Consider the following 57671-nt stretch of genomic DNA (forward strand, 5'->3'; position numbering starts at 1 on the left):
GGATGTCGAGAGCCCGGGTCACGGCTGGTACGAGGCGTCCCACGACCGGCCTCCTCCCTGTCTGTCTCGGCCTGTTCGAGATTTCAACAGGCGACCGGAATGACGAACACAGGCTAGCCATCCGGGCCACCCCGGGCAATGGCCCGCGGTGGTCCGGCGCCCTGCCGGGGTCCCACCCGGGACATCGCCGCGCCCCTGTCCCGGGGAGCGTCGCGATGTTCCCGGTCCCGGAACGCCCGCGCAGAGCGTCGGCTCCGGCTCGGGCCGGCGGCCGGTCCCGGCGGTGACGCCCCCTCACCTCGGATCACCGGTCGGCACCGGGTCCGCGGGCACCGCCCGGTCCGGGGTCAGCGCCGGCGGGGCTCGCCCAGTTCGCCGCGGAGCCGCTGGGCGCGGAGGACCAGTTCCAGTTCGAAGCGGCGGTCCGGGTCGTCGATCTCGTCGCCCCACAGTTCGCGGATCTGCCGCAACCGGTAGCGGACGGTCTGCGGGTGCACGCCGAGCCGCGCCGCCACCTCGGGCGCGCCGCCCCGGGTCTCCAGCCACGCCAGCAGCGTCTCCGCGAGCCGCCGCCCGTTCGCGGGGGTGCAGTGGGCCAGCGGGGCGAGGCACTTGAGCGCGAGGTCGTCGATGAGTTCCTCGGGCTGGAGCAGCACCAGCGCCTGGGTGTGCCGGGTGCAGTGCAGCACCTCGTCGGCCGGCAGCAGCCCGCGCCCCATCAGGAGCAGGGCGGCCTCGGCCCAGCACAGCGACTTCGCCGCGTCGGCCGGCGGCACCGGCGGTCCGATCGCGCCGGACCAGCCGGTGAGCGCGCGGTGCAGCAGTTCGGGGCGGCCGGCGGCGTCCGGTTCGGGGACGACCATGCGGGGCTGCTCGTACTCCATGTCGAGCAGCACCTCCGGTCCCACGGCGGGCGCCACCGCCTCCCGGGCGGGGCGCCTGAGGACGCCCACCGCGACCTTCCCGGGCAGCGGCCAGCCGACGCGGGCGGCCCGCTCGGCGAGCGCTTCGGCCGGATCGCCCCGGTGGTGCTCGGTGAGCAGGAGTTCCATCAGCCGGCGCTGCAGCCGCAGCCGTTCACCCGCCTGCCGGGCGGCGGCCTCGGCGTAGCCGCGGACGGACTGGTCGACCAGTCCGTCCAGATACGCGTAGCCCGCGTCGGCGAGTTCGTACATCGCGGGCGGCGGGATGTCGATGCTCTGGCCGATCTCGGCGAGCCGCCGCCAGGCCATGCGGACACCGAGCCGGTAGATCGCCTGGAGCGAGTCCAGCGACCGTCCGTGCAGGCCCTCGCCTCGCCCGAAGTCGTGGAACAGGCCGGGCGGTGCCGTGGGGCGGCCCGCCGAGTAGTCGGCGCGCTCCAGGTGCTGCACGAACACCTCGATGGCGCGGCGGATGCCGATGAGAGCCATCGGCTCGCCGGAGTCGTCGGGCACGACGGGGAGTTCGGGGTACTCGCGCCGGATCTCGCTCATGATCTCTTCGGCGAGTGCCGGCGCCTCGGCCATGGCGATCTCGGCGAACCGGTGCACCTGGGAGCGCGGGACGTCGCGCCAGGCGGAGCGGGCCGGGACGGTGGTGGCCGCCCTCACCCGTCAGCTCCCCTGACCGGCGTGCTCATAGGTGATCAACGGCGTGTTCGGCTGGTCGGGGGTGGCATCGAGCAGCGCGACCACGCCCAGGGCCGCGCCCACGGCGAGGGCCGAGGCGAGCACGACCGTCAGCGCGGCGGCGAGCAGTCTGGACATCTCAGGGTCAGCCTCTCTGGTCGGAGGATCTCCCCACCCCCCGAAAGCGCGTTCCGCCACCCTTGTCCGTCGTTCCCCAGTGTCGAGTGCGCATTGACACTCCGTCAAGGGGCGTTTACGGTTCCCGGCCCAGAGGGAGTTCGGTCCCGGCCCGCAGGGGGTGCCGGATGGCTCCGCCCCTCTCGCACGCGCGTTTTCCTCTACGGATCCGGCCTGTCAGCGCCGATCCGTCCCAAGCCTCTGGAGTGCCCGGATGCGCCGTACAGCCTCCCCCCTTTCCCTGGTCGTGCTCGGTTTCGGAACCTTTCTGCTGGCGCTGGCCCCCCTGTTGGCCTGGTACGTGCAGCCACGTGCCGCGGTGAACCCGGTCGACATCGACACCACCGCCGTCTACACCGGCTCGGGCAGTGTGTTCGACCTCGACCGGGTCGAGACCGTGCCGGGTCAGGCGATCACCGTCACCCAGCGGGTGCGCGGGAACGTCGAGGCGAGCGTGGACAGCGGGAACGCCGTGTGGGACGTGATCACCACGGTGGACACCGACGCGTCGCTGCCGGCCGCCGATCCGCACGACGCGCTGGACTTCTCCCCGCACCGCTGGGTGCTGGACCGCAGGACCACGAAGCCGGTCCACTGCTGCGAGGAGAGGCCCCGCATCGAGGGCGAGGCGTACCTCAAGTTCCCCTTCGACGTGCAGAAGCGCTCCTACCAGTGGTGGGACAACACCCTCGGCGACACGGTCGTGATGCGCTACCGGGGCACCGAGAAGGTCCAGGGGTACACGGGTTACCGGTTCACCGCCTCGGTGCCGGCGACGAAGACCGGTACCCGGCTGGTGCCGGGCACCCTCGTGGACCAGCCGGACCGCCCGCAGGTGCTGGCCGAGGAGTGGTACTCCAACCACGGCCTCGAGCTGGTCGTGGACCAGGCCACCGGCCGGGTGATCTACGCGCAGACCGGCCCGAGGCGCACGCTGCGGGCACCGGGTGGGGACGAGGACGCGGCGGTCCTGCTGGACGCGGAGAAGCTCGCGTTCACGACCGCGACGCAGAAGGAGGCCGTGCGGCAGGCGGAGCGCGACAGCGGACAGCTGCGCATGGTGGGAGAGACCCTTCCGGCCGGCGCGGCCGTGGCGGGATCCGTGCTCGCGGTGGTCGGCGGGATTCTGGTGGCACGTGGCCGGAAGGAAGAGGAGCATCCCGGTTTGCCCGGTACCGCTCGGTGAACACTCACGGACTGGAGCGACTCCCGAGTCGACAGGACCCGAAATTGTCACCCCGGTGAGTAGCCCTGGGGGACGCCTGGGCGAAAACTGTCCATCCCCACCCGCCCGTCTGCATTCCTCCCACCCGCCCGTCTGCATTTCTCCCACCCGCCCGCCCGCATTCCTCCCACCCGCCCACCCGCATTCCTCCCACCCGCCCACCCGCGTTCCTCCCCGTTCCGCGCCACCACGTTCCGCACCCCCTGCGCTTCGTGAACTCCCCGTACCTCCGACACTCCCCGTAACCCCGACACTCCTGCGCTCGGCAGCACCGCCCGCGCCTCGCACCCCGGTCCGACCCGCACGTGCCCCGCGTACCCCACGCATGACCCCGAGACGAGTTGGAGCACCGATGCCCCAGCACGTACCGTCCTCTCCCCCGCTCCCGGCTTCTCTCAAGCGGGGGAACCCCCACCGCACCACGCTCCCCGGCGTGCCGCAGGCACTTCCGGCGGTGTCCCCCGGCCCCCGCCGGATCGTCTTCCTCGCCCACCGCGACCTGGACAACCCCTCCGCAGGCGGCTCCGAGCTGCTGGTCGACCGGCTCGCCCACGGCCTGAGCCGCACGGGCCACCAGGTCACCCTGCTGTGCGGGGGTCCGGCGACCCCCGTCCGCGACTACCGCGTGGTGTCGGCGGGCGGCGCCTACAGTCACTTCCTGCGGGCCCGTTCCGCCTTCGCCCGCCGGGTCGGCGACTGCGATCTGCTGGTCGAGGTCTGCAACGGCATGCCGTACCTGGCACCGATGTGGCATCGCGGGCCGACACTGTGCCTGGTCAACCATGTGCACTCCGACCTGTGGCGCATGCGTTTCGGCGGTCCGCTGGCTCCGGCCGCGCGGATCGGGCGCAGGCTCGAGCACTGGGCGCTGACCGGTGCCCGGCGGCACGGGCTGCTGGTCGCCGTCTCCCCGTCGACCGCGGACGCGCTGCACGGGATCGGCGTGCCCCGCGAGCGGATCAGGGTCGTGCACAACGGTGTGGAGGAGCCCGGTCCGCGCACCAAACGCTCCCCGGAGCCGCTCTTCGTGGCGGTGGGCCGGCTCGTCGAGTACAAGCGGATCGATCTGCTGCTCCGGCTGTGGGAACGGGTGCGGCCGGTCACCGGCGGCCGACTGGTGATCGTCGGCGACGGCCCCGAGCGGGAACGCCTCGAACGCCTCGCCGGCCCCGGTGTCGAGTTCACCGGACACGTCTCCGAGGAGGAGAAGCACCGTCTGCTGTGCGCGGCCTGGCTGTTACTGCACCCCTCCGCGGTGGAGGGCTGGGGGCTGGTCGTCACGGAGGCGGCCACGCGCGGGACCCCGACCGTCGCCTTCGACGTGCCCGGTCTCAGGGATTCCGTGGTGGACGGCGAGACCGGCGTGCTGGCCCGCGGCGAGTCCTCGTTCGCGGCGGCCTGGTGCACGCTCGCCCTGTCCGGTGCCCGCCGGGAACTGATGGGCTCGGCGGCCAGGAACCACGCCGCCCGTTTCCGCTGGGGCCGCACGGTGCGGCAGTTCGGCGCGGTGGCGGCGGAGGCGGTGCGAAGTCATCGGCCATGAGCGGCGGACACATGATTGACAGGGGCATGACCGAAACGGGGCCGGGCGGCAGAGACATGAGCGGCGGGGACATGAGCGGCAGGAGCAGGGACAGGGGTGGCAGGGGCGGGGGCAGGGGCGGGGGCGGCGTGCCGAAGGACCCTTCCCCGCGCCGTTCCCTCGCCTTGTTCCGCGCCTTCATGCGGGAGCAGGAGGACCCCGACGCCTGCTACGCGCTGCTCGCCCGGGACGCCGCCGACCAGGTCGAGGCGTACGGCGGTCCGGTCGCGGGCCGCGTCGTGCTGGACGTCGGCGGCGGCAGCGGGCACTTCACCGAGGAGTTCCGCCGCCGCGGCGCGGACGCCTTCCTGTTCGAGCCGGATGCGCGGGAGCTGGCCGAGAAGCCGCCCGAGGGGACCGTCCTCGCGGACGGCTACCTGCTGCCGCTGTGCGACGGAGCCGCGGACGTGACGTTCTCGTCCAACGTCCTGGAGCACGTGGCCGATCCGCAGACCTTCCTCAGCGAGCTGGTCCGGGTGACCGGACCGGGCGGGCTCATCTACGTGTCGTTCACCAACTGGCTGTCGCCGTGGGGCGGGCACGAGTGGGCCCCGTGGCACTACCTCGGCGCCGAGCGGGCCCGCGCCCGCTACCGGCGCCGTACCGGCAGGCCCGCCAAGCACACGCTCGGCGAGAACCTCTTCCCGGTGCACATCGGCACCACCCTGCGGCAGGTACGGGCCCGCGCCGACGTACGCATCGTCTCGGCGCGCTCCCGTTACTGGCCGTTCCTCACCGAGGCCGTGGTCAAGGTGCCCGGTCTGCGTGAGTTCGCTACGTGGAACCTCCTCCTCATCCTCCGGCGGTGTCCCGAATGACGACCACGGTCCAGGCTCCCCCTCCGGCAGCCGTCCCCCGTACCGCGACCGCCGCGGGCCCGCCCCCGGGCCCGCGGTCGCGGCGCTGGCTGCTGGGCTTCTGGGCGGTGGTGTTCGCCCTCCTCCTGGCGGTGCAGCCGGGGCGGCAGACCTTCGACACCAAGCTGGGTGTCACCGTCGACCCGGGCAGGTTCCTGGCCGACCTGGGCCAACTCTGGCAGGACCAGGGGTCGTTCGGCGGGGTCCACAACCAGTACGTCGGCTACCTGTGGCCGATGCTGCCGTTCTACTGGCTGGCCGACCTCGTGCGGCTCCCGGTGTGGCTGGCGGAGCGGTTGTGGCTGTCGCTGATCGTGTCGGTCGCCTTCTGGGGCGCGCTGCGCCTGGCGGAACGGCTGCGCGTGGGCAACGGGGCGTCCCGGCTGCTCGCGGCGACGGCGTACGCGCTGTGGCCGCTGTTCACCACGGTGATCGGCTCGACGTCGGCCGCCGCCCTGCCGGGCGCGCTGCTGCCGTGGGTGCTGCTGCCGCTGACGGACGAGCGGTACGTGCCCCGGGTCGCGGCGTTGCGTTCGGCACTGCTGGTCCCGTTCATGGGCGGGGTCAACGCGGCCTCGACGCTGGCGTCGCTGCTGCCCGTGGGCCTGTACCTGCTGTCCCGGCCGCCAGGGCCGCGCCGGTGGCGGCTGATCGCCTGGTGGGCGCCCGCGGTCGCGGTGGCGACCGCCTGGTGGTGGATCCCGCTGCTGCTGCTCGGCGTGTACGGCGAGAACTTCCTGCCCTACATCGAGACCGCGCGGGCCACGACCGACACCATGTCGGCGACGGAGGCGCTGCGCGGGGCCGGGAACTGGGTGGGGTACCTGCACTTCGGTGAGGCGTGGCTGCCCGCGGGCTGGACGGTAGCCTCCTCTGCGCTCGTGATCGTCTGCTCGGCGCTCGCGGCCGGTCTGGGCCTGGCGGGGCTGGCCCGGCGGGACCTGCCGGAGCGGCGCTGGCTGGTGCTGACGGCACTGGTGACGGTGCTGGTGCTGCTCGCCGGGTACGGCGGCGCGTTCGGCGCCCCGTTCCACTCGGTGGTGCAGGACTGGCTGGACGGCTGGCTGTCGCCGTTCCGCAACGTCTACAAGTTCCAGACGGGCCTGGCGCTCGCCCTGGTGCTGGGGCTGGCCCATCTGGTGGGCGTGGCCGCCGAGGCGCGCGGGGTCCGCCGGGTCCGCGGCCGGCGCCTCGCGCCCCTGGTCGCCGCGGTGCTGGTCCTGCCGGGGCTGATGTGGCCGTACCTCAACGGGTCCATCCTCAGCCCGGGTTCGTTCCAGGAGATCCCCAAGTACTGGCAGGCCACGGCCGACTGGCTGGAGAAGCACTCCCCCGACTCCCGGGCCCTCGTGGTGCCGGCGACCGCGCACGGCATCCACACCTGGGGCTCGACCATCGACCAGCCGCTGGACGTGGTCGCCGGCTCCCGCTGGGCGCAGCGCGATTACGTGCCGTTCGGCACCCCGGGCAACCGGCGGGCCCTGGACGCGGTCGAGCAGGCCCTGCTGACCGGTGCCGAAGTCCCGGGTCTGGCGGACTACTTGAGCCGGGCGGGCCTGTACTACGTCGTCGTCCGCAACGACCTCGACCCCGACCAGGTCGGGCAGGTGCCGACCGCGACGGTCAAGCGCACCCTCACGCAGTCCGGGTACGAGCGGGTCACCGGACTCGGTCCGGTCACGACCGGCGGGGTGATCGCGAACGACACCCCGCTCCAGGTCGAGGGGCTGTACCCGCGGCAGCGGGCGGTGGAGATCTACCGTCCGACCGGAACGGACGTCCGGCGCCCGGGGCAGGCCTCGCTGGCCCCGATCGCCGACACCGCCGTGGTCTCCGGCGGCCCGGAGTCCCTGCTGCCGCTGGCCGGCGAACTGCGCGGCCGGGCGGCCGTGCTGACCGGCGACGGCCACCCGGGGCTCGGCACCCCGTCCGTGCAGGTGACCGGCGACGGGATGCGGTACGCGGACACCCGGTTCGGCCTGGTCAACTCCAACACGTCGTACACGTACACCCGGGGCGAGCGCAACGCGCCCGACGCCGTGCAGGACGCGGGTGAGCGGCCGCACCAGATCCTTCCCACGAAGGGCCTGGAGCACCAGACGGTGGCCGAACTGCGCGGCGCCCGTTCGGTGTCGGCGTCCTCGTACGGCAACTGGCTGTTCCATCTGCCGCAGTACGACCCGGTGAACGCCTTCGACGGCAACCCGGACACGGCCTGGGCGGAGGGCTCGGCCGGCTCGCCGGACGGGCAGTGGCTGCGGATCGCCTTCGAGGACGGCTACGAGATGCCGGACTCCCTCGGCATCACCCCGCTGCCGCAGGACGGGGTGCGGGCGGCGGCGACCAGGGTGCGGGTGGAGACGGAGCGGGGTTCCGAGACCAGTTTCCTCCAGGCGAACGGAACCGAACAGGACGTCAAGGCACCCGCGGGTGAGACGCGTTGGATGAAGCTGACGATCGTCGATTCGGTCTCGCAGCACACCGGTCTGGGCGGCGCGGGCTTCTCCGAGATCGACCTGCCGGACGTGCGGGTGACCAGGCTGCTGCGGCTGCCCACGGACTCGAAGGAGTCGACCGCCGCCGCCCAGGTCGTCTCGCTGCACCGCTCGGCCGACCCGACCGGGCTGTCCCCCACGGGCACCGAGAACGGGCTGCACCGCCTGTTCACCACGGGCACGGCGGGCACCTACGAGGTCGCGGCGAGCGCGGTGGCCGTGCCGGGCGAGGCGCTGGACCGCCTGCTGTACGAGGTGGCGCCCGAGCAGCAGGCCCGGATCACCGCCACCGCCGACTCCACCGCCCGCCTCGGCGCGGGCCTGACCGCGCGCAACCTCACCGACGGCGACCTGACCACCGCCTGGATCGCGGGTGACCGGCCGGTCGTCCGTCTGAGCTGGGACGGCGAGCAGCCCGTCGACGAGGTCGTGCTGGCGGCCGCGGGAGGCCTGTCCACCAGGCCGACCGAGGTGCACATCAGCTCCCCGGACGGCGCGGCGATCGCGGGGGTCGACGACAACGGCATGGTCCGCTTCCCGGCGATCACCACGGACCGGCTCGACATCACGATCACCCGCACCGCACCGCTCACCCTGCACAACCCCGTCGTCGGCGAGGACCTGGACCTGCCGGTGGGCCTGACGGAGGTCTACGTTCCGGCGCTCGACGAGTACCGCACCCCGCAGCCGTCCGCCGACCGGGAGTTCACCCTGGCGTGCGGCGAGGGACCGGTACTGGCCGTCGACGGTCAGCTGCACGAGACCGGCGTCAAGGGGACGGTGGGGGACCTGGTGGAGCGGCGCCCGGTCGAGGTGACGCTCTGCCAGGAGGGCGATGTGGTCACGGCGTTGGAGCTTTCCGCCGGCCGGCACCGGATCGAGGCCGGTGACGCGGGCCCGCTGACCGTCACCGCCCTGACCCTGACCCGCGGCACCGTGCCGGACGCCTCGACGGCCGGGCGCGAGCTGACGGTCGAGGACTGGCTGGGCGACCGGCGCGAGCTGTCGGTCGGTTCGGGCGCCGCCTCGTACCTCACGACGTACGAGAACTACAACAAGGGCTGGACGGCCACCCTGAACGGCGAGGAACTGACACCGGTGCGGCTGGACGGCTGGCAGCAGGGGTGGCGGATCCCGGCGGGCGAGGGCGGCACCGTGAAGCTGTCCTACGGTCCCGCCACGACGTACGACGCCGCGCTGATCGGCGGCGGCGTCGGGATCGCGGTGCTGGTCGGGCTGGCGCTGTGGCGCCGCAGGGCCGAGCCCGCCGAGAACGCCGAGAACGCTGCAAACGCCGACGCGCCGCAGTCCGCGCCGCCGGCGCCCGGACCGTGGCTGGGCGTGGTGGCGCTGACGCCGGTCGGCGTGGTGATCGCGGGCTGGTGGGCGTTGCTGGTCCCGGCGCTGGCGCTGCTCGCACGGCGCAGGGCCGCCCTGCTGGTGCCGGTGGCACTGGCCGCCCTCACCGGAGCGGGGATCGTGGCGGCCTTCGGGGCCGGGGAGCCGGCGGGCGCGGGCACGGGCGCCTACGGGCACCTGGCCCAGCTGCTGGCGCTGACCGGCCTGTTCGCGGCGCTGGTGAGCCTCGGCGATCCGGATTCCGGGCGCACGGTTCGGGAGGACGGCTGGGAGTCCGGCCGGACGGACGGCACCGGGCCGGCCCCGTACGGGCCCGGCGCCGCCGACGGTCCGGGACACGAAACGGCGCGGTACGACACGGCCGTGCAGACCCCGGAACCGCCCCGCGTTCCTGTGCACTCGCCGCCGCCCGGCCCGGAGAAGTCCACGCAGCGGCTTCCCCGCGCGCGGGGAACGGACGGCGCGGGCGGCCCGGACGGCTCGGCAGGCAGCGGGCCGGCAGAAAGGGGCAAGACCTGATGACCGCTCCTTTGCGCATCCCGTTCCCCGTGGTGGACGAGGTGTCCCGGCACTGCGTCCAGGACGAGGAACCGGAGACGGTGCTCATCGAGGTGCGCCTCCCCGGGGAACTGGACCCCGGCCGCCTGCGCAAGGCGTTCCTGGAAGCGATGCGCCGGCACCCGCGCGTCCTCATGCGTGAGGTCTCCGGCCCCTGGTACCGGCGCCGCTACGAGTGGGAGCTGACCGAGCAGCCGGATGTGGAGGTGGTGAGCTTCCCGCCGCCGGGTCCCGGCTCCCTGCAAGACGCCCGGAGCCGGGCCATGGCCGTGGCGCCTTTGCTCACGGCGTCCCCGCCGATCCGTCTCGAGGTGGTGAGCGCCCCGGGTGACACCGAACCCGGGGCGGGCGGCCGCGCGGGCGTCGCGACGGGCACCGTGCTGCTCCTCACCCTCCACCACACGGCGCTCGACGGCCCGGCCTGCCTGCGCGTCCTGGCCACCGCCGCCGAGATCTACGGCGGCCGGGACAACTCGCCCGCCGCCCCGCCCGTACGGCCGTCCGGGACACCGCGGGCGGACGCGCCGGACACCCCCTCCCCGTGGGCTCCACCCGCCCGGGTGTCCCGCGGCACCCCGGACCCACACCCGGGCCCCCGCCGCGGCAACGGACTGCTCCACACCGAACTCCCTTTGCCGCACCGGCCCAAGGGCTCCCCCTACACCGTCAACGACCAGCTCATGGTCGCCACCGCCCTGACCCTCGCCCACTGGAACCGCGAACGCGGTGCCCGTCCGCGTCCGTTGCGCATCACCATGCCGGTGGATGACCGTCCCAGGGACGCCACGATGCCCATCGGCAACGGCACCCGGCTGGTCGAGGTCCCCTTCTCCCCCGAAGAGCTGAACACGTCCGACCTGCCCGCCCTGCTGCACCGCACGGCCCTGCGCACTCGCGCCCTCAAAGCACTCCCTCGCCCTCAACTGGGCTATGTAGCAGCCCTGTTGACCACGCCCTGGGCGCCGGTCGCCGTCCGTGCCGCCCTCACCCGGGCCGTGCGCAGGGCCGCCGCGCCCTGGACGTCGACGACGCTGCTCAGCAACATCGGCCGCATCCCGTACCCGCTGGACTTCGGGGAGGAGGCCGGGTGCGCGCACGCGGTGTGGTTCTCGGCTCCCGCCCGGATGCCCCGCGGCCTCACCTTCACCACCGCCTCCACCGCGGGCCGGCTGCACCTGTCCGTGCGCTGGTCCCGCGCGCTGCTCGGGCCCGGCGACGGCGCCCACCTGCGCGACCTGTTCGCACACCACCTGCACTCCACGGAGGCGACCCCGTGACGACCGCCGCGTCCCCGCCCCGCGACCTGCGCGACTTCTACGAGAACCCCGCCGTCCCGGTGGCCTCGGGCCCCTCCCGCAGCCTCCGCCAGGCCCGGATGCTGGCCGGGGCGCTCGGCCCGGCCGGGACCGGGGACGCGCAGACGATCCTCGACATCGGCTGCGGCGACGGCTCCGCCGCGGCCACCGCCGCGCCCCTCCTGCACGGCCACCGGCTCGTCGGCGTCGACTGGTCCCAGGACGCCCTGACCCGGGCCCGCACCCGGTTGCCGTACGCGGTGCGCGGCGAACTCACCGACGGAGGACTGCCGTTCGCCTCCGGATCGGCCGACGCGGTGCTGTTCGGCGAGGTGCTCGAGCATCTCGCCGACCCGGACGCGGCCCTGGAGGAGATCCACCGGGTGCTGCGCCCCGGGGGCCATCTGATGCTGTCCACCCCCAATCTGGCCGCCTGGTACAACAGGGCGCTGCTGCTGGCCGGGGTGCAGCCGGTGTTCTCCGAGGTCAGCCTGCGCGGTGTCCACGGCCGGCCGGGCTCGGAGGTGGTGGGGCACCTGCGGCTCTACACCGCCCGCGCGCTGCGGGAGTTCGTCGCCACGTCCGGTTTCACCGTCGTACGCCTCGAAGGCGCTCCGTTCCACGGGGTGCCGCGTCCGCTGCGGATGCTGGACCGGCTGGCCTGTGCCCGGCCACCGCTCGCGTCGATCCTGCTGCTGCACGCCCGCCGGACGTAAGGGGGCCGGGGACGATGTGGTGGGGAGTGGCCGCCGCCCTGGTGTCGAACGTCCTGTACAGCGGCGGGTTCGTCCTGGAGAAGCGGGCGCTCGCCACCTTGCCCGAAGTAACGGTTCACCGGCCGGCGCGGCTGCTGCGGCTGGTACTCGGCAGCCCGCTGTGGATCGCCGGCGCGCTGTCCCTCGCCGCCGGTTTCGGTGCCCAGCTCGTCGTGTACCGGACCCTGCCGATCGCCGCCGCCCAGGGCCTGTTCGTCTCCGGCCTGGTGCTCCTGGTGATGCTGTCGGCGCGGCTGCTCGGCGAGCGGACCACCGGCCGGGAGCGGTACGCGCTGGGCGCCATCCTGCTCGCGCTGCTGATGGTGGTGCTGTCGCTGAAGGAGGGCGGCGCGGGCGCCGACACCGTCGGCCGGGACGCGCCGCACCCGCTGATCCTGCTGGTGTGCGTGCCGTCGCTGGCGGCCGGGGTGTGGCTCTACCGGTCCGCCGAGCGCCGCGCCCGGCACCCGCACCGGATGCCGACCACCGGCGTCGAGTACGGGGTCGCCGTCGGCCTGCTCTACGGGGTCAGCTCGCTCGCCATCAAGGGGGTGTCGAGCCATCTGACGACCGGCGGCATCGGCGACGCGCTGCTCGGTCTGCTGCGCTCCCCCTACCCGTACCTGCTGCTGTTCACCGGCGCGTTCGGCCTGGTGCTGTCGCAGGCGGCGCTCCAGCGCTGCCGGGCCTCGCTGATCGTGCCGGTGTGCACGACCGTGACGTGCCTGTACACGGCGGTGCTCGGCACGCTGGCGTTCGGCGAGGAACTGCCCGACGAGCCACTGCGGCTGGCCCTGCGGGTGGCGGGCACGGTGCTCGCGGTCGCCGTACTGCTGGTCATGCCGAAGCACGACACCGCCCCCGGATCTCCCACCGCCACCGAGGAGTTGACACCACCGTGAAGCCCGACGACCCGCTGCTGAGGATCCTGGCCTGCCCGCTCGACAAGGGCTCGCTGCACCTGCTCACCACCGCCGCCTCCGCGGCCGGGGACGACGGCCTCGAGGAGGCGCTCTACAACCCGCGCCTGCGCCGCCGCTATCCGGTCCTCGACGGCATCCCGCAGTTGCTCCCGTCCTCCGGTGAGCAGGTCTCGGACGAGGAACACGAGCGACTGCTGGCCCATATGTCCGAGGGCCACATGTCGAACCACCACATGTCCGCGGACCACACCGGACATCCCGGCGCCCCGGGAGCGACCCCGTGACACACACGAACGGCCAAAACGACCGGCCTCGAACCACACGGACCACTCTCGCGGCGCGCGGCGCCGTTCCTGCCCACCCGGGCGGTGGCCGCCGCGGCCCGCGCCGTGTACCCCCGCTTCGAGCCCGAACTGGCCCGGCTCGCCGAGCTGTGCCCACCGGACTGCGGCACCGCCGTGGACGTCGGTGGCTGGTACGGCCCCTGGACGTACCGGCTGGCCCGGCGCGCCCGCCGCGTGGTGACCGTCGAACCGGTCCCTCACCTGGCCCGGCTGCTCACCGCCTGCTCCCCGCCGAACGTCCGCGTGATCCGTGCCGCCGCCTCGGACCGCTCCGGCGTCGCCCGGCTGTGGCTCCCGCCGGACGACGTGGGCGACCGGGGCGTCTCGTCCCTGGTCCGCCAGGAGATCCACGGCCACGCCCTGGACGTCACCTGCGTCACGCTGGACGAACTGGGCCTGAAGGACGTCGGCTTCGTCAAGATCGACGTGGACGGCAGCGAATCGGCGGTGCTGCGCGGCGCCACCGGCGTCCTGGCTCGCGACCGCCCGGCCCTGTTCGTGGAGCTGGAGTCCCGCATCCAGCCGATCGCGCCCGTGGTGACGTACCTGTCCCTGCTGGGCTACGACGGCTGGGTGCTGCCCGCCGGCTCCTGGGTCCCGCTGGCCCGCTTCCCGCTGGAGGCCCATCAGGCCGGGACCTCCCACGTCGCCTCGCACGGCCTGCTCCGCCGGGTCCTGCCCTACGGCCCGCTGAGGGGCCCGCGCTACGTGAACTCGGTGCTGTTCCTCCCGGACGGCCGCCGCCCCGAAGCGCCCCCGGTGAACGACGACTCCCGTGCCTTCCGCGAAACGTCCCCCCTAGGACCCGCCCGGCGGATCATGCCGCAGACGCGGGGCCGGGTGCGCGCATCCGCCGCGTCGTCGGTCGCCGTGGCTCCTGCCCCGAGCTCTCGACTTCTCCCCCACTCTCGACTTCTCCCCCACTCTCGACTTCGCTCGAGCGGGAGGGACCCCCATGAACGGGAGGGACCCCCATGAACGGGAGGGACCCCCATGAGCGGGGGCGCCCCCGTCGCCCCCGCTCACCCGGGCTGACAAGGCACCGTCGATTTCCTGCGGCCTGATCCGCCGGACAGGCCCCGGCCCGCCCGACCGTCGGTCCGGTCGATGGTGTAGAGAGGGATCGTGGTCGCGGTGGTACCGGGGAACGAGAACCGGAACGACGGCCGCGCAGCCGAACGGTTAAGGAGTTACGACGCGTGTCCTCTCTCTTCCCGGCCCTGATCGACGCCCCGGCCGCCGACCGGCCCGCCCTGCGGTTCGGCGAGCGCTCACTGACGTACGGGGAACTCGCCGCCGCGGCCGGCGCGGTGGCCGACGGCGTGCGGGAGGCGCGGCGGGTCGCCGTCTGGGCGACGCCGACGCTGGAGACGGCGGTCGCGGTCACCGCGGCGCTGCTCGCCGGGGTGACCGTGGTGCCCCTGAACCCCCGGTCGGGCGGGAAGGAGCTCGGCCACATCCTGTCCGACAGCGCCCCGGACCTGGTCCTCGCCGCCCCCGGCGAGGACCTCCCCGCCCCGCTGGACGGCCTGCCCCGCCTGGACGTCGACCCGGCCGACCGGGCCCCGGGCGATCGTCCCCTCCCCGAGGACCGGAGGCGGGACGAGGACCCGGCCCTGGTCGTCTACACCTCCGGCACCACCGGCCCGCCCAAGGGCGCCGTCATCCCCCGCCGCGCGATCGCCTCGACCCTGGACGCGCTCGCCGACGCCTGGCAGTGGACCGGCGACGACGTCCTGGTGCACGGACTGCCGCTGTTCCACGTGCACGGGCTGGTCCTGGGCGTCCTGGGCCCGCTGCGCCGCGGCGGCTCGGTGCGTCACCTCGGCAGGTTCAGCACCGAGGGGGTGACCCGTGAGCTGAGCGGCGGCGCGACCATGCTGTTCGGGGTGCCGACGATGTACCACCGCGTCGCGGAGGCGCTGCCCACCGAGCCGGAGCTGGTCAAGGCCCTGGCCGGGGCGCGGCTGCTGGTGTCGGGGTCGGCGGCGCTGCCCGTGCACGACCACGAGCGGATCGCGGCGGCGACCGGGCGCCGGGTCGTCGAGCGGTACGGCATGACGGAGACGCTGATGAACACCAGCGTCCGCGCGGACGGCGAGGCCCGCCCCGGCACGGTGGGCGTGCCGCTGCCGGGCGTGGAGCTGCGACTGGTGGAAGAGGGTGCGGAGGGTGAGGAGGACCAAGAGAACACGGTGCCGGTGACGGCGTACGACGGGGAGACCGTGGGCGAGATCCAGGTGCGCGGTCCGAACCTGTTCACCGAGTACCTGAACCGACCGGAGGCCACCGCGGACGCCTTCACCGCCGACGGCTGGTTCCGCACCGGTGACATGGCGGTGCGCGACGCCGACGGCTACGTCCGGATCGTCGGCCGCAAGGCCACCGACCTGATCAAGAGCGGGGGTTACAAGATCGGCGCCGGGGAGATCGAGAACGCGCTGCTGGAACACCCCGGGGTCCGGGAGGCGGCGGTGACCGGGGAGCCGGACGCCGACCTGGGCGAGCGGATCGTGGCGTGGATCGTCCCCGCAGCCCCCCAGGCACCGCCCTCCCTCGAGGAGTTGGCCGACCACGTCGCCCGCCGTCTGGCCCCGCACAAACGCCCCCGGGTGCTGCACCTCCTCGCCGCGCTCCCCCGCAACGACATGGGGAAGATCATGAAGCGGGCGCTGCGCGACGGCTGACCGGCAGCCCCGCCGCACCCGATATCCCCCGTTCAGCGGCCCCCCGACCGGCCCTCCATAACGAGCGGACGCCCCTGAATCCGCGCAGGATGGTCATGAGGTCCGCCGCCCGGCGGCCCGCGGGACCGCGCACTCGGGAGGATCTGCCGTGACCGCCAGCCTGGAGCAGTTGCGCCGCTGCCACTTCGCCGTCGACCTGGGAGCGGCCCGTACCCGGGTCTACGTCAAGGGTGCCGGTCTCGTCGTGGACCAGCCGTCCGCCGCCGCGGTGAACACCCGCAGCGGCGCGCTGATCGCGGTCGGGGAACTCGCGGAGCGGATGACGGGACGGACCCCGGGTTACATCCGCGTCGTACGGCCCGTCTCCGGCGGCACCGTCGTCGACATCGAGATGGCGCAGCGGATGCTGCGCCATCTGCTCGGCGACAGGATCCGCCGCACGCTGCGCCGCAGGCCGGGCCTGCGCGCCGCCGCCTGCACCCCGCACGACGCCGATCCGCTCGCCCAGCGCGCCGCGATCGAGACCCTGGTGGGGCTGGGCGCGCGCCGGGTGGAGCTGGTCGACACGCTCATCGCCGCCGCCGTCGGCTGCGGGCTGCCGGTGGAACGTCCCGAGGCCACCATGATCATGGTGTGCGGGGCGGCGACCACGCAGGTGGCCGTGCTCTCCCTCGGGTCGATCGTGACGGCCGAGCGCATGCCGGTCGGCGGTGACGCCGTGGACAACGCCATCGTCCAGCACCTGCGCCACCAGCACGAACTGATGCTGCCGAGCCAGTCCGTACGGCCGTTGCAGCTGGCCCTGTCCGGCAACGGGCTCACCCCGCACGGCCCGGAGTCGACGGAGATCCACGGCCGGGACGTCGCCACCGGCCTGGCCCGCTCGGTCAAGGTCGACACGGCCGCCGTGCGGCACGCCATCCAGACCCCGCTGACCGCGGTGCTGGACGGGATCGGCAAGGTGCTGCGGGGCTGCCCGCCCGACCTGGTCGCCGACCTCGCCGACCGCGGGATCATGATGGTCGGCGGGAGCGCCCTGCTGCCGGGTCTCGACCAGATGCTGCGGCAGGCGACGGGCATGCCCGTCCACATCGCCGAGCGGCCGGACATCTGCGCCGTCCAGGGCCTGGGCGCCATGATCGAGGGCAAGATCGCCCCCCTGGTCCTGGATCCCCTGGCCACCTGACCCGGGCACGCGGTTCCGGCAGCCGGCTCGGGCAGCGGACGTCACCGGGGCCGCCCGGAGGACCGGGACCCCGCCCACCGCACGGCCCGCGGCCGCCTGCCCGCAGAACGCCGCGCGGCGCGGCCGGCCGCACGGGAGCCCGCCCCGCCCCGCGCCCGCCGATCCGGCTCCGGGGTCGAGGTGCGGCCACGCTCCCCGTCGTCCCGGTGCACGACCGCACCCGGTCACCGCCCCGTGCCGCCGGGATCACGCCGGTTCGAAAAGCGGGGGTGTAGGACGTCGCACAGCGGGCAGGCGCATCCGCGAGCGCAGCCCGGACCCCGCTCTGCCCGCCGCCCGGTCCACGGCGACCGAACCCGACGCCCGGCCACGTACGGGTACCGACGAGGCGGTGACATGACCTCCGCGGCACCATCCCCTTCCTCCGGACGGCACGACGTCCTGGTCATCGGCGGGCGCATGGACGCCGACCGGGCCCTGCTCACCCCGCGCGGTGAACTCGTCCGGGGATGCGCGGACACCCTCGCCGAGAAGCTGTCCCAGCTGCCCGCCCGCACGGCCCGGGTCGACCTGGACATGAGCGGGGTGCGCTTCATGGACACGGCGGGGCTGCGGTTCCTGGACGTGCTGCGCGACCACGGCCGTCGGCGGTCGGTGCCGGTCACGGCCACCCGCTGGACCGGTCAGCCGCGCCGCCTCCTGGAACTCGTCGGCCTGGACACCACCGACCCGCTGCGGCCCCCGCGCCGCGGCGGCGCTCCCGCGCCCTCCACCCCGGCCCCGCACGGGACGGACCGGGCGCACATGACGGAGGAGGTCGAGCAGCTCCGGCAGGCCATCGCCGCCCGGCCGGTGATCGACCGGGCCCGCGGCATCCTCATGGCCTCCCACGGCTGCAGCTCGGACACCGCCTGGCGCGTCCTGCGCGAGGCGTCCCAACTGTCCGGCACCGGGCTCCGCACGGTCGCCGCGGCCGTCACCGCCGGTGCCGGCCGGGCGGGCCCCCGCCCTCCTGAGGAGGTACGGGAGGCCCTGGCCACGGCCCTCGCCCGCCACCTGCCCTGAGCCGTCACCTCGGCGGTGGTGGATCAGGGGGTCCGCCCACCGGCACGTCCGGCCGCGGTTCGCCGTCCCCGTCGAGGTCCGGCGGGACCGTCGGCAGCGCGCTCACGCGGAGGTCCTTCGTACGCGGCATCAGTGAGCCGATGAACGCGGCGTCCGCTCTGGCCGACGGCCCGTGCCCGGGACTCGCGGCCCAGCTGTGCAAAGACGCGCACCCGCTGGACTTGCGTCTGCCTCCCTCGCCGGAGGGACGGCCTCCGGGTGCCGGGTCCGGGGCGACCGCACTCTCATGAGTCGCCCGTGTGGCGTGCCCGGCCCGATGCGGCCGCGTGGCGCGCCGGTGTGTCCTGCCTGCGGCGCAGGGCACTTGGGTCGGGGCGCGGGGTGCGCGACGACTCCTGTGTCGTCCACGTCGCCCGTTCCTGGTGTGCGTGATCTGTCGAAACGCCGTAGGAGAGATCGTGGTGGCAGGAAAGGGCGACGTGAACCGCGGGGCGATGTCCGCGCAGCTCCTCAGGGGCCAGAAGGCGCTGGTGACCGGTGCCAACTCGGGCATCGGCCTGGCGACCGCCGTCGCCCTGGGCCGGGCCGGAGCGGACGTCGTGGTGAACTACGTCGTCGGTGCGGACGAGGCCGACAAGGTCGTGGCGGAGATCGAGCGCTTCGGGGTCCGCGCCTACGCCCACGAGGCCGACGTGTCCGACGAGGACCAGGTGACCGCCATGGTCGCGCGGATGGTCGAGGAGTTCGGCACCATCGACATCATGGTGGCCAACGCGGGTCTCCAGCGGGACGCGCCGGTGACGGAGATGACGCTCGCCCAGTGGCAGAAGGTCATCGACGTCAATCTGACCGGCCAGTTCCTGTGCGCGCGGGAGGCCGCCAAGGAGTTCGTGCGGCGCGGCGTCGTGGAGGAGGTGTCCCGGTCGGCCGGGAAGATCATCTGCATGAGCTCGGTCCACCAGATCGTCCCGTGGTCGGGGCACGTGAACTACGCCTCCTCCAAGGGCGGTGTGGGCATGCTGATGCAGACCCTCGCCCAGGAGCTGGCCCCCCAGCGGATCAGGGTCAACGCGATCGCCCCCGGCGCCATCCGCACCCCGATCAACCGCGACGCCTGGTCCACCCCCGAGGCCGAGGCCGACCTGCTGCGCCTCATCCCGTACCACCGCGTGGGCGACCCGGACGACATCGCGGGCGCCGTCGTCGCCCTGGCCTCCGACCTGCTCGACTACGTCGTGGGCTGCACGCTCTACGTCGACGGCGGGATGACGCTCTTCCCCGGCTTCGCCACCGGCGGCTGATCCCCGGTGCAGGACCACGTCACGCCCCGCAGGGTGGTGGTCCTCGGCGGAGGGCCCGCCGGGCTGTTCGCCGCTCGTGCCCTGCGGCGGTCACCGGTCGCGGTGACCGTGGTCGGCCGCCGCGCGCACCACCTCTTCCAGCCGCTGCTCCACCGGTGCGCCTCCGGCATCCTGTCCGAGGGGCAGATCGCGCAACCGCTCCGCTGGGTCCTGCGTCGTCACCACAACGTGAGCCGCCCGCTCGCCGAGGCCACCGACGTGGATGTCAGAACCCGGCTGGTCCACGCCCGACGGCCCGGCCGCCGACGGTCCGCGGGCCGCCACCCGTACGGCGCACCGGCGAAAGGCCGCAGGCCCGCCGCGGCCGGGCTCCGGCCGCGGCGGGCCTGCCCTCGCCTCATCCGGAGACGGGTCCGGGAGGCTCCTGAGGGGTAGCGGGGTGATCCGGTACGAACCCGATCATGACAGCGACGTCACCGGGCTGCGGTGTGGGTGTGCCACCGCCGTCGGCGGGCACCAGTCGGCCCCCGGGACGCACCAGGAGCAGCATGTCGTGCTGGTGCGGGACCGTGCCGTCGAAAGGCCGCGCCACGATACGGGCCCCCTGTGCGTACCGCTGGGAGACGGCGAGACGGGTGAGTTCCGGAGCGAGCAGGGTCTCACCACTGCCGTAGGGGGCGACGACTCCGTACTCGCGACTGCGCGGTCCGAGGCGGTAGACCGGAACATTTCCGCCGCGGCGCAGCACCGTTGCCGCCAAGGCGTTGAAATCGTCTTCGTCCGTGAGGAGCAGCACCGAGGTGATGCCTTCGAGCCGGGCGCCGCGTCCGGTGGCCGCTGCCAGCAGCTCTCCAGGGGCCAGTTCCAGTCCTGCTTCCCGGATGTGCCCGCGCTGTTCCTCGGAGCTCGCCCACATCAGCACCTCCAGCCCCGCCGAGCGCAGTGCGCGCCCGAGAGCCACCGTCCACGGATCACCGCCGACCAGCAGGGGCCGGGCGCGGGTGGAGCGGGTGACACCCAGGCGCCGGGCCACGGGTACCGCGGTCAGGCCGTAGAGCGTCACGGTCGCGGCGATCACCAGGAACGCGACCGGGAGGATCTTCGAAGCCCCGTCGACACCGGCCGCGACGAGACCGACGGAGAAGGTCGACGCGTTGGCCGCGGCCACGATGCCGCGCGGGGCCATCCACGCGAGGAAGCCGCGCTCGCCGCGTGTGAGGCCCGTGCCGAGCGTGGCCGACCACACCGCGAGCGGACGCGTGAGCAGGACGAGGACCGCGACGATGCCGAGTGTCGGAAGGACCACACCGCTCAGGGAGTCCGGGGTGACCGTGGAGGAGATGGAGACGAACAGCAACCCGATGACCAGCTGGACCAGCGTCTCGAGGAAGGGACGGCGCTCGGGCATGTCGAAGCCGGGCAGGTAGGTCACCGCGAGGCCCATGAGGATGGCGGCGATGAGCCCGGTGTCGTCACGGACCATGTCGCAGGCCGCGGCCACCGCGATCACCGTGGCCAGCTGTCCGGTGGCGGCGAGCACCTCACCGGGTCGGAGCTCGACCAGCAGCAGCCACAGCAGCGCCGTGCCCACCACGGCTCCCGCCAGACCGACCCCGACGCTGACCGCGAACTGCACCGCCCCACTGCCGAAGTGCCTGTGGTGGCTGTGCTCCAGGACGGCGGCGAAGACGAGGGCCCCCAGAATGGCCCCCACCGGGTCCACCAGGGAGCCCTCCCAGGCGAGGATCCGCTGGAGCCGGTCGGTCGGCCGGACGAAGGCGAGCAGCGGCCCGACGACCGTCGGCCCGGAGACCACGAGGATCGCCCCGAGCATCGCCGCCGCGTCGACGGACATCCCCAGCAACGGCCCGGCGAGCAGCGCGACGGTCACCCATGACAGGACCACGCCGGCCACGATCAGCCTGACCACGATGCGGCGCGTCCGCCCCCGGAGCTTGCGCGGGTCGAGCCCGAGCCCGGCCTCGTACAGGATCACCGCCACGGCGAGCGACACCAGGGGCTCGAAGGCCGCACCCAGCAGCCGGTCGGGGTGGATGTCGTCGGTCAGGGCGCCCGCGACGAAACCCGCCGGGAGCAGGATGATCAGCGCCGGAACCCGCACACGTGCGGCAACCACCTGGGAGCCGACCGCGAGTACGAACGTCAGGCCCACGCCGAAGAGGATCTCGTCAGTCGTCACCGCTCGCCCTTCTCCCCACCTCCCACCACCGCTGTCGCCACCGTCCGCGTCCCATGGTCACCCAGCGAGGAGCCACCCGCCTCCCCTGCGCTCCCACGCCGTGTCACCGGCTCTTCCGCGCGCCGATGAGGACCGTGGGGCAGGTCGAACACCCGCAGCGCTTCCAGGGAGCGGACCGGCACCGCCAGCAGCGCGCGGGCTTCACCGGTCGCGCAGCGCCGTCATCCGCCAGGTCCGTATCCGCGCTTCGCCGGCGGGAACGGTGACGGCGGCATCGCCGGGCGTCCGCCCCCGCCTGACATCCGCCGAAGCGAGGAACTCGGCCTGCCGGATTGCGAGTGCAGGGCACTGCGGTAGAGCTCCGGCACCGACGTGCTGTCCCGGGGACGGTGATCGCGACAGCGTGACGCAGCGAAGAGGCGGAGAGCAGCCCTCTCGGTCCCTTTCCCCATACCGATGTCCTCGCAGTGCCCTCACACTGCGGCTCTTACGCGATACGTTCGGCCCGCCGTGGCTCGCACCAGCTGTGCCGCTACCGCGTCCGTACAGGTCGAACGGGCGTCAGCCGACGCAAGGACCGGGTGAAAGTGACGCTCCGTCACCTCGAAAGGAACGTTTCCGCAGACCAAGGGCCTGCTTTGGTGGGGCGGGTGGGACTCGAACCCACGGCCGACGGATTATGAGTCCGTTGCTCTAACCGGCTGAGCTACCGCCCCATAGCGGCGTGTCGCGCACAGGTGTGCGTGCCGTCTGCCGCAGCATAGCCGCTCATACGATCTCCTGCCTCAATGATCGACTGGGCACGGCCTTCGTGACCATGAGGACTGCTTCCAGTCCCGCACGGTTCCCCCCGAGCAGCGAACAGGCATGAAAAAGGACCCCTGAGGGGTCCTCGTTCAGCGTGCTCCCCCGACTGGACTCGAACCAGTAACCTGCCGGTTAACAGCCGGCTGCTCTGCCAATTGAGCTACGGAGGACCGAGCTCCCCCGACTGGACTCGAACCAGTAACCTGCCGGTTAACAGCCGGCTGCTCTGCCAATTGAGCTACGGAGGAATGCCTCGTTGCATCGAACGCACCTCCCTGGGTATCCGCCAGAGGGCGCGCGCTCGCTGCGACACATACATTAGCGCAAGCAGGGGGGTGCTTTGCCAATCGGTACTCCCCGGCGTCGTCGCCGCGCCGAAGACCTGTGCTGTCCGGCACACAGTCCTACACGAGGGAAGGGTGGCCGCCATGCGTTACCGGCTCACGTTCGTCGCCGGAGTCGTCCTGGGTTACGTGCTGGGCACGAGGGCCGGGCGCGAACGCTACGAGCAGTTGAAGAAGTCCGCGCGGCAGTTCGCGCAGAACCCCGCCGTGCGCAACACCGCGGAGACCGCGGCGCAGCAGGGCCGCGACATCGCGGGCAAGGCGTACCACGTGGTGAGCGACAAGGTCGGGGACCGGATGCCCGACTCGGTGGCGCAGCGGGTACGCGCCCTGCGCGAGCGCACCACGCAGGGCGCCGACGAGGACGACTGGGGCACCAGCAACACCTGAGGCCCGCGATGCGACACGGGTCCTGAGTCGTGATGTCGCCGGGTACGGCAGAATTTCGGCCATGGGGATAGTCGCCGGGTTGGACAGTGCGCCCGATTTCACTCGTATCGTCGTCTGTGACGCGGACACCGGAACCGTGCTCAAACAGGGGTACGCGCCACATCCGGTGGAGAACCCCCAGGGCACGGGCCGTCCGTCCGACGTCGACCCGCAGGCCTGGCTGTACTCGCTGGGCGAGGCGGCGGGCGGCGGGTTGCTGGAGGGCGTGCAGGCCATCGGGGTCTCCGCGCAGGCGAACGCGCTGGTGCCGCTGGACGCCCAGGGCAACACCGTGCGGCCCGCCATGGTCGGCGCCGACAAGCGGACCCAGGTCGCCGCGGCCGATCTGATCGACGCGCTCGGCGGCCGGGAGGCGTGGGCGCAGGCGGTGGGGTGTGTGCCGCAGGCCGCGCACCCGGTGACCAAGCTGCGCTGGCTGGCCCGCACCGAGCCCGAGAACGCGGCGCGCACCGCCGTGCTGCTGCAGGCGCACGACTGGCTGGTGTGGCAGCTCCTCGGCCGTCCGGTGCGCCGGACCACCGACCGGGGCGGGGCCTCCGGCACCGGCTACTGGGCGGCGGCGACCGGCGGTTACCGGCCCGACCTCGTGGAGCTGGCGCTCGGGCACCAGACCATGCTGCCGGAGGTGATCGGCCCGGCCGACGCCGCCGGCGCGACACCGGAGGGGCTGCTGATCTCGGCCGGCACCGGGGAGACGATGGCGGCGGCGTTCGGGCTCGGGATCGGGCTGGGCGACGCGGTCGTCTCGCTGGGCGCCTCCGGGTCCGTCATGGCCGTCCACCCCGAGGCCCTCTACGACCCCAACGGCATGATCACCGCGTTGGCGGACGCCACCGGGATGCATCTGCCGGTCGTCACCACGCTGAACGCCGTACGGACCCTGCGCGGGACGGCGGAGCTGCTCGGGCTGCCCGATCTGGAGAGCCTGTCCGACCTCGCGATGAAGTCGACACCGGGTTCGCACGGGCTGGTGCTGCTGCCCTACCTGGAGGGCGAGCGGACGCCGAACCTGCCGCACACCGCCGGGACCCTGGTGGGGCTGCGGCGGGAGTCGATGAAGCCGGAGCACCTGGCGCGGGCCGCGTTCGAGGGCATGCTGTGCGGGCTCGCGGACGCGCTGGACGTCCTGCGCGGCCGGGGCGTGGAGGTCCGGCGGGTGTTCCTGCTGGGGCAGGCCGCGGAACTGCCCGCGGTGCAGGCGGCGGCGCCCGCGCTGTTCGGGGCGCAGGTGGTGGTGCCGCAGCCCGCGGACTACGCGGCGATCGGCTCCGCCCGGCAGGCGGCCTGGGCGCTCGGGGTGTCCCAGGGCACCCTCGACCCGCGTACGCCGCCGCTCTGGCAGGGGGCGGCGGCGCAGGTGCTGGAGCCCGGCGAGGACCTGGCGGTGGGCCAGGCGGTGCGCCAGCAGTTCGTGTCGGTGCGCGAGCAGACCCACCCGGGGGCGTTCCGGACCTGAACGCGAGCCGGAGGTCCGCGTCATGAGGTTCGCGTCATGAGGTTCGCGTCATGAGGTTCGCGTCATGAGCACGCGTGGCGGATTAAATTCACTTGAGGTAACGCCGGTGGGGTGTCCGACGATAGGGGCCAGGGGCAACCGATCGCTCCCGCCGACCAGCCGAGAGATTCAGCGTGCTCATACGACTTCTACGGACCCACCTCGGGCCGTACAAGAGACCCATCGTCCTCCTGGTGCTCCTGCAGTTCCTGCAGACCTGCGCCACGCTCTACCTGCCCACCCTCAACGCCGACATCATCGACGACGGTGTCGTCAAGGGGGACACCGGTTACATCCTGTCCGCCGGCGCCCTGATGATCGGCATCTCGCTGACGCAGGTCGTCTGCAACATCGGTGCCGTGTACTACGGCGCCCGGACCGCCGCGTCCCTGGGACGGGACGTGCGGGGGGCCGTGTTCGACCGGGTGCAGTCGTTCTCCGCGCGTGAGCTCGGTCACTTCGGCGCGCCCTCGCTGATCACCCGCACGACGAACGACGTCCAGCAGGTGCAGATGCTGGTGCTGATGTCGTTCACCCTGATGGTGTCGGCACCGATCATGTGTGTGGGCGGCATCGTGATGGCGCTCGGTCTGGACGTTCCTCTGTCCGGGGTGCTGGTGGCGGTGGTACCGGTGCTGGGGATCTGCGTGACGCTGATCGTCCGGCGGCTGCGTCCGCTGTTCCGGGCCATGCAGGAGCGGCTCGACACGGTGAACCGGGTGCTGCGCGAGCAGATCACCGGCAACCGGGTGATCCGGGCGTTCGTCCGGGACGCGTACGAGCAGCGGCGGTTCGAGAAGGCCAACGCCGAGCTGACCGAGGTGTCGCTGGGCGCCGGCAATCTGCTGGCGCTGATGTTCCCCGTGGTGATGACGGTGGTGAACCTGTCGTCGATCGCGGTGGTGTGGTTCGGTGCGCACCGGATCGACAGCGGCGGGATGCAGATCGGCGATCTGACCGCGTTCCTCGCCTATCTGATGCAGATCGTCATGTCGGTGATGATGGCCACCTTCATGTTCATGATGGTGCCGCGGGCCGAGGTGTGCGCGGAGCGCATCCAGGAGGTGCTGGACACCTCCTCGAGTGTGGTGCCGCCCACCGAGCCCGTCACCGAGCTGCGCCGGCACGGTCATCTGGAGATCCGGGGCGGCGGCTTCTCCTATCCGGGGGCCGAGGAGCCGGTGCTGAAGTCGGTCGACCTGGTGGCCCGCCCCGGTGAGGTCACCGCCGTCATCGGTTCGACCGGCAGCGGCAAGTCCACCCTGCTCGGGCTGGTCCCCCGGCTGTTCGACGCGACCGAGGGCGAGGTGCTGGTGAACGGCGTGCCCGTCGCGGACCTCGACCCGGCGCTGCTGGCGAGGACGGTGGGGATGGTGCCGCAGAAGCCGTACCTGTTCGCGGGGACGGTGGCGACCAACCTGCGGTACGGCGATCCGGACGCCACCGACGCGGAGCTGTGGCACGCGCTGGAGGTCGCACAGGCCAAGGAGTTCGTCGAGCGGCTGGAGGGCGGGCTCGACGCGCCGATCGCACAGGGCGGGACCAATGTGTCCGGCGGTCAGCGCCAGCGCCTGGCGATCGCGCGGACGCTGGTGCGGCGCCCGGAGATCTACCTCTTCGACGACTCCTTCTCCGCACTCGACTACGCCACCGACGCGGCCCTGCGCGCGGCGCTGGCCGAGGAGACCGCCGAGGCGACGGTGGTGATCGTCGCCCAGCGGGTGGCGACCATCCGGGACGCCGACCGGATCGTGGTCCTGGACGAGGGCCGGATCGTCGGCACCGGCCGGCATCACGAACTGATGGCGGACAACGAGACCTACCGGGAGATCGTGCTCTCCCAGCTGACGGAAGCGGAGGCCGCCTGATGGCGGGAGCATCGCGGATGATGGCCGGGGGCGGCCCCGACCAGCAGTCGCTGAACTTCAAGGAGTCGGGCAGACGGCTCGTCGCCCGGTTCAAGCCGGAACGCCTGACCCTCTGCGTGCTGCTGGCCTGCACGGTGCTGAGCGTGGGCCTCAGCGTGGTCGGGCCGAAGATCCTCGGCCGGGCCACCGACCTGGTCTTCGAGGGCGTCGTCGGACGGGACATGCCGTCCGGGGCCACCAAGGAGCAGGTGCTCGACGCGATGCGGGCGCGCGGTGAGGGCGATGTCGCCGACATGCTCCGCGGCACCGACTTCACCCCGGGCCACGGCATCGACTTCACCGCCGTGGGCGGTGTCCTCGGGCTCGCGCTGGCGGTGTTCGGGGTCGCCGGTCTGCTGATGGCGGTGGCGACGCGGCTGGTGAACGGGGCCGTGAACCGCACCATGTACCGGATGCGCGAGGACGTGCAGGCGAAGCTGTCGCGGCTGCCGCTGTCGTACTTCGACAAGCGGCAGCGCGGTGAGGTGCTGAGCCGGGCGACCAACGACATCGACAACCTCGGGCAGACGCTCCAGCAGACGATGGGCCAGCTGATCAACTCGCTGCTGACCATCGTCGGTGTGCTGGCGATGATGTTCTACGTCTCCTGGATCCTCGCGCTGGTCGCGCTGGTCACCGTGCCGCTGTCGTTCGTGGTCGCCACCCGCGTGGGCAAGCGGTCGCAGCCGCACTTCGTGCAGCAGTGGCGTACGACCGGAACGCTCAACGCGCACATCGAGGAGATGTACACCGGGCACACCCTGGTGAAGGTGTTCGGGCGGCAGGAGGAGTCGGCGAAGCAGTTCGCCGAGCAGAACGACGCGCTGTACGAGGCCGGTTTCAAGGCGCAGTTCAACAGCGGCATCATGCAGCCGCTGATGCTCTTCGTGTCGAACCTCAACTACGTGCTGGTGGCGGTCGTCGGCGGACTGCGGGTCGCGTCGGGTTCGCTGTCCATCGGTGACGTGCAGGCGTTCATCCAGTACTCGCGGCAGTTCTCGATGCCGCTGACGCAGGTCGCCTCGATGGCGAACCTGGTGCAGTCGGGTGTCGCGTCGGCCGAGCGGGTCTTCGAACTGCTGGACGCCGAGGAGCAGTCGGCCGACGTCTCGCCGGCCGAGAGGCCGGCCGAGCCGCGCGGGCGGGTGGCGCTGGAGCACGTGGCGTTCCGCTACGACCCCGAGAAACCGCTGATCGAGGACCTGTCGCTGACGGTCGAGCCGGGGCACACGGTGGCCATCGTCGGCCCGACCGGCGCCGGCAAGACGACGCTGGTCAACCTGCTGATGCGGTTCTACGAGGTGTCCGGCGGGCGCATCACGCTCGACGGCGTCGACATAGCGCGCATGTCCCGGGACGAGCTGCGCGCCGGGATCGGCATGGTGCTCCAGGACACCTGGCTGTTCGGCGGCACCATCGCGGAGAACATCGCCTACGGGGCCGCGCGCGAGGTCACCCGCGGCGAGATCGAGGAGGCGGCGCGGGCGGCCCACGCCGACCGGTTCATCCGCACCCTGCCCGACGGGTACGACACGGTGCTCGCCGACGAGGGTGCCGAGGGCGGCGAGGGCAGTGGGGTCAGCGCGGGGGAGAAGCAGCTCATCACCATCGCGCGGGCGTTCCTGTCCGATCCGGTGATCCTGGTGCTGGACGAGGCGACGAGTTCCGTGGACACCCGCACCGAGGTGCTGATCCAGAAGGCGATGGCCAAACTGGCGCACGGGCGTACGTCGTTCGTCATCGCGCACCGGCTCTCCACGATCCGGGACGCGGACACGATCCTCGTCATGGAGAACGGCGCGATCGTGGAGCAGGGCTCGCATCAGGAGCTGCTGGCCGCGGACGGGGCGTACGCCCGGCTGTACAAGGCCCAGTTCGCGCAGGCGGTCGCGGAGGTGGACTGACTCTCCTCGCCCCCGCCGCCCCTGACCCCGCTCCTCGAACTCCGGAGGGGCTGATTTCAGCCCGTCCGGAGTTCGAGGACGAGGCCCGCAGGGCCGAAGGGGGGTCCGGGGGCGCAGCCCCCAGGGACGATGGGGGTCCCCCCTGCTCGAGCGAAGCCGAGAGCTTGGGGGAGGGAAGGGGCGGCGGGGGCGAAAGAAGCTCAGTCCAGGTAGCCGCGCAGCTGGTCGGCGAAAGCGTGGTCCCTCAGTTTGTTCAGGGTCTTGGACTCGATCTGGCGTATGCGTTCCCGCGTCACGCCGAAGATGCGGCCTATCTCCTCCAGCGTGCGCGGGCGCCCGTCGACCAGCCCGTACCGCAGCTGGACGACCTTGCGCTCCCGCTCCCCCAGCGTCGACAGCACCGCCTCCAGGTGCTCCCGGAGCAGCAGGAACGCGGCCGACTCGACGGGGCTCGTGGCGTCGCCGTCCTCGATGAGGTCGCCGAGGGCCACGTCGTCCTCCTCGCCCACCGGGGCGTGCAGGGAGACCGGTTCCTGGGCGAGCCGCAGCACCTCGCCGACCCGCTCGGGGGCCAGGTCGAGGTGGTCGGCGACCTCGCTCGCGGTCGGTTCGTAGCCGCGTTCCTGCAGCATGCGCCGCTGGACGCGGACGACGCGGTTGATGAGCTCGACGACGTGCACGGGGACGCGGATGGTGCGGGCCTGGTCGGCCAGCGCGCGGGACATGGCCTGGCGGATCCACCAGGTGGCGTAGGTGGAGAACTTGTAGCCGCGCGCGTAGTCGAACTTCTCCACGGCCCGGATCAGACCGAGGTTGCCCTCCTGCACCAGGTCCAGCATGGTCAGCCCGCGGCCCACGTACCGTTTGGCGACGGAGACGACGAGCCGCAGATTGGCCTCGATCAGCCGCCGCTTGGCCATCCGGCCCATGACGACGAGCCGGTCCAGGTCGAGGGCGAGGCTGCTGTCCAGGTCGGGGGTGCGGCGCAGCTTCTCCTCGGCGAACAGCCCGGCCTCGACCCGGCGGGCGAGTTCGACCTCCTCGGCCGCGGTGAGCAGGGGGATGCGGCCGATCTCCCGCAGGTACTGGCGGAACAGGTCCGAGGAGGGGCTGCCGGACTCGGTGCGCGCCGGTGGCGGGGCCGGCTCGACCTGCTCGGCCGGCCCGAGCGCCGCGGACGGCGGTTCGGGCTCCGTCTCGGGGTGGCGCGCGGGCCGGCTCTGCGCGGGCATGGCCACCAGGACGTCCGCCTCCGGCTGCGCGCCGACCGTGCTCGTGTCGGTCCGGGGGAAGCTCTGGATCTGGGTCTGCACGGGGGCGACCTCCAGGATGATCGCTGCCGGGGAGGGCGGCAGCGGTACTTCGGGAGCGGAGTCGGCGGCCTCGCCGCTGTCCGTCCCGTACGCGATGAGCGGGGCCGCGGGGGTCCCGGACCCGTCGAGGACGGGTCGGCCGCGCTCCGAGGACTCAGGCACCGCACCCCAGTGTGGGGTACGACACATCGCCCCCACGAGGGGCGTGCGATGACTTTTTGCGTCCGCGCGGTGACCCGGCGGTCACATCCCGTCTACAGGGCCGCCGCGCCGTGCTCGCGCAAGGACTGGTCGTACTGCTGGAGGACCCACAGTTCGTTCTGCACGGAGGCCAGTTCGGCGGGGTCGCCCTGGGAGGCGAGGCGGGTCAGCCGGCCGGCGATCTCGCGGACGCGGCGCTCGACGGCACGGCGGCGGACGGTGACCAGCTGGGCGCCCGCGTAGTTCTCGTCGACCTCCTTGACGCCCCGGTGCAGCATGATCGCCTCGACGGCGAGTTCGGTGACCATGGCGCGGACGGTGTCGTCGGGGGCGGCGTCGCGGACCCGGATCAGGTACTCCTGCGGGTCCTGGGCGCCGTACTCCGCGCCGCCCGCCTCCAGGACGGCCTGGCGCACGGCCGCGTAGACCGGGGCGGTGAACTCGTCGACGCCGTAGGCGTCGAAGGCCGGGGAGACCAGCGCGGGGTGCTGGAGGGCGAGCTTGAGCAGTTCCCGCTCGGTGGCGAAGACGGGGTTGCGGAGGTTGAGGGCGGGGCCCCGCGCGGGTGCGGGTGCCGGGCCGGAGGCGTACTGCTGCGGGCCGGCGCCGTCGCGCTGCTGCCGGTCGGGGGCGGGGCCCTTGCCGCCGCGGTCGCGGGCCCAGCGGGCGAGCTGCGCCACCCGCTTGACCACGAACTGGGTGTCGAGGATGCCGAGCATGCCGGCGAGCTGGACGGCGACCTCGTGCTGGGCGCCGCTGTTCTTGATGCGGGCGACGACCGGGGCGGCCTCGTCGAGGGCGGCGGCGCGGCCGGCCGGGGTGTCCAGGTCGTAGCGGTTCACGATGTGGCGGAGCGCGAACTCGAAGAGCGGGGTGCGGGGTTCGGTGAGGTCGGCGACCGCGTCGTCACCCTTGGCCAGGCGCAGGTCGCAGGGGTCCATGCCGTCGGGCGCGATGGCGATGTAGGTCTCGGCGGCGAACTTCTGGTCGTCCTCGAAGGCGCGCAGGGCCGCCTTCTGGCCGGCCGCGTCACCGTCGAAGGTGAAGATCACCCGGGCCGAGCCGTTGTCCATCAGCAGCCGGCGCAGGATCTTGATGTGGTCGTTGCCGAAGGCGGTGCCGCAGGTCGCGATGGCGGTGGTGACGCCGGCCAGGTGGCAGGCCATGACGTCGGTGTAGCCCTCGACGACGACCGCGCGGGACGACTTGGCGATGTCCTTCTTCGCCAGGTCGATGCCGTACAGCACCTGGGACTTCTTGTAGATCGCCGTCTCGGGGGTGTTGAGGTACTTGGGCCCGTTGTCCGCCTCGTAGAGCTTGCGGGCGCCGAAGCCGACGACCTCGCCGCCGATGTCGCGGATGGGCCACATCAGCCGGCCGCGGAAGCGGTCGATGGGGCCGCGGCGGCCCTCCTGGGACAGGCCGGAGAGCAGCAGCTCCTTGTCGGTGAAGCCCTTGCCGCGCAGGAAGCGGGTGAGGTGGTCCCAGCCCTGGGGGCTGTAGCCGACGGAGAAGTGCCGGGCGGCCTCCTGGTCGAAGCCCCGCTCGGCGAGGAAGGTGCGGCCGGTGTCCGCCTCGGGGGAGGTCGCGAGCTGCTCCACGTACCAGTCGGCGGCGATCCGGTGGGCCTCGATCAGGCGGATGCGCTCGCCGCGCTGGTGGGCCGGGTTGTACCCGCCCTCCTCGTAGCGCAGGGTGATGCCGGCCTGGGCGGCGAGGCGTTCGACCGCCTCGGAGAAGGAGAGGTGGTCGACCTTCATCACGAACGTGATGGTGTCGCCGCCCTCCTGGCAGCCGAAGCAGTGGAAGAGGCCCTTGCTCGGGCTCACCTGGAAGGACGGCGACTTCTCGTCGTGGAACGGGCACAGGCCCTTGAGGTTGCCGCCGCCGGCGCCGCGCAGCTGGAGGTACTCGGACACCACGGCGTCGATCGGGACCGCGTCCCGTACCGCCTTCACGTCCTCGTCGTTGATCCGTCCAGCCACGCTGGAAGTCTACGGTGGTCCGCCGGGAGCCGGGTCCGAGGCGTCCGCCCCGGTCAGGGGGCGAGGCTTTCCAGCGGGACGTGCGGGTCGGCCAGGGCGTCCGTGTCCACCGGGGTCCGGGAGCGGATCAGCCGCTGGATCGGGTCCGTGACGTCCCACACGTTGACGTTCATCCCGGCCAGCACCCTACCCTCCCCCACCCAGAACGCGATGAACTCCCGCTTGCCCGAGTCGCCCCGGATCACGACCTGGTCGTAGGAGCCCGGGGGTGCCCAGCCGGAGTACTCCATCCCCAGGTCGTACTGGTCGCTGAAGAAGTACGGCACCCTGTCGTACGTGACCTCCCGGCCGAGCATGGCGCGGGCCGCGGCCGGGCCGCCGTTGAGGGCGTTGGCCCAGTGCTCGACGCGCATCCGGGTGCCGAACAGGGCGTGCGGGAAGGAGGCGACGTCACCGGCCGCGTGGATGTCCGGGTCGGAGGTGCGCAGCCGCTCGTCGACCAGGATGCCGCCGCCGTCCGCGCGGTCGGCGATCTCCAGGCCCGCCGCCCGGGCGAGGCCGGTGCGCGGGGCGGCGCCGATCGCCGCGAGGACGGCGTGCGCCGGGTGCTCCTCGCCGTCGTCGGTGCGGGCGGCGAGGACCATGCCGTCCTGCCCGGTGATCTCGGTGAGGGTGGCGCCGAAGTGGAAGCGGACGCCGTGCTCGCTGTGCAGGTCGGCGAAGAGCTGGCCGAGCTCGGGGCCGAGGACCGAGTGCAGCGGGGTCTGCCCCCGGTGCACGACGGTGACCTCCGCGCCGTACTCGCGGGCCGCCGCCGCGACCTCCAGGCCGATCCAGCCGCCGCCGGCGATCACCAGGTGGCCGTTGTCACGGCCGAGGGAGGTCAGGACGCCCCTGAGGCGTTCGGCGTGCGCGAGGCGGCGCAGGTGGTGGACGCCGGCCAGGCCGGTGCCCGGGATGTCCAGGCGGCGGGGCTCGGCGCCGTTGGCCAGCAGCAGTTTGTCGTAGCGGACGGTGGTGCCGTCCTCGCCGAAGCGGACGGTCTTCGCCGCGCGGTCGACGGCGTCGACGGTCTGGCCGAGGTGCAGCTCGACGTCGTGGCGCGCGTACCAGGCGGGCTCGTGCACGAAGACGCTGTCGCGTTCCTCCTTGCCGAGGAGGTAGCCCTTGGACAGGGGCGGTCGCTCGTACGGGTGGTCGCGTTCGTCGCAGATCAGCAGGACACGGCCGGTGAAGCCCTCCGTTCGCAGCGTTTCGGCCGCTTTCGCACCGGCCAGTCCGCCTCCGACGATGACGAATGTCTGATCCGCGTCGACCACGTGATGCCTCCTCTTCAGGGTGCCGCCACCTGTGAGCGTCCCGCACACCGGGTGGTGCGGGAAGGGGGAGTGACCCGATCAGGCCACGGACGGTCACCTTCGGGCTCCTCCTCAACCCTGCCCCGTCAGACGGGTGTGAAGCGAGCGGGCCGAGGCGTCGGTGAGGGACGCGATCTGGTCGACGATCACCCGTTTGCGGGCGCGGTCGTCCGGGGCCCGTGCGAACAGCGTGCGGAACTGCGGGTCCAGGCCGTCGGGAGCGCGGGCGGTGAGCGCCTCGGCCAGTTCGGCGACGACGACCCGCTGGTCGGCGCGGAGCAGTTCCTGCTCGGCGCGCTGCATGACGTACCGGTCGGCCACCGCCTTGAGGACGGCGCACTCCATCCGGGTCCCCCGGGGGACGACGAGCTCGGCTCCGTAGCGGGTGAGGCGGCCGCTGCCGAACCTCTGCCGGGTGGCGCCCTCGGCGGCGAGGCAGAAGCGGCCGATGAGCTGGCTGGTGGCGTCCTTGAGGCGGGCCTGGGCGACCGCGGTGCCGTCGTAGCCGTGCGGCCACCACTCCTGGGCGAGGAGCCGGTCGAGCGCCTCGGCGAGTTCCGCCGGATCGGTGCCGGGGTCGGTGTAGCGGCCGACGGCGACGGCGAAGACCGCCTGCCGCTCGGGCTCGGCGTGCAGGAGGTTGGGGTCGATGTGGCCGGCGTGCAGGCCGTCCTCCACGTCGTGCACCGAGTAGGCCACGTCGTCGGCCCAGTCCATGACCTGGGCCTCGAAGCAGACGCGGTCCTCGGGGGCGCCCTCGCGGAGCCAGTCGAAGACGGGGCGGTCGTCCTCGTAGACGCCGAACTTCGGGGAGGCCGGGTCGGTGGGGTGGCCCCCGCGGGGCCAGGGGTACTTGGTGGCGGCGTCGAGGGCGGCGCGGGTGAGGTTGAGGCCGACGGAACCTTCGGGGGTGAACCGTTTGGGTTCGATGCGGGTGAGGAGGCGGAGCGACTGGGCGTTGCCCTCGAAGCCGCCGCAGTCCTCGGCGAACTCGTTCAGCGCCTGTTCGCCGTTGTGGCCGAAGGGCGGATGGCCCAGATCGTGGGAGAGGCAGGCGGCCTCCACGAGGTCCGGGTCGCAGCCGAGGGCCGCACCGAGCTCCCGGCCCACCTGGGCGCACTCGAGGGAGTGGGTGAGGCGGGTGCGGGGGCTGGCGTCCCAGACCGCGTCGGCCGCTCCGGGGGTGACGACCTGGGTCTTGCCGGCCAGGCGGCGCAGGGCCGCCGAATGCAGCACGCGTGCGCGGTCGCGCTGGAAGGCGGTACGCCCGGGGCGCTTGTCGGGTTCGGCGGCCCAGCGGGCGAGCGAGGCCGGCGTGTAGCCGGGGGGCGGGGTGTGGTTCCGCCGCGCCTGTTCTTGCGTCTGCGCTGCGGGGTCGGTGGGGACGGGGGTGCCGGTGCCTGCCATGTTCCGACACTACGGCCACCCGGTGACAGCGGGCGCGACGGCCCGGGTCCGCCCGTACGGCGTCGGGCAGCCGGGGCGGGCTCGTCGGCGCGGGGGCGGGGGCCGTCCGGGCCTGGTCGTGGCAGTGGGGGAGAAGGGCCACGGCAGGCCCGCGCCCGGCGTGAGCCCGTCCGAGCCACTGCTCCCCCTCCCCTCCCCCGCTCACCGTGAAGCCGATCACAGGGCGCGGCTGAACCGGAGGGCGTGCCGATGCGTCTCCGATGTCGAGGACCGACCGGGGAGGGTGCCCGTCCGATGCTTGACCTGTTGCGCCGCGTGAGGACCCGCGGGTTCCGCCGACCGCGCCTGCTGCACCTGCCGCGCACCCGTACCGGCCGGCGGCGGCTGGTGCGGGCGGGGATGGCGGCGTGCGTCCTGGCGCTGCTGCCGGCGACGTGGATGCACCTGGCGGCGGACGGCCGCCTGCGCACCACCGCCGACGTGCCCCGCACGGACGTCGCCGTGGTCTTCGGCGCGGGCCTGTGGGACGGGGAGCCGTCGCCGTATCTCGCACGCCGACTGAACGCGGCGGCCGAGCTCTACCGGACGGGCCGGATCGAGGTGGTCCTGGTCACCGGCGACAACAGCCGTGAGGAGTACGACGAGCCGGACGCGATGCGCGCCTATCTGACCCGGCACGGCGTGCCCGGCACACGGATCGTCAGCGATTACGCGGGCTTCGACACCTGGGACTCCTGCGTCCGCGCGAAGAAGATCTTCGGCGTGGACCGGGCCGTGCTGATCAGCCAGGGCTTCCACATCCGCCGCGCGGTCACGCTGTGCCGGGCGGCCGGTGTCTCCTCGTACGGCGTCGGTGTCGACGACCGGCACGACGTCACCTGGTACTACGGGGGCGTCCGGGAGATCTTCGCCGCGGGCAAGGCGGCGGCGGACGCGGCGTTCCGTCCGGACCCGCACTTCCTCGGGCCGAGGGAGCCGGGGGTGGAGCGGGCACTCGACGGCATCGACGCCCCGTCGCCCGCACGGTGACCGCGTCGTGTCGAGACCGCGTCACGTCGATGGCGCAGTATGTTCGCGCCATGGCGGACACGACACGGATCACGGTCGCTCTCTCGACCGAGCAGGTCGCCGAAGCGGTGGCCCGTCGACTGCGACACCGGTTGCTCGGTACTGATCTGGTGCGCCATCAGGAAGAGCACGGGGCCTTCACCGAGAAAGAGCAGGCCGAGGCTCACTCCCGAACCTTCGGGACGACCGGCACCGCCCGTCGGCATCTGAACGGATGACACCCGCACCGCGTCCCCGGTGTGCAACCGGGGGCGGTGCGGGGCGTAACACGTGGGGTGCAGGCTGGGCGGTACGGAGAGTTCCAGGACGCCCACACTGCCCGTACTGCGCCCTGCGGTGCGGAACGAACCTGACGTCGGCCCCGGACGGGACGGCCGTCGAGGTGCGGAAACGGGCGGACTTTCCGGTGGACCGGGGGGCGCTGTGCGGGAAGGGGCGTACGGCCCCCGCCGTGCTGTCGTCGAGCGTGCGGCCGGCCTCGCCGCTGGTGCGGTCCGGAGTGGGTGTGCTGGGGGGCGGGTGTGCTGGGGGGCGACCTCCTGGGAGGAGGCGCTGGAGCGGGTCGCCGAGGGGCTGGGGCGGACGCGGGCGGAGCATGGGGCGGGCGCGGTCGGGGTGTTCGGCGGAGCCGGGCGGTGGCGCCGGCGCGGATCACCACCGCGATCCGTCCCGACACCGTGTTCATGCCGTTCCACCGGGCCTGCGGAGGCCGCGCCGTCCCCCTCACCCACCCCGCCCTGGACCCGGCCTCACGATGCCGGGGTCCAAGGTGTGCGCGTACGGATGGAGGCGGTGACGCCGTGAGCGGGTCACCCGTTCACAGGCGTGCGGTGCGCCCTTCGGGTTCTTTCCCCGGACGGGGCCGCCGCACGTCGGTGACCTGCCGGAACAGGAGGCGGGCAGGCCCCGGCCGGGCGTGTCCGCCACCCGTTCACCCCATTCCTGACTCCTGTTCAGGGAGCGCGCCGTACCCGATGGCACTTACCTCGGACAGGCAGGGACGCGACTGACGGCGGCACATGGGGGTGCTGCGGGCGTGCCCCCTGCGTGAGCTCGAGGGAGCATCGATGCGAGGTACCGCCCGGTTGCTGACCGGCCTGCCCGGTGGGCCCGGCCTGCCCGGTGGGGCCGGTCTGGCCGGCCCCGCGCTCGCCCTGGCCGCCGTGGGGCTGCTCGTCGCCCCCGCCGGGTACGCCGGGGAGGCGGACGCCGCCCCGGCGGGGCACTCCCGCGACACGGCGCCCGGGAACCTGGAGGTGTACCCCTCCTCGGTCGTGGCCGGCTCGCAGGTGACGGTGAACACCGCGGCGTGCGGGGACCGCGACACGGCCGCGGGGGACGCCACCGCCGTGGGCGCCGGCCGTTTCACCCTGGCGCCGAGCGCGCACGAGCGGGACTCGATCGGCCGGTTCCGGGTGCCGCCGGGCGCGCAGCCGGGGACGTACGAGATCGTCGCGAAATGCTCCGCCGACGGGCAGCGGGTGACCGGCGACCTGGTGGTCAGGCTGACCTCCGCGGCCCAGCAGGTGTATCCGCACGGAAGTGTCAAGACGGGGGTCGGCAGTGCCCTGGGCGCCGACCCCGCACAGACCGCGGTCGGCGTGGCGACGCTCGCCGTCGCCGCCGCGGGCGGTACCTGGCTCCTGCATCGCCGGGCGAGAGGCGACGGGATCTGACGGGCACCCTCCGCTGCCCGTCCGCCGGTACCGCATGTCCCCTCCCCCTCCGGGTCCGACGCCCCTCGCGGCCCGGAGGGGGCACGGGACCGACTCCGAAGAGGTCAGTCCACGATGCACAGCAGGTTCGGCCGGGCCGGCGGCCCGAGCGACACGGCCATAGCCTCCGTCAGCTTGTTCGCCCTGTGCTGCGGACTGTGGCTGCTGCGCGACGCGGCCGAGACGCACGCCCCGCCCCAGCCGTCCGCCCTCCAGGCCCACTCCGGGCGCGTCGGTCTCGTCGCCGGCCGCCCCGCCGCTCTGCCGCCCTCTCCGCCGGACCGGGTCCGCATCCCCGCGATCGACGTGGACGCGCCGCTGACGGGCCTCGGGCTGACCGGCACCGGCAGCCTCGACGTGCCGCCGCCCGAGCGGAAGAACCTGGCCGGCTGGTACGAGGCCGGCACCACACCCGGCGAGCGGGGCACCGCGATCGTCGCGGGCCATGTCGACAACGCCGACGGCCCCGCCGTCTTCTACTCCCTGGGCGCCCTGCGCAAGGGCAGCGCCGTCGAGGTGGACCGGCTGGACGGCCGCACCGCCGTGTTCACGGTGCACGCCGTGGAGACGTACGACGCGAGGGACTTCCCCGACGAACAGGTCTACGGCGCGGCGGAACGGCCCGAACTGCGGATCATCACCTGTGGCGGCGGCCGGTCACGCGGCACCGGCTACTGGGGCAACGTCGTCGTCTACGCCCACCTGACGGGCAGCCGCAGCCACTGACGCACGCCGGGGCGCAACACGTGTGGTCCCCGCTGAAGTTCCGCGGCCCCCCGGCCTCAGGCCAGCCACTGTTCGTACGCCATGTTCGCCACCAGGGCGAAGACGACCGTCAGCAGGACGATGCGGACGAAGCCGCTGCCCTTCTTCAGGGCCGTGTGGGCGCCGAGCATGCCGCCCGCGAGGTTGAACACGGCCATCAGGGCCGCCAACTGCCACAGCACCGCGCCCTGCCAGGCGAACATCGCCAGCGCGCCCGCGTTGGTGCAGCAGTTGACGATCTTCGCGGTGGCGGAGGCGGTGACGAGGTCGAGGTGGAGCAGCGCGGTGAGCGCCAGGACGAGGAACGTACCGGTGCCGGGACCGATGAGACCGTCGTAGAAACCGATGCCCAGGCCGCCGAGGCCGATCGCGGCGAGGACGCGGCGGCGCGTGACCGGGCCGGGTGCGGGCGCGGTGCCGAAGGATGGGCGGAGGATGACGAAGGCGGCCACGGCGAGCAGCACCACCATGATCACCGGTTTGAGGACCTCGGTGCTCATCCCGGCGGCGAGGAAGGCGCCGCCCGACGACCCGGCGAGGGCGGCGAGACCGATGCGTACGGCGGTACGGACGTCCACCGGGGCCTTGCGTGCGTAGGTGATCGCCGCGCCCGTGGTGCCGACGATGGCGACCGCCTTGTTGGTGCCCAGCGCGTGCGCGGCCGGGGTGCCGGCGGGCAGGCCCAGCAGCAGGGCCGGCAGGAGCAGCAGCCCGCCGCCACCGACCACGGCGTCGATCCAGCCGGCGGCGAGCGCCGCGAGGCAGAGGAGAATGACGGTGGTCAGCGAGATGTCGGGCATGGCCGTGACCCTATGGACCGGATAGTTGTGCCGTCCATCGAGATGAGCGTTTCCTGAGGTTGAGCCTCCTCACACCCGTCCCCGCCCCCGCTGAGGGCAGCGTTCCGCGCGGGAGACAGTGGTGGTGCCACGCCTGGACGACGCGGCGGTGCGGGTGACGGCGCACCGGGTGAAGGCGGCGGTCCGCCGGGACGCGATGGGCCGCTTCAAGCACGAGGCGGCGGCCGCCGACCCGGTCCGCAGGGTCGTCCACCTGACCGAGGACGTCCCGGACGGCTGCTTCTACCGCTTCCGGCCGACGACGTGGGGCGACCTGTCCTCCGGCACGCTGGAGGTGCTGGTGGGGGCGGCGGCACCAGCGGTCCGGTGAGCTGGGCGCGGGTCCCGGACCCGTCCGGCGCCACCGCCACCCGCAACCAGGTCTCCGGCGCCAAGCGCTTCAACGGCGGCGAGGGCTGCCACTACGCGAACGACACCTGCTGGTTCACCGCCAAGGGCGACAACCGCGTCTGGCGGTACGACGCCTCCGCCCAGACCATCGAACTCGCCTACGACGACTCCCTGGTGCCGGGCGGCGCCGCTCCCCTGACCGGTGTCGACAACGTCACCGGCTCCTCCTCCGGTGACCTGTTCGTGGCCGAGGACGGCGGCACCATGGAGATCTGCGTCATCACCCCCGACGACGTCGTGGCCCCCTTCCTCCTCGTGAGCGGCCGGTCCGGCTCCGAGATCACCGGCCCGGCCTTCTCCCCGGACGGCACCCGCCTGTACTTCTCCAGCCGGCGCGGCACGAGCGGCAGTTCGTCCGGCGGCATCACCTACGAGGTGAAGGGCCCGTTCCGCACCTGACCACTCCCCCGTCCGTGCGGGCGCGGCGCACGGAGCGCGCCCGCATGAACGGAGAGCTACCGTCCGGTCACGTCACGTTCGCATCACGGGTCCACAAAACCTCCGCACCCTTCCCCGGCCGCTGCCCTACCGTCGGCAGCTCACACCCGGCAGACCGCCCCGGACAGGGGCATGCCGCCGGATATCCGCACATGGCTGGGAGTTTCCCCGTGAACCTGTCCTGCAAGTCCGCCGCCGTGGCCGTCGCCGCGCTCGCCCTGGCCGCCCTGCCCGCCACCTCCGCCGTGGCCCACGAGGGCGCCTTCAAGAACTGCACCGAGGCGTACGAGGCCGGGTACTCCGACATCAAGGCGGGCAGCGAGCACTACGGCAAGCACCTGGACCGCGACAACGACGGCATCGGCTGCGACGACGCGCCGGCGGACTTCGTCCCCGTCGGCGACAGGGACAGCGGCTCGGACGACGGCGCCACCGGCTCCGACGCCGACGGCAAGGGCACCGCCGAGAAGGGCGGCGGCACCGACCTCGCCGAGACCGGCGGCAACAGCGCCACCCCGTACATCGCGGCCGGCGGCGCGGCCGTCGTCCTCGCGGGCGGCGCCGTCCTGCTCGCCTCCCGCAGGCGCCGCGGCACGAACTGATCCACGCCGGGCCGAGGACACGGGAGACGGCGGCACCCCCGCACGGGTGCCGCCGTCTCCTTTCGTGATCCGGAGCCGTTGCCGATCGGTGAGGGTGGTCGGGTGACAGGCAACGGCTCCGGGGTTCGCGCGCCCCGGGGACCGGGACTCAGCGGTGGTCGCTGCCGTTCGAGGTGACCGCGGCGCGGCCGGCCTCCAGGCGGGCGACGGGGATGCGGAACGGGGAGCAGGAGACGTAGTCCAGGCCGGCCTCGTGGAAGAAGTGGACCGACTCCGGGTCGCCGCCGTGCTCGCCGCAGACGCCGAGCTTGAGACCGGGGCGGGTGGCGCGGCCGGCCTCGACGGCGAGCTTCACCAGGGAGCCGACGCCGTCCCGGTCGATCGTCTCGAACGGGGAGACGCCGAAGATGCCCTTCTCCAGGTAGGCCGTGAAGAAGCTGGCCTCCACGTCGTCCCGGCTGAAGCCCCACACCGTCTGGGTGAGGTCGTTGGTGCCGAAGGAGAAGAACTCGGCGGCCTCGGCGATCTGGCCGGCGGTCAGGGCGGCGCGCGGCAGCTCGATCATCGTGCCGATGGCGAGCTTCAGCCGCGTGCCGGTGGCCTTCTCGACCTCCGCGATGACCTGGTCGGCCTCCTCGCGGACGATCTCCAGCTCCTGGACCGTGCCGACCAGCGGAATCATGATCTCGGCGCGCGGGTCGCCCTTGGCCGCCCGGCGCTCGGCCGCCGCCTCGGCGATGGCCCGCACCTGCATGGTGAACAGGCCGGGGATGACCAGGCCGAGGCGGACCCCGCGCAGGCCCAGCATCGGGTTCTGCTCGTGCAGCCGGTGCACGGCCTGGAGGAGGCGCAGTTCGTTCTCGTGCGGCTCCTGCCGGGACTCGGCGAGGGCCACGCGGACCGACAGCTCGGTGATGTCGGGCAGGAACTCGTGCAGCGGCGGGTCGAGGAGCCGGACGGTGACCGGGAGGCCGTCCATCCCCTCGAACAGCTCGACGAAGTCCTGCCGCTGCAGCGGGAGCAGCGCCTTCAGGGACTCGTCGCGCTCGGCCTCGGTGTCGGCCAGGATCAGCCGCTCCACCAGCTCGCGCCGGTCGCCGAGGAACATGTGCTCGGTGCGGCACAGGCCGATGCCCTGGGCGCCGAAGCGGCGGGCGCGCAGCGCGTCCTCGGCGTTGTCGGCGTTGGCGCGCACCCGCAGCCGGCGCTTGCGGTCGGCGAAGGCCATCATCCGGTGGACCGCCTCGACCAGTTCGTCGGCGTCGTCGGCACCCGGGTGCATCCGGCCCTCGAAGTACTCCACGACCGGCGACGGGACGACGGGTACCTCACCGAGGTAGACCTTGCCGGTGGAGCCGTCGATGGAGATCAGGTCGCCTTCCTCGACGACGTGCCCGCCGGGGACGGTCATCCGGCGGCGCTTGGTGTCGACCTCCAGCTCCTCCGCGCCGCACACACAGGTCTTGCCCATGCCGCGCGCGACGACGGCGGCGTGCGAGGTCTTGCCGCCGCGGGAGGTGAGGATGCCCTCGGCGGCGATCATGCCGTCCAGGTCGTCGGGGTTGGTCTCGCGGCGGACCAGGATGACCTTCTCACCGGAGCGGGACCACTTGACGGCCGTGTACGAGTCGAAGACCGCCTTGCCGACCGCCGCGCCCGGCGAGGCCGCGATGCCGCGCCCGATCTTCTCGACCTTCGCCTCCTCGTCGAAGCGGGGGAACATCAGCTGGGCGAGCTGGGCGCCGGTGACGCGGGTGAGCGCCTCGGCCTCGTCGATCAGGCCCTGGTCGACCAGCTGGGTGGCGATCCGGAAGGCGGCGCCCGCGGTGCGCTTGCCGACGCGGGTCTGGAGCATCCACAGCTGACCGCGCTCGATGGTGAACTCGATGTCGCAGAGATCCTTGTAGTGGTTCTCCAGCGTCTCCATGATCTGCATCAGCTGGTCGTACGACTTCTTGTCGATCTGCTCCAGATCGGCGAGCGGCACGGTGTTGCGGATGCCCGCGACCACGTCCTCGCCCTGCGCGTTCTGCAGGTAGTCGCCGTAGACGCCCTGCTGGCCGGAGGCGGGGTCGCGGGTGAAGGCCACACCGGTGCCGGAGTCCGGGCCGAGGTTGCCGAAGACCATGGAGCAGACGTTGACGGCCGTGCCCAGGTCGTGCGGGATGCGCTCCTGGCGGCGGTAGAGCTTGGCCCGGTCGGTGTTCCAGGAGTCGAAGACCGCGTGGATGGCGAGGTCCATCTGCTCGCGCGGGTCCTGCGGGAAGTCCCGGCCGGCCTCGGTCTTGACGATCTTCTTGAACTTGGTGACCAGCTTCTTGAGGTCGGCGGCCTCCAGCTCGGTGTCGACCGCGACCTTCTTGGCCGTCTTCGCCGCCTCCAGTGCGTCCTCGAAGAGGTCGCCGTCGACGCCGAGGACGGTCTTGCCGAACATCTGGATGAGGCGCCGGTAGGAGTCCCAGGCGAAACGGTCGTCGCCGGCCTGCTCGGCCAGGCCCTGGACGGACTTGTCGGAGAGGCCGATGTTCAGGACGGTGTCCATCATGCCGGGCATGGAGAACTTCGCCCCGGAGCGGACCGACACCAGGAGGGGGTTGTCGGGCTGGCCGAGCTTCTTGCCCATCGCCGCTTCGAGGGCGTCGAGGTGCGCACTCACCTCGTCACGCAGTGCCGCCGGCTCCTCACCGCTGTCCAGGTAGACCTTGCAGGCCTCCGTGGTGATGGTGAAGCCGGGAGGGACGGGAAGACCCAGATTGGTCATCTCGGCGAGGTTCGCACCTTTGCCGCCGAGCAGGTCCTTGAGGTCCTTGTTGCCCTCGGTGAAGTCGTAGACGAACTTCACGCCCTCAACACTCCCGCCCTGCTGGGCTCCGTGGAGATCTTTGTTTTCCGACACGGGTCTCGACTCCTCGAGGACGCGGTGGCTGCCCTGACGAGCAGGAACATACCCAGATCAAAGGCGTATGGGTACGTCCACACGTCCACCATGCGGCGGGGGCCACTCCGCCGCCACTGGATCAAAAGTCAAAGACAAGTCAAGGTTTGGCAAGAAATCACAGCCTCATGCGTTCACTTCTTGAACACAGTGATTCCGGATTGAGCCGCTCTACACGCTCACCTGAGCGGCGATCGGCACGTCTGATTTCGCTCGATGAACGATCGAATCGTGGCACCCAGTGCCATCCTTTGAGAAGTGCAGCCACCCATGATCCGCTCATCTGAGCGCGACCCTTATCAAGGGTGGCGAGAATCACGCTGCCGCAGTCTCCGGGATTTCACCATGCGGACGCCTCCCGTACTCCCGGTCCCCACGGCGGGACGGACCGTTGAACGAACCGGCCCGCACGCCCGTACGGAACTGCGGCGGACCCGGACCCCCACGCCGGGTCCGCCTCCTCACCGGGTTTTGCACGGAAGGACCTCCGGGTGCCTGTCTTCACACGCCTACGCCGGCCGACACGGACCACCGAAGAGAAACGAGGGGACGAGAAGCAGGGGGAAGAGACCCTCCCCACCCCTCCAGGCCTCCACACCTTCCGCCCCCTCCACACCTTCCGCACCTTCCGCCCCCTCCACACCTTCCGCACCCGCTACGCCGCTCGGCGCGACCGGCACCCCCGCGCCGTACGCGTCGTCCGCCGGACCCTGCACGTCCTTGCCGCCGTGCTGGTCGTCGGGGCCCTTCTGCTGCCCAACACCGCCGGCGCCCTGCGCCCCGACCGGTTCACCCGGATACCGGCCGAGGCGATCGTCGGGGCCGCGCTGCTCCCCGCCCTGCCGCGTCGGCCCCGGATCGTCGCGGCCGCGCTGTGCGGGATCGGTCTCGCCGTGCTGACCGTGCTGAACCTGCTGGACATCGGGTTCAACGAATACCTGGGCCGGGGTTTCAACCTGGTCCTCGACTGGGGGCTGCTCGACGACGCCCAGGCCTATGTCGGGGACTCGATGGGCCCCGCGACCGCCACGGCCGCCACCGTCGGCGCGGTCGCCCTCGCCCTGCTCCTGGCGGCCGTGATGGCACTGGCCGCCGTCCGGCTGAGCGAGCTGCTGGCCCGGCACCGCGCGCGGGCCGCCCGGGGCGCCCTCGTCGCGGGCACCGTGTGGATCACCTGCACCGCCCTCGGCCTGCAGGTCCTCGGGACACCGGTCGCCTCGGACCGGGCCACCGCGGCGGCGAAGGTGCAGGCCCGGCGCGTGGTGGACACGCTGCGCGACGAGGCGGAGTTCGAGGAGGTGGCGCGTTCCGACGTCTTCGCGGCCACGCCCCCCGACGGGCTCCTGCCCGACCTGCGCGGCAAGGACGTGCTCATCACGTTCATCGAGAGCTACGGCCGCACCGCCCTGGAGGACCCGGTGATCGCCCCCGGCGTCACCCACACCCTCGACACCGGCACCGAGGCCCTCGCGAAGGCGGGGTACCGGGCCCGTAGCGGCTGGCTGACGTCGGCGACGTTCGGCGGCAGCAGCTGGCTCGGCCACTCGACGGCGTTGTCCGGCCTGTGGATCGACAACCAGCAGCGCTACCGCACCGCCACCGCGAACGACCGCCTCACCCTCACCAAGGCGTTCGGGAAGTCCGGGGCGTGGGACACCGTCGGCATCATGCCGGGTGTCCAGAAGAACTGGCCCGAGGCGAAGTGGTTCGGCCTCGACAAGGTCTACAACGCCTCCCGACTGGGCTACCAGGGACCGAAGTTCAGCTGGTCGACGATGCCGGACCAGTACGCCCTCGAGGCCTTCCAGCGCCTGGAGCACAGCAAGGAGCGCGACCGGGGCAAGAACCTGATGGCGGAGATCATCCTGACCTCCAGCCACCAGCCCTGGGCACCCCTCCCCGAGATGGTCGGCTGGGACGAACTCGGCGACGGCTCCGTCTTCGGCCCCATCCAGAAGGCGGGGAAGGAACCCGGCACCCTGATGACGGACGCCACCAAGTCCCGTCAGGAGTACGGCAGGTCGGTCACGTACTCGGTGACCGCCCTCACCCGGTGGCTGGAGCGCTACGGCACCGACGACACCGTCCTCGTCTTCCTCGGCGACCACCAGCCCATCGCCCGGGTCAGCGGTCTGCGGGCGAGCCGGGACGTGCCGGTGACGATCGTCGCCAAGGACCCGGAGGTGCTGGAGAAGATCGCCGACTGGAACTGGACGGAGGGCCTGAGGCCGGCCGGGGACGCGCCCGTGTGGAAGATGGACGCGTTCCGCGACCGCTTCCTGAAGGCCTACGGCTCCGTCCCGCACCCCTAGGACCCTCGTCGGCAGGGCAACGGCACCACCGGTCCGGTCAGCCGCGCACCCCGCACGTGACCTCGGACGACACCGCGTGCCGGGCCCGGCGACGAGGAGTGCGACCGTTATCCGAAGACCTCTGTTCACCAGGCGTTCCTGTTGCTAGCGTGCCGCGCTACGCAAAAAATGACCAAGGAACCGTGATCATGTCCAGTCCTTCCCGTGAGCAGTGGGGAAGCCGCGCAGGCTTCCTGTTCGCCGCGATCGGATCGGCGATCGGCCTCGGCAACATCTGGCGCTTCCCCGCCGTTGCCTACGAGAACGGCGGTGGGGCCTTCCTCCTGCCGTATCTCGTCGCGCTGCTGACCGCCGGCATTCCGTTGCTCATCCTCGAGTACTCGATCGGCCACAGATTCCGGAAGTCGGCCCCGGCCGCCTTCCGCAAGCTGGCCAGGCCCGCGGAGGTGATCGGCTGGTGGCAGGTCGCGATCTGCTTCGTGGTCGCCGCCTACTACGCCGTCATCATCGCCTGGGCGGTGCGTTACATCGGTTACTCCTTCGGCGAGCAGTGGGGCAGCGACGCCAACGCCTTCTTCTTCGGCGACTTCCTCCAGGCCGCCGAGAAGCCCGGCCTCATGTCCTCCTACGTCGACGGTGTGCTCTGGCCGCTCATCGCGATCTGGGCGGTCGTGCTCGTCATCCTGGCGCTCGGCATCCGCAACGGGATCGAGAAGGCCAACAAGTTCTTCATCCCGCTGCTGGTGCTCTTCTTCGTGGTCCTCGTCGGCCGCGCGCTCACGCTCGACGGCGCCGGCAAGGGTCTGGACGGACTGTTCCGGCCGGACTGGTCGGCGCTCGGCGACGGCAGTGTGTGGGTCGCCGCGTACGGGCAGATCTTCTTCTCGCTGTCCATCGGCTTCGGCATCATGATCACGTACGCCTCGTACCTGCGGAAGCGCTCGGACCTCACCGGCTCCGCGATGGTCGCCGGCTTCGCCAACAGCGCCTTCGAGATCCTCGCGGGCATCGGCGTGTTCGCCACCCTCGGCTTCATGGCCGCGGCCCAGGGCGTCGGGGTGAACGAGGTCGCGAGCTCCGGCATCGGCCTGGCGTTCGTGGCGTTCCCGACGGTCATCTCCCAGATGCCGATGGGCGCGCTGTTCGGCGTGCTGTTCTTCGCCTCGCTGGTGCTGGCCGGCCTCACCTCGCTGATCAGCATCGTGGAGGTCGTCATCGCCGCCGTGCAGGACCGCACCGGTATGCGCCGGGTCCCGGCGGTCCTGAGCGTCGGCGGGGCCGTCGCCCTGGTGTCGATCCTCGTCTTCCCGACCGACAGCGGCATCTACCTGCTGGACGCGGCCGACCACTTCATCAACCAGTACGGCATCGCGCTCGCCGCGCTGGTCGTGCTCGTCGTCGTGGGCTGGCTGCTGCGCCGGCTGCCCGCCTTCCAGAAGCACGCCAACGACGTCTCCTCGATGCGGCTCGGCCGCTGGTGGCTCATCTGCCTCGGCATCGTCACTCCGCTGGTGCTCGGCTGGATGATGGTCGACAGCCTGCGGGCGGAGTTCGCCGAGAACTACGAGGGCTACTCGACGGAGTTCCTGCTCTGGGCCGGCTGGGGCGTCGCCGCGGCGGCGCTGCTCGTCGGCGTGGTCCTCAGTCTGGTGCCCTGGCGCTCCGCCGACTCCGAAGCCGCCGAGGAAGCGGACTCCGCGGCGAGCACGGAGGCCGGCGCGAAGGTCGGTCCGGGCTCTGCCGTGGAGGCGGGCGCGGGCACCGGCTCCGACGCACCTGAAGGGGGGAAGAACTGATGTCGACGAGTGCGATCATCATGCTGGTCGTGGCCATCGTGATCGTCTGGGGCGGTCTGGTGGGCGCCATCGTCCACCTGCGCCACCACCCCGAGCGTCCCGAGGAGGACGCGGCCCCGGCGCAGCCGACGGCCTGAGCGGTCCGGACACACCAGTACGGCGCTGTCGTACGGCTCTGTTCCGCGGGGAGCAGAGCCGTACGGCTCCCGAACCTGCCGGCGAGCGGCGCCGATCAGCCGCCGGACGTGTCGAGTTCGGCGTCCTCGCCGACGCCCGCGCACTCGTACGGGTCCTTCAGCCAGCCGTCCGGCAGCGCCACCCGGTTGTTGCCGGAGGTACGGCCGCGGGGGCCGTCCGCGCCGGCCGGCCAGGGCTGGTCCAGGTCCAGCTCGTCCAGCCCGGAACGCAGTTCCCGGAGCGAGGAGGTGATCGCGAGCCGCTTGCGCATCTCCGAGCCGACCGCGAAGCCCTTCAGGTACCAGGCGACGTGCTTACGGAAGTCGATCACCCCGCGCGACTCGTCCCCGATCCACTCCCCGAGCAGGGTCGCGTGCCGGACCATGACGTCGGCGACCACGCGCAGCGTGGGCCTGCGGAAGTCGTCCCGGCCCTCGAAGGCCGCGACCAGGTCGGCGAACAGCCACGGCCGGCCCAGGCAGCCGCGCCCCACCACGACCCCGTCGCAGCCCGTCTCGCGCACCATCCGCAGCGCGTCGTCGGCGGACCAGATGTCGCCGTTGCCGAGCACGGGGATCTCCGGCACGTGCTCCTTCAGCCGGGCGATGGCGTCCCAGTCGGCGGTGCCGCCGTAGTGCTGGGCGGCGGTGCGGCCGTGCAGGGCGACGGCGCTCACGCCCTCCTCGACGGCGATGCGGCCGGCGTCCAGGTAGGTCAGGTGGTCGTCGTCGATGCCCTTGCGCATCTTCATCGTGACCGGCAGGTCCCCGGCGCCGCTCACCGCCTCGCGCAGGATGGACCGCAGCAGGTTCCGCTTGTAGGGCAGGGCCGAGCCGCCGCCCTTGCGGGTCACCTTCGGCACCGGGCAGCCGAAGTTGAGGTCGATGTGGTCGGCGAGGTCCTCCTCCGCGATCATACGGACGGCCTTGCCGACGGTCGCCGGGTCGACGCCGTACAACTGGATCGAACGCGGCGTCTCACTCGCGTCGAACCTGATCAGCTGCATGGTCTTCTCGTTGCGTTCGACCAGCGCCCGGGTGGTGATCATCTCGCTGACGAACAGCCCCTTGCCCCCGCTGAACTCCCGGCACAGGGTGCGGAAGGGCGCGTTGGTGATCCCGGCCATGGGAGCCAGCACGACGGGCGGCCGGACCGCGTACGGGCCGATCGTCAGGTCCGACCGGTCCGAGAGGTCCGGGCGGTTCGACGGGGGCTGAGCCGGGGTGGGCGTGGGCGTGGGCATTCCCCCATTGTCCCGCATCCCGGGAGCTGCCCGGCACGGCACATGTGCACCTGTCATTAGTTAGCCGCACTATTGAACCGCGCGTACGATGGAACCCATGCCCGAGCTCAGCCCGCGCCAACGCCTCCTCGTGCTCGCGATCTGCTGCATGAGCCTGCTCATCGTGAGCCTGGACAACACGGTGCTGAACGTCGCCCTGCCGTCCCTCCAGAGGGACCTGCACGCGAGCACCGCGGGTCTCCAGTGGACCATCGACGCCTACACCCTCGTCCTCGCCTCGCTGCTGATGCTGGCGGGCTCCACGGCCGACCGGATCGGCCGCAAACGGGTCTTCATGGCGGGGCTGGTCGTCTTCACCCTCGGCTCGGTGCTCTGCTCGCTCGCCCCGAACCTGCACGCGCTGGTCGCCTTCCGCATGGTGCAGGCGGTGGGCGGTTCGATGCTCAACCCGGTCGCCATGTCGATCATCACCAACACCTTCACCGACCCGCGCGAACGCGCCCGCGCGATCGGCGCGTGGGGCGCGGTCGTCGGCATCTCGATGGCGGCGGGCCCCCTGGTCGGGGGCCTGCTGGTGGACTCCGTCGGCTGGCGCTCCATCTTCTGGATCAACCTGCCGGTCGGCCTCGCCGCCCTCGCCCTCACCCTGCGCTTCGTGCCGGAGTCCCGCGCCCCCGAGCCCCGCCGCACCGACCCGGTCGGTCAGCTGCTGGTCATCGTCCTGTTCGGCTCCCTGACGTACGCGATCATCGAGGCGCCGCACGCGGCGCCCTCCACCACCGTCCCCTTCGCCCTCCTCGCGCTGGCGGCCCTGATCGCCCTGCTGCGCTACGAGTCCCGCCACCACGAACCCCTGATCGACCTGCGCTTCTTCCGCTCGGCACCGTTCAGCGGGGCCACCGTGATCGCGGTGAGCGCGTTCGCCGCGCTCGGCGGGTTCCTGTTCCTCTCCACGCTCTACCTGCAGAACGTACGAGGCCTCAGCGCCTTGGACGCCGGCCTGTGGATGCTCCCCATGGCCGTCCCGACCTTCCTGTGCGCCCCGCTCTCCGGCCGCCTGGTCGGCAGCCGGGGCCCCCGCCTGCCGCTGCTGATCGCGGGCGGCGCGATGACGGTGAGCGGGCTGCTCTTCGCCCTCTTCGAGGCCGAGACCTCCAATGCCACGCTGTTCGTCGGGTACGTCCTGTTCGGCGTCGGCTTCGGCTTCGTCAACGCCCCCATCACCAACACCGCCGTCTCCGGCATGCCCCGCGCCCAGGCCGGGGTGGCCTCGGCGGTGGCCTCCACCAGCCGGCAGCTCGGCCAGGCGCTCGGGGTCGCGGTGGTGGGCGCGGTGCTGGCGGCGGGGGTGGGCTCGTCGTCGTACGCGGCCGACTTCGTGCCGGCGGCGCGGCCCGGCTGGTGGATCCTCACCGTGTGCGGGCTCGCGGTGCTGGTGGTGGGCGCGGTGACCTCCGGCCGCTGGGCCCGCGCGACCGCGCGGCACACGGCCGACCGGCTGGAGTCGGCGGAGATCCGCGAGGCGGCGGGCGTGGACGCGTAGCCGCACCCGGACCGGTCCTCCACCGAATTCACCTGCGCGCAGCCCCCGTTGATGTCGCTCTTGCCGCACACTCTGCGGCATGCCGCAGATCGACACGAGCAAGGTCAGCTGCTGGGACCGGCACGGCCGGGAACACGTCGTACGGATCCGGCGCACCGGGGGGCGGCGCACGATCAGCTGCGAGACGTGCGACTGGCGCAGACGCGCCCGGTTCCTGTCCCGGCTGAAGGCGGAGGAACATCTGGCCCGGGCCCACCAGGCGGCGGTGGACCCCAGAAGAACGTGAACCGCCCCGGGCGGCGCGGGAGGCGCTGCCCGGGGCGGTTCGACGGAGTCGCGGTGCTACGGCGTCAGCAGCCGATCAGGCGGCTCGCCAGGTAGCCCTCGATCTGGTCGAGGGAGACCCGCTCCTGCTTCATGGTGTCGCGCTCGCGCACCGTCACCGCGTTGTCGTCCAGGGTGTCAAAGTCGACCGTGACGCAGAACGGCGTACCGATCTCGTCCTGGCGGCGGTAGCGGCGGCCGATGGCACCGGCGTCGTCGAACTCGATGTTCCAGTGCTGCCGCAGCGTCTGGGCGAGGCCCTTGGCCTTCGGCGACAGCTCCGGGTTGCGGGAGAGCGGGAGCACCGCGACCTTGACCGGGGCCAGGCGCGGGTCGAGGCGCAGCACCGTGCGCTTCTCCAGCTTGCCCTTGGCGTTGGGCGCCTCGTCCTCGACGTAGGCGTCGAGCAGGAAGGCGAGCAGCGCCCGGCCGAGACCGGCCGCCGGCTCGATGACGTACGGCGTCCAGCGCTCGCCGGCCTCCTGGTCGAAGTAGGAGAGGTCCTGGCCGGAGGCCTTGGAGTGGGCGCCGAGGTCGTAGTCGGTGCGGTTGGCGACGCCCTCCAGCTCGCCCCACTCGCTGCCGCCGAACTGGAAGCGGTACTCGATGTCAGCGGTGCGCTTGGAGTAGTGGGAGAGCTTCTCCTTCGGGTGCTCGTACCACCGCATGTTCTCCTCGCGCATGCCGAGGCCGGTGTACCAGTTCCAGCGCTGCTCCATCCAGTATTCCTGCCACTGCTCGTCCTCGCCCGGCTTGACGAAGAACTCCATCTCCATCTGCTCGAACTCGCGGGTGCGGAAGATGAAGTTGCCGGGCGTGATCTCGTTGCGGAAGGACTTGCCGATCTGGGCGATGCCGAACGGCGGCTTGCGGCGCGAAGTGGTCTGCACCTGGGCGAAGTTGGTGAAGATGCCCTGGGCGGTCTCGGGGCGCAGGTAGGCGACGGAGCCGGAGTCCTGGGTCGGGCCGAGGTGAGTGGAGAGCAGACCCGAGAACTGCTTGGGCTCGGTGAACTGGCCCTTGTTGCCGCAGTTCGGGCAGTTGACGTCGGCGAGGCCGTTCTCGGGGGCGCGGCCCTTCTTCTCCTCGTACGCCTCTTCCAGGTGGTCCGCGCGGAACCGCTTGTGGCAGGCGGTGCACTCGGTGAGCGGGTCCGTGAAGGTGGCGACGTGACCGGAGGCGACCCACACCTCGGGGGCCAGGATCACCGACGAGTCGATGCCGACCACGTCCTCACGCGAAGTCACCATGTAGCGCCACCACTGGCGCTTGAGGTTCTCCTTGAGCTCGACACCCAGCGGCCCGTAGTCCCAGGCGGCACGCTGGCCGCCGTAGATCTCACTGCAGGGGAATACGAAGCCTCGGCGCTTGCTCAGGCTGACGATGGTGTCGATCTTGTCGGCGGCCACGGTGCTCTCTTCATTACGACGACGGGCGACGAAGCGAGATTGCTTCCAGCGAAGTTCTCAGGCTACCGGCGGGCCCTGCTCCTGGACCAATTAGGGCCTGCCGCAGGCCTCTCACCCAGCTTGTTGACAACGGTTTCCATTTTTGTTGAAAATGGGTGTCATGAACGTACGACGACGCCTCATACCCGCGGCTGCGGCGACCGCGCTCACCGCGCTCGCCCTCGGCACCCTGTCCGCCTGCTCCTCCGACAGCAGCGCGGCTGCGGGCAACACCGACAAGTTCGACGTCGTCGCCTCCTTCTACCCCATGGCCTTCCTCGCCGAGCAGATCGGCGGCGACCATGTGAACGTCACCAGTCTGACCCAGCCCGGCCAGGAGCCGCACGACCTGGAGATCAGCGCCCAGCAGACCGCGCAGCTCGAGGAGACCGACGCGGCGCTCTACCTCAAGGGCCTGCAGCCCACCGTCGACGAGGCCATCGGCCAGTCCGGTGTGCGGACGAAGATCGACGCGGCCACGCTGACCTCCCTCGACCACGACGCCGGGGCCGGCGGCCACGAGGACGAGCACGGGCATGACGACGAGCACGGCCACGACGACGAGCACGGGCATGACGACGGGCACAACCACAGCCACGACGGCCAGGACCCCCACGTCTGGCTCGACCCGGTCAAGTACGCCGAGGTCGCCGAGGGCGTCGGCAAGGCCTTCGAGAAGGCCGACCCCGACCACGCCACCGACTACAAGAAGAACACCGAGGCCCTGGTCGGCAGGCTGAACGACCTCGACGCCGAGTTCAAGACCGGCCTCGAGCACCGGAAGACCGACGTCTTCATCACCACCCACGCCGCCTTCGGCCACCTCGCCGCGCGCTACGGCCTGACCGAGGAGGCCATCAACGGCCTCACCCCCGAGTCCGAGCCCAGCGCGGCGCGCGTGAAGCAGCTCACCGAGACCGCCAAGGCCGACGGGGTGACCACCGTCTTCTACGAGACGCTGGTCAGCGACAGGACGGCGAAGACCGTCGCCCGCGAGGCCGGACTCAGGACCGACGTCCTCGACCCGCTCGAGGGCATCACCGACAAGTCCCGCGGCGACGACTACTTCCAGGTCATGGAGTCCAACCTGCGGGCCCTGCAGACGGCGCTGGGCGCCGAGTGACCCACTCGAACCACCGGAAGGACACCGGCATGAGGACGGCAGCATGAGCACCGAGCCCGTCATATCCCTGCGCGGCGTCCACGCCGAGCTCGGCTCGCGCCCCGTCCTGCGCGGCATCGACCTCACCGTGCACCGCGGCGAGGTGGTCGCCCTGCTCGGCGCCAACGGCTCCGGCAAGTCGACGGCCGTGCGCAGCGTCATAGGCCAGGTGCCGGTCGGCGCCGGCGAGGTCGAGCTGTTCGGCACCCCGCAGCACCGGTTCCGCGACTGGGCGCGCGTGGGGTACGTACCGCAGCGCACCACGGCCGCGAGCGGCGTGCCCGCCACGCTGACCGAGGTCGTCTCCTCCGGCCGGCTCTCCCGCACCCGCTTCGGCGTGTTCCGCAAGGCCGACCGCGAGGCCGTGCACCGCGCCCTGGACCTGGTCGGCATGGCCGACCGGGCGAAGGACTCGGTGGACGCCCTCTCCGGTGGCCAGCACCAGCGGGTCCTGATCGCCCGCGCGCTCGCCGCCGAACCCGAGCTGCTGATCCTGGACGAACCGATGGCGGGCGTCGACCTGGCCAGCCAGGAAGTGCTCGCCGAGACGCTGCGCGAGCAGGTCGCGAAGGGCACCACCGTCCTGCTCGTCCTGCACGAGCTGGGCCCGCTGGAGCCCCTGATCGACCGGGCGGTCGTGCTGCGCGACGGCTGCGTCGTGCACGACGGTCCGCCCCCGCAGGCGGTCGGCCAGCACGCCCTGCCCGGCCACGACCACGTCCACCCGCACGCACCCGCGGGCGCCGAACCGATCCGCACCGGACTGCTGAGCTGATCCATGGAAATCCTGAACTACGCCTTCATGCAGCGGGCGCTGCTGGCGGCCGTCCTGGTCGGCATCACCGCCCCCGCGATCGGCATCTACCTCGTACAGCGCCGCCAGGCCCTCATGGGCGACGGCATCGGACACGTCGCGATGACCGGCGTCGGCCTCGGCTTCCTGCTCTCCTGGTCGCCGGTGTGGATGGCGGCCCTGGTCTCCGTCCTCGGCGCCGTCCTCATGGAACTGATCCGCTGGTACGGCAGGGCCCGCGGCGACATCGCCCTCGCCATGCTCTTCTACGGAGGCATGGCGGGCGGTGTCATGTTCATCAACCTCGCCCCGACCGGGTCCAACGCGAACCTCACCTCGTACCTCTTCGGCTCCCTGTCGACGGTCTCCGAGTCCGACGTCACGGCCATCTGCCTGCTGGCCGCCTTCGTCGTGCTGGTCACCCTCGGTCTGCGCCGCCAGCTGTTCGCGGTCAGCCAGGACGAGGAGTTCGCGCGGGTCACGGGCCTGCCGGTGCGGTTCCTGAACCTGCTCACCGCCGTCACGGCGGCGGTCACCGTCACCGTCGCGATGCGCGTGGTCGGCCTGCTGCTGGTGAGCGCGCTGATGGTGGTGCCCGTCGCCGCCGCCCAGGCTCTCAGCCGCAGCTTCGCCGCCACCTTCGCCATCGCCGCCGCCCTCGGCGTGACCGTGACCATCGGCGGCACGGTCACCTCGTACTACCAGGACGTGCCGCCCGGCGCGACGATCGTGCTGCTGACGATCGCCGCGTTCATCGTACTGACCGCGCTGTCCACCCCGCTGGCCCGCCGCCGCGCCCGTGCCCTGGCCGCCGCGCAGCCCGCCCCGGAGCCCGCGGAATGCGCGGTCCCGGCCGGCCGGGACGCCACCGGCAAGGCCGACGCCTGACTGCTCCCGGCCCGGATCTTCCCCGGACTGGCACAATGGCCGCGGCAGAGTCGGACGTGAGGAGGAAACCGGTGACCACCGCTGGACCGCCCGTGAAGGGCCGCGCCACCAGGCAGCGGGCCGCTGTGGCGGCTGCGCTCCAGGATGTCGACGAGTTCCGCAGTGCGCAGGAACTGCACGACGTGCTCAAGCACAAGGGCGACTCGGTGGGGCTCACCACGGTGTACCGCACCCTGCAGTCCCTCGCCGAGGCCGGCGAGGTCGACGTGCTGCGGACCGCCGAGGGTGAGTCCGTCTACCGCCGTTGCTCCACCGGCGAGCACCACCACCACCTGGTCTGCCGCACCTGCGGCAAGGCGGTCGAGGTCGAGGGCCCGGTGGTGGAGACCTGGGCGGAGGCCGTCGCCGCCGAACACGGCTACGTCAACGTGGCCCACACGGTGGAGATCTTCGGCACCTGCGCGGAGTGCGCGGCGGCCGGCCGCGACGACTGAGGTCACGGACGCGGGAGACGGCGAAGGGCGCGGAGACGACCTCCGCGCCCTTCGCCGTGGTCCTGCCCGCCCCCGTTACCGCCCGCTCTCCTGCTGCTTGCCCTCCATGGCCAGCAGCTCCTCGTTCGGGATCGCCCCGCCGAAGCGCCGGTCGCGGGAGGCGAACTCCAGGCACGCCCGCCACAGGTCCCGGCGGTCGAAGTCCGGCCACAGGACGTCCTGGAAGACCATCTCCGCGTAGGCGCTCTGCCACAGCAGGTAGTTGGACGTACGCTGCTCACCGCTCGGCCGCAGGAACAGGTCCACGTCCGGCATGTCCGGGTAGTACAGGTAGTTCTGCAGGGTCTTCTCGGTGATCTTGCCCGGGTCGAGGCGCCCCGCCTTCACGTCCTCGGCCATGGCCTGCGCCGCGTCGGCGATCTCGGCGCGGCCGCCGTAGTTCATGCAGAAGTAGAGCGTGAGCCGGTCGTTGTCCTTGGTCTGCTCCTGGGCGACCTGGAGCTCCTTGGCCACCGACTTCCACAGCTTGGGCATCCGGCCCACCCAGCGCACCCGGATCCCGAGTTCGTCGAGCTCGTCGCGGGACTTGCGGATGAAGTCCCGGTTGAAGTTCATCAGGAAGCGCACCTCCTCCGGCGAGCGCTTCCAGTTCTCGGTGGAGAAGGCGTACAGCGAGATGGCACCGACCCCCATCTCTATCCCGCCCTGGAGCACGTCCAGCACCCGCTCGGCGCCGACCTTGTGCCCCTCGGTGCGCGGCAGGCCCCGCTCCTTGGCCCAGCGGCCGTTGCCGTCCATGACGATCGCCACGTGCTTGGGTACCAGCTCGCCGGGGAACTTCGGGGGCCGCGCGCCGGAGGGGTGCGGTTCCGGCGTCTTGTACTCCCGGCGCTGACGCCCCAGGAACCCGCGTACGGCCATGTGCTTCCTCGTCTCCCTCTAGCTGGGTTCTGGTTACTTCTCGACGTACCGGAGTGAGCGCAGCCCGCGCTCGAGATGCCAGTGCAGGTAGGCGGACACCAGCCCGCTCCCCTCCCGGACGTGCCGCTCCTCGCACGCGTCCGCGGTCTTCCAGTCCCCCGTCAGCAGCGCGCCGAGCAGTTCCAGGGCCTCCGGCGAGGGTACGACGCTGCCGGGCACCCGGCAGTCGGCGCAGACGGAACCGCCGGACCCGACCGAGAAGAACCGGTTCGGTCCGGGCATCCCGCACCTCGCGCAGTCCCCGAAGCTCGGGGCGTAGCCGTTGACGGCGAGGGAGCGCAGCAGGAACGCGTCGAGGACGAGATGCGGTGCGTGCTCACCGCGGGCGAGGGTCCTGAGGGCACCCACGAGCAGCAGGTACTGCTGCACGGCCGGCTCGCCCTCGTTGTCGGTGAACCGCTCGGCGGTCTCGAGCATGGCCGTTCCGGCGGTGTAGCGGGCGTAGTCGGTGACGATCGGGCCGCCGTACGGCGCGATGGTCTCGCTCTGGGTGCACAGCGGGAGGCCGCGCCCGATCAGCTCGCTGCCCTTGGCGAAGAACTGCACGTCCACGTGCGAGAACGGTTCGAGGCGGGCACCGAACTTGGACTTCGTCCGGCGCACGCCCCTCGCCACGGCGCGTACGCGTCCGTGACCGCGCGTGAGCAGCGTGATGATCCGATCCGCTTCACCCAGCTTCTGGGTGCGCAGCACGATGCCGTCGTCGCGGAACAGACTCATGCCCCCATTCTCGCGTACGCGCGGGGCTCCCCCGTCACGCGGTCGGGGCCTGCCCGGCGGACCGTGCCGGACGGGCCCGCCGGGCGATCACGTACAGCTCAGAGCCCCTGGCTCAGGGAAGCTCCCCCCGGCTGCGCGCGTTGGCGTACGCGGTCGCCGCGCGCAACCGCTCGGCGGGGGTCGCCCGGCGCAGGGCGCCCGGTTCGGCGTCCCACTCCCGGCCGCCG

47 protein-coding genes, 3 tRNA genes and 3 pseudogenes (2 of these 53 running past the window's edge) are annotated in these 57671 nt (G+C 72.3%); 35 read left to right on the plus strand and 18 right to left on the minus strand.

Features of this window, described 5'->3' with window-relative positions; all coding sequences use genetic code 11:
* From AB0I73_RS00255 to AB0I73_RS00265, 3 genes are all read right to left on the minus strand, one after another.
* On the minus strand, positions 1 to 43 hold the beginning of the coding sequence (locus AB0I73_RS00255) for an IclR family transcriptional regulator (RefSeq protein ID WP_109381424.1). The gene continues 731 nt to the left of window position 1, outside the view; the window shows 43 of its 774 coding nt (coding positions 1–43); the start codon lies at positions 41 to 43; the stop codon falls past the left edge of the window.
* A gap of 304 nt (positions 44 to 347) precedes the next feature.
* Positions 348 to 1592 (minus strand): helix-turn-helix domain-containing protein, encoded by a 1245-nt coding sequence (locus AB0I73_RS00260; RefSeq protein ID WP_363032199.1) that lies wholly within the window; start codon positions 1590 to 1592, stop codon positions 348 to 350.
* A 3-nt stretch (positions 1593 to 1595) separates the two neighbouring features.
* Complete coding sequence (locus tag AB0I73_RS00265; RefSeq protein ID WP_181383736.1) at positions 1596 to 1748, minus strand: hypothetical protein; 153 nt, start codon at positions 1746 to 1748, stop codon at positions 1596 to 1598.
* A gap of 253 nt (positions 1749 to 2001) precedes the next feature.
* Between AB0I73_RS00265 and AB0I73_RS00270 the strand changes: the two genes are divergently transcribed.
* The 14 genes and pseudogenes from AB0I73_RS00270 (at position 2002) to AB0I73_RS00335 (ending at position 19854) form a co-directional block, all read left to right on the plus strand.
* On the plus strand, positions 2002 to 2973 hold the full coding sequence (locus AB0I73_RS00270; protein WP_363032201.1) for a DUF3068 domain-containing protein: 972 nt from the start codon (positions 2002 to 2004) through the stop codon (positions 2971 to 2973).
* A gap of 391 nt (positions 2974 to 3364) precedes the next feature.
* A complete protein-coding gene (locus AB0I73_RS00275; RefSeq protein ID WP_363032203.1) occupies positions 3365 to 4555 on the plus strand; it encodes a glycosyltransferase family 4 protein in 1191 nt (396 codons plus the stop codon).
* Positions 4556 to 4734: 179 nt separating this feature from the next.
* A complete protein-coding gene (locus tag AB0I73_RS00280; RefSeq protein ID WP_363032573.1) occupies positions 4735 to 5412 on the plus strand; it encodes a class I SAM-dependent methyltransferase in 678 nt (225 codons plus the stop codon).
* Entirely contained in the window at positions 5409 to 9824 is a 4416-nt protein-coding gene (locus tag AB0I73_RS00285; protein ID WP_363032575.1) for an alpha-(1->3)-arabinofuranosyltransferase family protein, read from the plus strand. Before AB0I73_RS00280 ends, AB0I73_RS00285 begins: the two co-directional genes overlap by 4 nt.
* Positions 9824 to 11140: a condensation protein gene (locus AB0I73_RS00290; RefSeq protein WP_363032205.1), complete on the plus strand. Its 1317-nt coding sequence runs from the start codon at positions 9824 to 9826 to the stop codon at positions 11138 to 11140. Before AB0I73_RS00285 ends, AB0I73_RS00290 begins: the two co-directional genes overlap by 1 nt.
* Positions 11137 to 11874 carry a methyltransferase domain-containing protein gene (locus tag AB0I73_RS00295; protein WP_363032207.1) on the plus strand — a complete coding sequence of 246 codons (738 nt, stop codon included), beginning with the start codon at positions 11137 to 11139 and terminating at the stop codon, positions 11872 to 11874. Before AB0I73_RS00290 ends, AB0I73_RS00295 begins: the two co-directional genes overlap by 4 nt.
* 26 nt (positions 11875 to 11900) lie before the next feature.
* The gene (locus tag AB0I73_RS00300; RefSeq protein ID WP_363032577.1) at positions 11901 to 12815 is read left to right on the plus strand and encodes a DMT family transporter; all 915 of its coding nucleotides are present in this window, start codon (positions 11901 to 11903) and stop codon (positions 12813 to 12815) included.
* A complete protein-coding gene (locus AB0I73_RS00305) occupies positions 12812 to 13120 on the plus strand; it encodes a Trm112 family protein (protein WP_363032209.1) in 309 nt (102 codons plus the stop codon). The genes AB0I73_RS00300 and AB0I73_RS00305 overlap by 4 nt, the downstream gene beginning before the upstream one ends.
* 84 nt (positions 13121 to 13204) lie before the next feature.
* Positions 13205 to 13927: pseudogene (locus AB0I73_RS00310) on the plus strand (FkbM family methyltransferase); the annotation flags it as partial.
* Between the two features lie 452 nt (positions 13928 to 14379).
* Entirely contained in the window at positions 14380 to 15867 is a 1488-nt protein-coding gene (locus AB0I73_RS00315; RefSeq protein WP_363032211.1) for an acyl-CoA synthetase, read from the plus strand.
* A gap of 148 nt (positions 15868 to 16015) precedes the next feature.
* Entirely contained in the window at positions 16016 to 17053 is a 1038-nt protein-coding gene (locus tag AB0I73_RS00320; RefSeq protein WP_363032213.1) for a rod shape-determining protein, read from the plus strand.
* 396 nt (positions 17054 to 17449) lie between these two features.
* Positions 17450 to 18118, plus strand: coding sequence for an ANTAR domain-containing protein (locus tag AB0I73_RS00325; protein ID WP_363032215.1), 669 nt, complete (start codon positions 17450 to 17452; stop codon positions 18116 to 18118).
* Positions 18119 to 18612: 494 nt separating this feature from the next.
* On the plus strand, positions 18613 to 19419 hold the full coding sequence (locus tag AB0I73_RS00330) for an SDR family oxidoreductase (protein ID WP_363032579.1): 807 nt from the start codon (positions 18613 to 18615) through the stop codon (positions 19417 to 19419).
* A gap of 36 nt (positions 19420 to 19455) precedes the next feature.
* A complete protein-coding gene (locus AB0I73_RS00335) occupies positions 19456 to 19854 on the plus strand; it encodes an FAD-dependent oxidoreductase (RefSeq protein WP_363032581.1) in 399 nt (132 codons plus the stop codon).
* Here the strand turns inward: AB0I73_RS00335 and AB0I73_RS00340 are convergent.
* The 4 genes from AB0I73_RS00340 to AB0I73_RS00355 form a co-directional block, all read right to left on the minus strand.
* Complete coding sequence (locus tag AB0I73_RS00340; RefSeq protein ID WP_363032217.1) at positions 19817 to 21619, minus strand: sodium:proton antiporter; 1803 nt, start codon at positions 21617 to 21619, stop codon at positions 19817 to 19819. The two genes, AB0I73_RS00335 and AB0I73_RS00340, sit on opposite strands and share 38 nt — an antisense overlap.
* Before the next feature lie 639 nt (positions 21620 to 22258).
* Positions 22259 to 22335: transfer RNA gene (locus AB0I73_RS00345), tRNA-Ile, on the minus strand.
* 188 nt (positions 22336 to 22523) lie between these two features.
* Positions 22524 to 22596, minus strand: a tRNA-Asn gene (locus tag AB0I73_RS00350).
* Positions 22597 to 22601: 5 nt separating this feature from the next.
* Positions 22602 to 22674 (minus strand) — tRNA-Asn (locus AB0I73_RS00355).
* A gap of 180 nt (positions 22675 to 22854) precedes the next feature.
* Here AB0I73_RS00355 and AB0I73_RS00360 point away from each other — a divergent pair.
* The 4 genes from AB0I73_RS00360 to AB0I73_RS00375 all read left to right on the plus strand — a co-directional run bounded on the left by AB0I73_RS00360 (position 22855) and on the right by AB0I73_RS00375 (position 28526).
* On the plus strand, positions 22855 to 23160 hold the full coding sequence (locus tag AB0I73_RS00360; protein ID WP_363032219.1) for a YtxH domain-containing protein: 306 nt from the start codon (positions 22855 to 22857) through the stop codon (positions 23158 to 23160).
* Positions 23161 to 23221: 61 nt separating this feature from the next.
* A complete protein-coding gene (locus tag AB0I73_RS00365; protein WP_109378810.1) occupies positions 23222 to 24676 on the plus strand; it encodes an FGGY family carbohydrate kinase in 1455 nt (484 codons plus the stop codon).
* A 173-nt stretch (positions 24677 to 24849) separates the two neighbouring features.
* Positions 24850 to 26583: an ABC transporter ATP-binding protein gene (locus AB0I73_RS00370; protein WP_363032221.1), complete on the plus strand. Its 1734-nt coding sequence runs from the start codon at positions 24850 to 24852 to the stop codon at positions 26581 to 26583.
* On the plus strand, positions 26583 to 28526 hold the full coding sequence (locus tag AB0I73_RS00375) for an ABC transporter ATP-binding protein (protein ID WP_363032223.1): 1944 nt from the start codon (positions 26583 to 26585) through the stop codon (positions 28524 to 28526). The genes AB0I73_RS00370 and AB0I73_RS00375 overlap by 1 nt, the downstream gene beginning before the upstream one ends.
* Before the next feature lie 200 nt (positions 28527 to 28726).
* On the opposite strand, the gene AB0I73_RS00380 is transcribed toward AB0I73_RS00375, so the two are convergent.
* The 4 genes from AB0I73_RS00380 to AB0I73_RS00395 form a co-directional block, all read right to left on the minus strand.
* The gene (locus AB0I73_RS00380; RefSeq protein ID WP_363032225.1) at positions 28727 to 30001 is read right to left on the minus strand and encodes a sigma-70 family RNA polymerase sigma factor; all 1275 of its coding nucleotides are present in this window, start codon (positions 29999 to 30001) and stop codon (positions 28727 to 28729) included.
* A gap of 92 nt (positions 30002 to 30093) precedes the next feature.
* Positions 30094 to 32025 carry a DNA primase gene (gene dnaG, locus AB0I73_RS00385; protein WP_363032227.1) on the minus strand — a complete coding sequence of 644 codons (1932 nt, stop codon included), beginning with the start codon at positions 32023 to 32025 and terminating at the stop codon, positions 30094 to 30096.
* Positions 32026 to 32078: 53 nt separating this feature from the next.
* Positions 32079 to 33344: an FAD-dependent oxidoreductase gene (locus AB0I73_RS00390; protein WP_363032229.1), complete on the minus strand. Its 1266-nt coding sequence runs from the start codon at positions 33342 to 33344 to the stop codon at positions 32079 to 32081.
* A gap of 111 nt (positions 33345 to 33455) precedes the next feature.
* Positions 33456 to 34790, minus strand: coding sequence for a deoxyguanosinetriphosphate triphosphohydrolase (locus AB0I73_RS00395; RefSeq protein WP_363032231.1), 1335 nt, complete (start codon positions 34788 to 34790; stop codon positions 33456 to 33458).
* Positions 34791 to 35084: 294 nt separating this feature from the next.
* Between AB0I73_RS00395 and AB0I73_RS00400 the strand changes: the two genes are divergently transcribed.
* From AB0I73_RS00400 to AB0I73_RS00425, 6 genes and pseudogenes are all read left to right on the plus strand, one after another.
* Positions 35085 to 35819: an ElyC/SanA/YdcF family protein gene (locus AB0I73_RS00400; protein ID WP_363032233.1), complete on the plus strand. Its 735-nt coding sequence runs from the start codon at positions 35085 to 35087 to the stop codon at positions 35817 to 35819.
* A gap of 50 nt (positions 35820 to 35869) precedes the next feature.
* The gene (locus AB0I73_RS00405; protein WP_363032235.1) at positions 35870 to 36076 is read left to right on the plus strand and encodes a hypothetical protein; all 207 of its coding nucleotides are present in this window, start codon (positions 35870 to 35872) and stop codon (positions 36074 to 36076) included.
* Between the two features lie 113 nt (positions 36077 to 36189).
* Positions 36190 to 36491: pseudogene (locus AB0I73_RS00410) on the plus strand (nitrite reductase); the annotation flags it as partial.
* A gap of 44 nt (positions 36492 to 36535) precedes the next feature.
* The gene (locus AB0I73_RS00415) at positions 36536 to 36868 is read left to right on the plus strand and encodes a hypothetical protein (protein WP_363032237.1); all 333 of its coding nucleotides are present in this window, start codon (positions 36536 to 36538) and stop codon (positions 36866 to 36868) included.
* 57 nt (positions 36869 to 36925) lie between these two features.
* Positions 36926 to 37534, plus strand: a complete 609-nt coding sequence (locus AB0I73_RS00420; protein ID WP_363032238.1) for a hypothetical protein — start codon at positions 36926 to 36928, stop codon at positions 37532 to 37534.
* A gap of 114 nt (positions 37535 to 37648) precedes the next feature.
* The gene (locus tag AB0I73_RS00425) at positions 37649 to 38299 is read left to right on the plus strand and encodes a class F sortase (protein ID WP_363032239.1); all 651 of its coding nucleotides are present in this window, start codon (positions 37649 to 37651) and stop codon (positions 38297 to 38299) included.
* Between the two features lie 56 nt (positions 38300 to 38355).
* Here the strand turns inward: AB0I73_RS00425 and AB0I73_RS00430 are convergent, their stop codons facing one another.
* Positions 38356 to 39138: a sulfite exporter TauE/SafE family protein gene (locus AB0I73_RS00430; protein ID WP_363032240.1), complete on the minus strand. Its 783-nt coding sequence runs from the start codon at positions 39136 to 39138 to the stop codon at positions 38356 to 38358.
* 169 nt (positions 39139 to 39307) lie between these two features.
* Between AB0I73_RS00430 and AB0I73_RS00435 the strand changes: the two are divergent.
* Together AB0I73_RS00435 and AB0I73_RS00440 are read left to right on the plus strand one after the other, a co-directional pair.
* Positions 39308 to 39987: pseudogene (locus AB0I73_RS00435) on the plus strand (alkaline phosphatase PhoX); the annotation flags it as partial.
* A 209-nt stretch (positions 39988 to 40196) separates the two neighbouring features.
* Complete coding sequence (locus AB0I73_RS00440) at positions 40197 to 40628, plus strand: excalibur calcium-binding domain-containing protein (RefSeq protein ID WP_363032242.1); 432 nt, start codon at positions 40197 to 40199, stop codon at positions 40626 to 40628.
* A 148-nt stretch (positions 40629 to 40776) separates the two neighbouring features.
* Here AB0I73_RS00440 and ppdK read toward each other — a convergent pair whose 3' ends face one another.
* Complete coding sequence (ppdK, locus tag AB0I73_RS00445) at positions 40777 to 43470, minus strand: pyruvate, phosphate dikinase (RefSeq protein ID WP_363032583.1); 2694 nt, start codon at positions 43468 to 43470, stop codon at positions 40777 to 40779.
* A gap of 803 nt (positions 43471 to 44273) precedes the next feature.
* Between ppdK and AB0I73_RS00450 the strand changes: the two genes are divergently transcribed.
* The 3 genes from AB0I73_RS00450 to AB0I73_RS00460 all read left to right on the plus strand — a co-directional run bounded on the left by AB0I73_RS00450 (position 44274) and on the right by AB0I73_RS00460 (position 47808).
* Complete coding sequence (locus tag AB0I73_RS00450; protein ID WP_363032585.1) at positions 44274 to 45875, plus strand: CDP-alcohol phosphatidyltransferase; 1602 nt, start codon at positions 44274 to 44276, stop codon at positions 45873 to 45875.
* A 188-nt stretch (positions 45876 to 46063) separates the two neighbouring features.
* Positions 46064 to 47671, plus strand: a complete 1608-nt coding sequence (locus tag AB0I73_RS00455) for a sodium-dependent transporter (RefSeq protein WP_363032244.1) — start codon at positions 46064 to 46066, stop codon at positions 47669 to 47671.
* Positions 47671 to 47808: a methionine/alanine import family NSS transporter small subunit gene (locus tag AB0I73_RS00460; RefSeq protein ID WP_363032245.1), complete on the plus strand. Its 138-nt coding sequence runs from the start codon at positions 47671 to 47673 to the stop codon at positions 47806 to 47808. Before AB0I73_RS00455 ends, AB0I73_RS00460 begins: the two co-directional genes overlap by 1 nt.
* 95 nt (positions 47809 to 47903) lie before the next feature.
* On the opposite strand, the gene dusB is transcribed toward AB0I73_RS00460, so the two are convergent.
* Positions 47904 to 48974, minus strand: a complete 1071-nt coding sequence (gene dusB, locus AB0I73_RS00465) for a tRNA dihydrouridine synthase DusB (RefSeq protein ID WP_363032587.1) — start codon at positions 48972 to 48974, stop codon at positions 47904 to 47906.
* Between the two features lie 214 nt (positions 48975 to 49188).
* Here dusB and AB0I73_RS00470 point away from each other — a divergent pair, with 214 nt between their 5' ends.
* Both AB0I73_RS00470 and AB0I73_RS00475 read left to right on the plus strand, forming a co-directional pair.
* Positions 49189 to 50634, plus strand: a complete 1446-nt coding sequence (locus tag AB0I73_RS00470; RefSeq protein ID WP_363032247.1) for an MFS transporter — start codon at positions 49189 to 49191, stop codon at positions 50632 to 50634.
* A 79-nt stretch (positions 50635 to 50713) separates the two neighbouring features.
* Positions 50714 to 50920 carry a hypothetical protein gene (locus tag AB0I73_RS00475; RefSeq protein WP_363032249.1) on the plus strand — a complete coding sequence of 69 codons (207 nt, stop codon included), beginning with the start codon at positions 50714 to 50716 and terminating at the stop codon, positions 50918 to 50920.
* A gap of 64 nt (positions 50921 to 50984) precedes the next feature.
* On the opposite strand, the gene AB0I73_RS00480 is transcribed toward AB0I73_RS00475, so the two are convergent.
* A complete protein-coding gene (locus tag AB0I73_RS00480) occupies positions 50985 to 52367 on the minus strand; it encodes a glycine--tRNA ligase (protein WP_363032251.1) in 1383 nt (460 codons plus the stop codon).
* A 160-nt stretch (positions 52368 to 52527) separates the two neighbouring features.
* On the opposite strand from AB0I73_RS00480, the gene AB0I73_RS00485 reads away from it, so the two are divergent.
* The 4 genes from AB0I73_RS00485 to AB0I73_RS00500 all read left to right on the plus strand — a co-directional run bounded on the left by AB0I73_RS00485 (position 52528) and on the right by AB0I73_RS00500 (position 55743).
* Entirely contained in the window at positions 52528 to 53529 is a 1002-nt protein-coding gene (locus tag AB0I73_RS00485) for a metal ABC transporter substrate-binding protein (protein WP_363032253.1), read from the plus strand.
* 43 nt (positions 53530 to 53572) lie between these two features.
* Positions 53573 to 54343 carry a metal ABC transporter ATP-binding protein gene (locus AB0I73_RS00490; protein WP_363032255.1) on the plus strand — a complete coding sequence of 257 codons (771 nt, stop codon included), beginning with the start codon at positions 53573 to 53575 and terminating at the stop codon, positions 54341 to 54343.
* 3 nt (positions 54344 to 54346) lie between these two features.
* Positions 54347 to 55249 (plus strand): metal ABC transporter permease, encoded by a 903-nt coding sequence (locus tag AB0I73_RS00495; RefSeq protein ID WP_363032257.1) that lies wholly within the window; start codon positions 54347 to 54349, stop codon positions 55247 to 55249.
* Positions 55250 to 55320: 71 nt separating this feature from the next.
* The gene (locus AB0I73_RS00500) at positions 55321 to 55743 is read left to right on the plus strand and encodes a Fur family transcriptional regulator (RefSeq protein ID WP_363032259.1); all 423 of its coding nucleotides are present in this window, start codon (positions 55321 to 55323) and stop codon (positions 55741 to 55743) included.
* A gap of 75 nt (positions 55744 to 55818) precedes the next feature.
* Here the strand turns inward: AB0I73_RS00500 and AB0I73_RS00505 are convergent, their stop codons facing one another.
* The 3 genes from AB0I73_RS00505 to AB0I73_RS00515 all read right to left on the minus strand — a co-directional run.
* Complete coding sequence (locus AB0I73_RS00505; protein WP_363032261.1) at positions 55819 to 56664, minus strand: isoprenyl transferase; 846 nt, start codon at positions 56662 to 56664, stop codon at positions 55819 to 55821.
* Between the two features lie 33 nt (positions 56665 to 56697).
* Complete coding sequence (recO, locus tag AB0I73_RS00510; RefSeq protein WP_363032263.1) at positions 56698 to 57444, minus strand: DNA repair protein RecO; 747 nt, start codon at positions 57442 to 57444, stop codon at positions 56698 to 56700.
* 112 nt (positions 57445 to 57556) lie between these two features.
* On the minus strand, positions 57557 to 57671 hold the 3' portion of the coding sequence (locus tag AB0I73_RS00515) for a hypothetical protein (protein WP_363032265.1). 101 nt of this gene lie beyond the right edge of the window; 115 of the gene's 216 nt are visible here — the last part of the coding sequence; its start codon lies beyond the right edge, outside the window — the gene reads right to left on this strand; the stop codon is at positions 57557 to 57559.

It is taken from the genome of Streptomyces sp. NPDC050388 (assembly GCF_040655635.1).
Taxonomy (GTDB): Bacteria; Actinomycetota; Actinomycetes; order Streptomycetales; family Streptomycetaceae; genus Streptomyces.

What these genes read in the sequence shown, in the direction of transcription:
- AB0I73_RS00425 (WP_363032239.1), top strand. Translation starts at nt 37,649, where the DNA reads ATGCACAGCAGGTTCGGCCGGGCCGGCGGCCCGAGCGACACGGCCATA.
- AB0I73_RS00400 (WP_363032233.1), top strand. Translation starts at nt 35,085, where the DNA reads ATGCTTGACCTGTTGCGCCGCGTGAGGACCCGCGGGTTCCGCCGACCG.
- AB0I73_RS00490 (WP_363032255.1), top strand. Translation starts at nt 53,573, where the DNA reads ATGAGCACCGAGCCCGTCATATCCCTGCGCGGCGTCCACGCCGAGCTC.
- AB0I73_RS00405 (WP_363032235.1), top strand. Translation starts at nt 35,870, where the DNA reads ATGGCGGACACGACACGGATCACGGTCGCTCTCTCGACCGAGCAGGTC.
- AB0I73_RS00460 (WP_363032245.1), top strand. Translation starts at nt 47,671, where the DNA reads ATGTCGACGAGTGCGATCATCATGCTGGTCGTGGCCATCGTGATCGTC.
- AB0I73_RS00485 (WP_363032253.1), top strand. Translation starts at nt 52,528, where the DNA reads ATGAACGTACGACGACGCCTCATACCCGCGGCTGCGGCGACCGCGCTC.
- AB0I73_RS00470 (WP_363032247.1), top strand. Translation starts at nt 49,189, where the DNA reads ATGCCCGAGCTCAGCCCGCGCCAACGCCTCCTCGTGCTCGCGATCTGC.
- AB0I73_RS00360 (WP_363032219.1), top strand. Translation starts at nt 22,855, where the DNA reads ATGCGTTACCGGCTCACGTTCGTCGCCGGAGTCGTCCTGGGTTACGTG.
- AB0I73_RS00420 (WP_363032238.1), top strand. Translation starts at nt 36,926, where the DNA reads ATGCGAGGTACCGCCCGGTTGCTGACCGGCCTGCCCGGTGGGCCCGGC.
- AB0I73_RS00495 (WP_363032257.1), top strand. Translation starts at nt 54,347, where the DNA reads ATGGAAATCCTGAACTACGCCTTCATGCAGCGGGCGCTGCTGGCGGCC.
- AB0I73_RS00275 (WP_363032203.1), top strand. Translation starts at nt 3,365, where the DNA reads ATGCCCCAGCACGTACCGTCCTCTCCCCCGCTCCCGGCTTCTCTCAAG.
- AB0I73_RS00290 (WP_363032205.1), top strand. Translation starts at nt 9,824, where the DNA reads ATGACCGCTCCTTTGCGCATCCCGTTCCCCGTGGTGGACGAGGTGTCC.
- AB0I73_RS00395 (WP_363032231.1), bottom strand. Translation starts at nt 34,790, where the DNA reads ATGGCAGGCACCGGCACCCCCGTCCCCACCGACCCCGCAGCGCAGACG.
- AB0I73_RS00330 (WP_363032579.1), top strand. Translation starts at nt 18,613, where the DNA reads ATGTCCGCGCAGCTCCTCAGGGGCCAGAAGGCGCTGGTGACCGGTGCC.
- dusB (WP_363032587.1), bottom strand. Translation starts at nt 48,974, where the DNA reads ATGGCCGGGATCACCAACGCGCCCTTCCGCACCCTGTGCCGGGAGTTC.
- AB0I73_RS00365 (WP_109378810.1), top strand. Translation starts at nt 23,222, where the DNA reads ATGGGGATAGTCGCCGGGTTGGACAGTGCGCCCGATTTCACTCGTATC.
- AB0I73_RS00375 (WP_363032223.1), top strand. Translation starts at nt 26,583, where the DNA reads ATGGCGGGAGCATCGCGGATGATGGCCGGGGGCGGCCCCGACCAGCAG.
- AB0I73_RS00455 (WP_363032244.1), top strand. Translation starts at nt 46,064, where the DNA reads ATGTCCAGTCCTTCCCGTGAGCAGTGGGGAAGCCGCGCAGGCTTCCTG.
- AB0I73_RS00325 (WP_363032215.1), top strand. Translation starts at nt 17,450, where the DNA reads ATGACCTCCGCGGCACCATCCCCTTCCTCCGGACGGCACGACGTCCTG.
- AB0I73_RS00280 (WP_363032573.1), top strand. Translation starts at nt 4,735, where the DNA reads ATGCGGGAGCAGGAGGACCCCGACGCCTGCTACGCGCTGCTCGCCCGG.
- AB0I73_RS00430 (WP_363032240.1), bottom strand. Translation starts at nt 39,138, where the DNA reads ATGCCCGACATCTCGCTGACCACCGTCATTCTCCTCTGCCTCGCGGCG.
- AB0I73_RS00285 (WP_363032575.1), top strand. Translation starts at nt 5,409, where the DNA reads ATGACGACCACGGTCCAGGCTCCCCCTCCGGCAGCCGTCCCCCGTACC.
- AB0I73_RS00270 (WP_363032201.1), top strand. Translation starts at nt 2,002, where the DNA reads ATGCGCCGTACAGCCTCCCCCCTTTCCCTGGTCGTGCTCGGTTTCGGA.
- AB0I73_RS00265 (WP_181383736.1), bottom strand. Translation starts at nt 1,748, where the DNA reads ATGTCCAGACTGCTCGCCGCCGCGCTGACGGTCGTGCTCGCCTCGGCC.
- recO (WP_363032263.1), bottom strand. Translation starts at nt 57,444, where the DNA reads ATGAGTCTGTTCCGCGACGACGGCATCGTGCTGCGCACCCAGAAGCTG.
- AB0I73_RS00505 (WP_363032261.1), bottom strand. Translation starts at nt 56,664, where the DNA reads ATGGCCGTACGCGGGTTCCTGGGGCGTCAGCGCCGGGAGTACAAGACG.
- AB0I73_RS00475 (WP_363032249.1), top strand. Translation starts at nt 50,714, where the DNA reads ATGCCGCAGATCGACACGAGCAAGGTCAGCTGCTGGGACCGGCACGGC.